36 protein-coding genes (1 of these 36 running past the window's edge) are annotated in these 57,671 nt (G+C 73.6%); 15 read left to right on the forward strand and 21 right to left on the reverse strand.

The features are described from left to right. Positions 1 to 139: 139 nt before the first annotated feature. Complete coding sequence (locus tag AC07BF_RS16035) at positions 140 to 1,243, reverse strand: trypsin-like serine peptidase (protein WP_478333497.1); 1,104 nt, start codon at positions 1,241 to 1,243, stop codon at positions 140 to 142. A gap of 149 nt (positions 1,244 to 1,392) precedes the next feature. Then, positions 1,393 to 2,340, reverse strand: a complete 948-nt coding sequence (locus AC07BF_RS16040; protein ID WP_478333498.1) for an AraC family transcriptional regulator — start codon at positions 2,338 to 2,340, stop codon at positions 1,393 to 1,395. 198 nt (positions 2,341 to 2,538) lie between these two features. Between AC07BF_RS16040 and AC07BF_RS16045 the strand changes: the two genes are divergently transcribed. The 3 genes from AC07BF_RS16045 to AC07BF_RS16055 all read left to right on the forward strand — a co-directional run bounded on the left by AC07BF_RS16045 (position 2,539) and on the right by AC07BF_RS16055 (position 6,766). Beyond that, positions 2,539 to 2,919: a YybH family protein gene (locus tag AC07BF_RS16045; RefSeq protein ID WP_363581864.1), complete on the forward strand. Its 381-nt coding sequence runs from the start codon at positions 2,539 to 2,541 to the stop codon at positions 2,917 to 2,919. A 191-nt stretch (positions 2,920 to 3,110) separates the two neighbouring features. Continuing rightward, on the forward strand, positions 3,111 to 4,982 hold the full coding sequence (locus AC07BF_RS16050) for an ABC transporter ATP-binding protein (protein WP_363628402.1): 1,872 nt from the start codon (positions 3,111 to 3,113) through the stop codon (positions 4,980 to 4,982). Next, positions 4,979 to 6,766, forward strand: a complete 1,788-nt coding sequence (locus AC07BF_RS16055) for an ABC transporter ATP-binding protein (protein WP_363628401.1) — start codon at positions 4,979 to 4,981, stop codon at positions 6,764 to 6,766. Before AC07BF_RS16050 ends, AC07BF_RS16055 begins: the two co-directional genes overlap by 4 nt. Positions 6,767 to 6,803: 37 nt before the next feature. On the opposite strand, the gene AC07BF_RS16060 is transcribed toward AC07BF_RS16055, so the two are convergent. After that, complete coding sequence (locus tag AC07BF_RS16060; protein WP_478333499.1) at positions 6,804 to 7,244, reverse strand: cupin domain-containing protein; 441 nt, start codon at positions 7,242 to 7,244, stop codon at positions 6,804 to 6,806. 92 nt (positions 7,245 to 7,336) lie between these two features. Here AC07BF_RS16060 and AC07BF_RS16065 point away from each other — a divergent pair, with 92 nt between their 5' ends. After that, the gene (locus tag AC07BF_RS16065; protein WP_363624706.1) at positions 7,337 to 7,999 is read left to right on the forward strand and encodes a TetR/AcrR family transcriptional regulator; all 663 of its coding nucleotides are present in this window, start codon (positions 7,337 to 7,339) and stop codon (positions 7,997 to 7,999) included. 28 nt (positions 8,000 to 8,027) lie between these two features. Here AC07BF_RS16065 and AC07BF_RS16070 read toward each other — a convergent pair whose 3' ends face one another. The 8 genes from AC07BF_RS16070 to AC07BF_RS16105 all read right to left on the reverse strand — a co-directional run bounded on the left by AC07BF_RS16070 (position 8,028) and on the right by AC07BF_RS16105 (position 17,331). Then, on the reverse strand, positions 8,028 to 9,215 hold the full coding sequence (locus tag AC07BF_RS16070) for an SPFH domain-containing protein (protein ID WP_363581854.1): 1,188 nt from the start codon (positions 9,213 to 9,215) through the stop codon (positions 8,028 to 8,030). A gap of 37 nt (positions 9,216 to 9,252) precedes the next feature. Continuing rightward, positions 9,253 to 9,489, reverse strand: a complete 237-nt coding sequence (locus AC07BF_RS16075) for a hypothetical protein (protein ID WP_350880803.1) — start codon at positions 9,487 to 9,489, stop codon at positions 9,253 to 9,255. Positions 9,490 to 9,738: 249 nt separating this feature from the next. Next, complete coding sequence (locus AC07BF_RS16080) at positions 9,739 to 10,341, reverse strand: YczE/YyaS/YitT family protein (protein ID WP_478319498.1); 603 nt, start codon at positions 10,339 to 10,341, stop codon at positions 9,739 to 9,741. Between the two features lie 258 nt (positions 10,342 to 10,599). Continuing rightward, positions 10,600 to 11,232: a LysE/ArgO family amino acid transporter gene (locus AC07BF_RS16085; RefSeq protein WP_363628400.1), complete on the reverse strand. Its 633-nt coding sequence runs from the start codon at positions 11,230 to 11,232 to the stop codon at positions 10,600 to 10,602. 180 nt (positions 11,233 to 11,412) lie between these two features. Further along, entirely contained in the window at positions 11,413 to 12,711 is a 1,299-nt protein-coding gene (locus AC07BF_RS16090; protein ID WP_363624702.1) for a coproporphyrinogen-III oxidase family protein, read from the reverse strand. A gap of 65 nt (positions 12,712 to 12,776) precedes the next feature. Beyond that, entirely contained in the window at positions 12,777 to 14,282 is a 1,506-nt protein-coding gene (locus AC07BF_RS16095; protein ID WP_478333500.1) for a radical SAM protein, read from the reverse strand. Between the two features lie 35 nt (positions 14,283 to 14,317). Further along, positions 14,318 to 15,754, reverse strand: coding sequence for an AmmeMemoRadiSam system radical SAM enzyme (gene amrS, locus AC07BF_RS16100; protein ID WP_063346372.1), 1,437 nt, complete (start codon positions 15,752 to 15,754; stop codon positions 14,318 to 14,320). Positions 15,755 to 16,692: 938 nt separating this feature from the next. Then, positions 16,693 to 17,331 (reverse strand): TetR/AcrR family transcriptional regulator C-terminal domain-containing protein, encoded by a 639-nt coding sequence (locus tag AC07BF_RS16105; protein WP_363581844.1) that lies wholly within the window; start codon positions 17,329 to 17,331, stop codon positions 16,693 to 16,695. 55 nt (positions 17,332 to 17,386) lie between these two features. Here AC07BF_RS16105 and AC07BF_RS16110 point away from each other — a divergent pair, with 55 nt between their 5' ends. From AC07BF_RS16110 to AC07BF_RS16135, 6 genes are all read left to right on the forward strand, one after another. After that, entirely contained in the window at positions 17,387 to 18,901 is a 1,515-nt protein-coding gene (locus AC07BF_RS16110; protein WP_478333501.1) for an FAD-dependent monooxygenase, read from the forward strand. A gap of 147 nt (positions 18,902 to 19,048) precedes the next feature. Further along, positions 19,049 to 19,927 (forward strand): N-acetylglucosamine kinase, encoded by an 879-nt coding sequence (locus AC07BF_RS16115; protein ID WP_478333502.1) that lies wholly within the window; start codon positions 19,049 to 19,051, stop codon positions 19,925 to 19,927. Between the two features lie 120 nt (positions 19,928 to 20,047). Continuing rightward, on the forward strand, positions 20,048 to 22,852 hold the full coding sequence (locus AC07BF_RS16120; RefSeq protein ID WP_400987015.1) for a penicillin acylase family protein: 2,805 nt from the start codon (positions 20,048 to 20,050) through the stop codon (positions 22,850 to 22,852). Between the two features lie 201 nt (positions 22,853 to 23,053). Next, a complete protein-coding gene (locus AC07BF_RS16125) occupies positions 23,054 to 23,608 on the forward strand; it encodes a YceI family protein (protein ID WP_350880788.1) in 555 nt (184 codons plus the stop codon). Between the two features lie 80 nt (positions 23,609 to 23,688). After that, a complete protein-coding gene (locus tag AC07BF_RS16130) occupies positions 23,689 to 24,927 on the forward strand; it encodes a threonine synthase (protein WP_478333503.1) in 1,239 nt (412 codons plus the stop codon). Between the two features lie 149 nt (positions 24,928 to 25,076). Continuing rightward, positions 25,077 to 26,462: a hypothetical protein gene (locus tag AC07BF_RS16135; RefSeq protein ID WP_400328663.1), complete on the forward strand. Its 1,386-nt coding sequence runs from the start codon at positions 25,077 to 25,079 to the stop codon at positions 26,460 to 26,462. 65 nt (positions 26,463 to 26,527) lie between these two features. Here AC07BF_RS16135 and AC07BF_RS16140 read toward each other — a convergent pair whose 3' ends face one another. The 6 genes from AC07BF_RS16140 to AC07BF_RS16165 form a co-directional block, all read right to left on the reverse strand. Next, the gene (locus AC07BF_RS16140) at positions 26,528 to 27,583 is read right to left on the reverse strand and encodes an MDR family NADP-dependent oxidoreductase (RefSeq protein WP_363581836.1); all 1,056 of its coding nucleotides are present in this window, start codon (positions 27,581 to 27,583) and stop codon (positions 26,528 to 26,530) included. Further along, complete coding sequence (locus AC07BF_RS16145; protein WP_478318019.1) at positions 27,580 to 29,274, reverse strand: phytoene desaturase family protein; 1,695 nt, start codon at positions 29,272 to 29,274, stop codon at positions 27,580 to 27,582. Before AC07BF_RS16145 ends, AC07BF_RS16140 begins: the two co-directional genes overlap by 4 nt. Next, positions 29,271 to 30,950: a phytoene desaturase family protein gene (locus AC07BF_RS16150; RefSeq protein WP_363581834.1), complete on the reverse strand. Its 1,680-nt coding sequence runs from the start codon at positions 30,948 to 30,950 to the stop codon at positions 29,271 to 29,273. The genes AC07BF_RS16145 and AC07BF_RS16150 overlap by 4 nt, the downstream gene beginning before the upstream one ends. Further along, complete coding sequence (locus AC07BF_RS16155) at positions 30,937 to 40,179, reverse strand: non-ribosomal peptide synthetase/type I polyketide synthase (protein ID WP_478333504.1); 9,243 nt, start codon at positions 40,177 to 40,179, stop codon at positions 30,937 to 30,939. The genes AC07BF_RS16150 and AC07BF_RS16155 overlap by 14 nt, the downstream gene beginning before the upstream one ends. A gap of 69 nt (positions 40,180 to 40,248) precedes the next feature. Continuing rightward, on the reverse strand, positions 40,249 to 41,106 hold the full coding sequence (locus AC07BF_RS16160) for a sterol desaturase family protein (RefSeq protein ID WP_400987006.1): 858 nt from the start codon (positions 41,104 to 41,106) through the stop codon (positions 40,249 to 40,251). Positions 41,107 to 41,458: 352 nt separating this feature from the next. Further along, complete coding sequence (locus AC07BF_RS16165; protein ID WP_478333505.1) at positions 41,459 to 42,907, reverse strand: helix-turn-helix domain-containing protein; 1,449 nt, start codon at positions 42,905 to 42,907, stop codon at positions 41,459 to 41,461. A 302-nt stretch (positions 42,908 to 43,209) separates the two neighbouring features. Here AC07BF_RS16165 and AC07BF_RS16170 point away from each other — a divergent pair, with 302 nt between their 5' ends. Both AC07BF_RS16170 and AC07BF_RS16175 read left to right on the forward strand, forming a co-directional pair. Continuing rightward, positions 43,210 to 46,416: a M28 family peptidase gene (locus tag AC07BF_RS16170; protein ID WP_400803090.1), complete on the forward strand. Its 3,207-nt coding sequence runs from the start codon at positions 43,210 to 43,212 to the stop codon at positions 46,414 to 46,416. A gap of 193 nt (positions 46,417 to 46,609) precedes the next feature. After that, complete coding sequence (locus tag AC07BF_RS16175; protein ID WP_363628383.1) at positions 46,610 to 47,848, forward strand: cytochrome P450; 1,239 nt, start codon at positions 46,610 to 46,612, stop codon at positions 47,846 to 47,848. Here AC07BF_RS16175 and AC07BF_RS16180 read toward each other — a convergent pair. Continuing rightward, a complete protein-coding gene (locus AC07BF_RS16180) occupies positions 47,797 to 48,282 on the reverse strand; it encodes a hypothetical protein (protein ID WP_478333506.1) in 486 nt (161 codons plus the stop codon). The genes AC07BF_RS16175 and AC07BF_RS16180 overlap by 52 nt on opposite strands. Positions 48,283 to 48,368: 86 nt before the next feature. Here AC07BF_RS16180 and AC07BF_RS16185 point away from each other — a divergent pair, with 86 nt between their 5' ends. From AC07BF_RS16185 to AC07BF_RS16195, 3 genes are all read left to right on the forward strand, one after another. Next, on the forward strand, positions 48,369 to 48,671 hold the full coding sequence (locus tag AC07BF_RS16185) for a muconolactone Delta-isomerase family protein (protein ID WP_363581822.1): 303 nt from the start codon (positions 48,369 to 48,371) through the stop codon (positions 48,669 to 48,671). Beyond that, entirely contained in the window at positions 48,668 to 49,027 is a 360-nt protein-coding gene (locus AC07BF_RS16190) for a YybH family protein (protein WP_363628379.1), read from the forward strand. Before AC07BF_RS16185 ends, AC07BF_RS16190 begins: the two co-directional genes overlap by 4 nt. Before the next feature lie 338 nt (positions 49,028 to 49,365). Beyond that, positions 49,366 to 50,481 carry an eCIS core domain-containing protein gene (locus tag AC07BF_RS16195; protein WP_478333507.1) on the forward strand — a complete coding sequence of 372 codons (1,116 nt, stop codon included), beginning with the start codon at positions 49,366 to 49,368 and terminating at the stop codon, positions 50,479 to 50,481. Between the two features lie 59 nt (positions 50,482 to 50,540). Here the strand turns inward: AC07BF_RS16195 and AC07BF_RS16200 are convergent, their stop codons facing one another. The 3 genes from AC07BF_RS16200 to AC07BF_RS16210 form a co-directional block, all read right to left on the reverse strand. Further along, entirely contained in the window at positions 50,541 to 51,236 is a 696-nt protein-coding gene (locus AC07BF_RS16200; RefSeq protein ID WP_363581816.1) for a DUF7158 domain-containing protein, read from the reverse strand. Then, a complete protein-coding gene (locus tag AC07BF_RS16205) occupies positions 51,233 to 55,453 on the reverse strand; it encodes a glycoside hydrolase family 38 N-terminal domain-containing protein (RefSeq protein WP_478333508.1) in 4,221 nt (1,406 codons plus the stop codon). Before AC07BF_RS16205 ends, AC07BF_RS16200 begins: the two co-directional genes overlap by 4 nt. 82 nt (positions 55,454 to 55,535) lie before the next feature. Next, positions 55,536 to 57,671, reverse strand: the 3' portion of a protein-coding gene (locus AC07BF_RS16210) for an endo-beta-N-acetylglucosaminidase (RefSeq protein WP_478333509.1). It continues 309 nt past the right edge of the window; only the last 2,136 of its 2,445 coding nucleotides appear in the window; its start codon lies beyond the right edge, outside the window; it ends in the stop codon at positions 55,536 to 55,538.

The raw sequence follows: 57,671 nt of genomic DNA on the forward strand, positions 1-57,671 counted from the left end.
CACGGTTTTTACCCCAAGCGAAACCCGGCTCACCTTCCTCTCCCCTTTTTTGGGTGGGGCCGAGGACGACCCCCCCCCCAACCTTGCGTTGGGGGGGGGGGGGGGGGGGCCCCCCCCCCCCCCCCCCCACCAGGCGGTGTCAGCCGGCGATCCGGGCGCTTTCGGCCGCCTTGTACAGCGGCTTCGTGATCGCGGAGGTGAACTGCGGGCCGACCAGGTGCCGGGTGCAGGAGGTGTCGCCGAAGTCGCAGACCCGGCCCGAGGAGTCGAAGGACGGGCCCTGGGTGTTGTCGCCCACCACGGTGCCGATCCCCGAGGACGGGTCGAAGTCGGCGATCCGGGGGCCGCCGCTGGAACCGCCGCCCATCACGCAGGGGGCGCCCCACTCACCCGGGGGCACCGGGTGGCCAGGGAAGCCGGGGTGCTCGCGGGTCTGCCCCGCGCAGTAGGCGAGCCGGGCCCCGGTGTACTCGGGCAGGCCCTGGCGCGCCGGATCGCCCGACGCCGCACGCGGGTAGCCGAACTCGTGGACCTTCGCGCTGCCCGGCCGGTCGAAGCCGATGCGCTGCGCGGCGCCGACGGCGTCCTGGACCCGCTTGCCCTCGGCGTTGCCGTTCAGGACCAGGAACGCCTGGTCGTAGGCGGAGTACTTGCCGTCCTGCTGGTCGTTGAGGAGCCAGGTGGCGTGGACGACCCCGGTGCGGGCGACGAACGTGCCGTACGGGGCGGTGCCGTCGTGGTAGCCGGGGACGAACATCGAGTTCGTCAGCCACTCGTTGTTCTCACCGAGCAGGTCGGTGTTGTTGACGCAGTGCGCCGCCGTGACGACGGTGCTGCGGTTGGCGCTGCCGACGACGGTCGCGGTGCAGCTCCCGTCCTCGCCGTGGTCGGTGAAGAAGAGCCGGCCCACCGTCTTGCTCAGGGTGGCGGAGCCGGTCCACGGAGCGCCGTCGGGGCCGCTCTTGGGCGGGTTGCCGGAGGACGGCTGGGTCAGGGCGGCCATCCGCTCCGGGGTCCAGTAGTCCAGGACGGCCTGCTGCTGCGCGGGCGTGACCGCCTCCGGGTGGACGGCCACCTGGCTGGTGGCGGCCCCGTCCTGCGGCGCGGCCCCTGCGGGTGCCGCCAGCGAGAGGCCGGCGGCCACCACGAGGGCGGTCAGGAGGACTCGGCCGCGCGCTCGGCCGCGGGCCCGGTCGTGGTTCCGGTTGTGCTGACTGCTGGTCTGGCCATAGGTAGGTGGCATGCGTCGCACGGTAGGAGCGGGATGTCAGGTTCCTGTCGAGGAGGCGTTTCATCCGTCCATCGGTCACGTCAGGTTCCCGTGTGGAGCGCGTCTCATCCGTGTATCGGTCATGAGGATCGCAGGCCCCGTCACCGCTGGGCGGGGTGGAATCATCGCTGGGCCCGGCGGAAGTCGCCCGGGGTGCGGCCGGTCTCTCGGGCGAAGAACTTGCCGAAGTTGGTGGCCTCGGTGAAACCGAGCGCGCGACCGATCGCGGCCACGGGCAGGTCGGTATGGGCGAGCAGCCGCTGTGCCTGTAGGGCGACGCGGGCGTCGGCGAGTTGCTTGGCGCTGCGGCCGGTGGCGGCCAGGCAGGCGCGGGTCAGGGTGCGCGGGGAGTAGCCGAGCCGCGCGGCGTAGTCCTCGACGGAGCGGGTGGCGGCGAAGGAGCGTTCCAGTTCGCGGCGGAACGCGGGGTAGACCCCGGCACCGGGTGGGGAGAGGGCGGGGCGTCCGGCCGGGTCCGGGAGGCGCGCCATGCGGATGAGCAGCGCGCCGAGGAGCTGGCGCAGCAGCACTCCGGTCAGCTCGGCATCGACATCAGCATCGGCATCGGCATCGGCATCGACGGGCGCTGTCGGGCCGGGGGCCTGCCCGTCCCGCAGCCTCCGGTACTCCGTGTCCAGCTCCGTCACGGCGCGGTCGAAGGCGTCGAGCTCGGCCGGCGGCAGGAGCCGTGCGACGGGGCCGAACCCGTCGAGCATCTGCTGCGTCGCGGGCAGCGGCGGCGGGAAGTCGGCGGTGAACAGCAGCAGGACGGCGTCAAGGTCCGCGGGGTGGCCGTTCGCGTCCGAGGGCAGGCGCTGCACCTGGCCGGGCCGCAGGTGCAGCAGTGTGCCGCGGGTGCACGGGTAGGTGACGAAATCGACCATGGCGGTGCCCTCGCCGCCGCGCACCAGGATGAGCTGGTGGAAGTCCAGGCGGCTCGGCCGGCGGGCGACCGCGCTCTTCAGGCGCGGTTTCAGCGCGTCGAAGGTCAGCACCTCAATGCCGGTCCGCAAGCGGTCGGGGTTGTCGTAGGCGATGTCGACGACGTCGCGCTGTCCACTTTCGACCATGTCGAGTCCCGACTCTACCTCGCCCGAGGGGTGGCTGCGGCGGCATCGTGGAGTCACGGGCGAACGGCGGGCACCGCAGCGAACACCGCAGCGGGCGCCGCACCGGGCGCCACGCCCGGCAGCACAGCGAGCACCGCACCGGGCGCCGCGCCGAAGGGCCGTCACCACCACCCGTTCCCGACCTGAGGACCTCTCACCATGCTCCCTGTCATCACCGACCCCACGCAGCTGCCGACCGTGTTCCAGGACGCGCTGAACGCCGGAGACGTCGACGACGTGCTGGCCCTGTTCGCCGAAGGTGCCGCCATGCGCACGGTGGCCGGCGAGCTCCTCACCGGCGTCGAAGCACTGCGTGCGGAGATCGGCGGAACCGTCGCCGCCCGCGGCAGGCTGACGAACGTCCCGCGGCACAAGGTCATCGGCGCGGACACGGCCCTCCTGGTCACCGACTGGACCCTGGAGATCGACGGCCCCGACGGCGAGCGGATCGCCCCCACCGGCACCACCGCCAACATCGCCCGCCGCGACGCCGACGGCGGCTGGCGCTTCACCGTCCTCAACCCGCGCGGCATCGCCTGAGCCCTGCCGCCCCGCAACCTGGCGGCCCCCGGCGCCGGCTGAGCGCTTCGGGGGGGGGCGGCAGGCCCGCCGCCCCCCGACCTGTGGGTGCGTCAGTTCCGTGGTGGGGCGGTCTGCCAGACTCCGGGAATGAGACATCAGCGAATCCTGGACCAGTTCGCGGCTCGGGGGCCCGTCCGAGGGCAGGCGGGATGACCGGCGCCGGACCGGACCTGCCCGCGGGTGCGCGCCGGGTCCCCTACCGCGATCCCGGGGTGCCGGACCACCGGAGTCCGCTGCGCTTCCTCTGGTGGCTGGTGCGCAGGCAGCGCGGCCGCGTACTGCTCGGCGCGACCTGGGGCAGCCTGTGGATGTGCGCCCTGATGCTGCCGCCCTACCTGATGTCCAGGACGATCGACGAGGGCCTCCGGGCCCGCGACAGCGGCGCGCTGGTCTTCTGGGTGTCGGCCGTCCTCGCGGTCGGCGCGCTCATCGCCGTCCTCGGGATCCTGCGGCACCGCACCATGACCTTCATCCGGGTGGACGCCGCGTACCGCACCGTCCAGGTCATCGCCCGGCACGTCAACCGGCTGGGGACGACGCTGCCGCGCCAGGTGTCGGCCGGCGAGCTGACCCACCTCCAGGCCGGCGACATCGGCCGGATCGCGCAGACACTGACCATCACCGGGCCCGGCGTCGGCGCGGTCATCGCCTACCTCGCCACCGCCGTCCTGCTGGTCCGGATCTCCGTCCTGCTCGCGGCGGTGATCCTCCTCGGGGTGCCGCTGCTGGCCCTCACCGTCGGCCCGTTGCTGGGGAAGCTGCACGGCGCCGAGGGAAGCTACCGCGAGCAGCAGGGGGCGCTGACGGCCCTGGCCGGCGACCTGGTCGCCGGGCTGGGCGTGCTGAACGGCATCGGCGGCAAGCCGATGTTCGCCCGGCGCTACCGGGAGCGCTCGCAGGCCCTCGTGCCGCTCGGCTACCGGGTGGCCTCGTTCACCAGTTGGGTGCAGGCGCTCGGCGCCTGCCTGCCGGTGGTCTTCCTGGCCGTGGTGACCTGGCTCAGCGCCCGGATGGCGGCCGCCGGTTCGATCACGGTCGGTGAACTCGTCTCCGTCTACGGCTACGTGGCGGCCCTGCTGGTGCCCGTCTCCGCCTTCATCGAGGGCGCGGACGACCTGCCGCGCGGGCTGGTCTCCGCCCGCCGGGTCACCGACATCCTGGCGCTGCGGCCGGATTCGACGCGCAGCCGGACACTGACGGACCCGCCGGAAGCGCCGGCGGTGCTGAGCGACCCCGACTCCGGCCTGCTGCTGCGGCCCGGGCGGCTCACCGCGCTGGCCGCCGCCCGGCCCGAGGAGGCCCGGGCCGTCGTCGAGCGACTGGCCGGCTACACCGACTCGGACGCCACCTGGGGCGACACCAGGCTGTCCGACTGGGTACCCGCCGAGCTGCGGCGCCACGTCCTGGTGTCGGACGACGACGCGTACCTGTTCGGCGGCACGCTCCGTTCCGCGGTGTCGATCCGCGGCGACCGCATCGAGGAGGAACTGCGGCGCGCCCTGCACGCCGCCGCGGCCGAGGACATCGTCGACGCCCTGCCGGGCGGCCTGGACGCGCCGCTCGACGACCGCGCCGGCAACGTCTCGGGCGGGCAGCGCCAACGGCTGCGGCTGGCCCGCGCGCTGCTGGCCGATCCCGAGATACTGCTGCTGGTCGAGCCCACCTCGGCGCTGGACGCGCTCACCGAGGCGGCTGTGGCGGCCCGGATCGGCGCCGTACGCGGCGGCCGGACCACCCTGGTCGTCAGCACCTCCCCCCTGGTACTCGGCCGCGCCGACGAGGTGGTCCACCTGGTGGACGGCAAGGTCCGGGCCACCGGCACCCACGGCGAGCTGCTGGCCCGCGACCCCGGCTACGCGGCGCTGGTGTTCCGCGGCAGCACCGGCGCCCGCCCGGCGGGCGCCGCGACCGACGACCGCCCGCGGACCATCCCGGCAGGCGCCGACCGCCCCGCGAGCGTCACGACCGACGACCACCCGCGGAGCGTCGCCGCGGACACCGAGGAAGGACTGGCCCGATGAGCGACCCCGACGGCCCCGACGGCCCCGACGACCGCCACGCCCCCCACCGCCTCCCGGTCGCCGACACCACGACGGTGCGCCGGGCCAGTTGGCGCCTGCTGGCGGACGACGGCCGGGCGATGGGCGCGATCGTCGCCCTCACCTGCCTCGCCGCCCTCGCGGGCGTCGCCGGGCCGTGGCTGCTGGGCCGCATCGTCACCCGGGTCGAGAACGGCGAGCTGACGGTCGGCCAGGTGGACGGCTTCGCCGCGGCGGTCCTGGGGTTCGCCCTCGCCCAGCTGGTGCTCACCCGCTACGCCCGCCACCTCTCCCACCGGTTCGGCGAACGCGCCCTGGCCCGGCTCCGCGAGGAGGTCGTCGAGCGGACGCTCGCGCTGCCCGGGCGGTACGCGGAACGGGTCGGCGCCGGCGACCTGGTGACCCGCTCCTCGCTGGACGTGGGCACCGTGGCCGCCACCCTGCGCAACGCGGCCCCGGACGTCTTCATCGCCGTCGTCCAGGTGCTGGTCATCCTCACCGCGACGTTCCTGCTCGACCCGCTGATCGGGCTCTGCGCCCTGGTGGGCCTGCCGATCGTCTGGGCGGTGAGCCGCTGGTACCTGTCCCGGGCCCGGGAGGCCTACCTCGCCGAGGGGGCCGCGGCGGGCGGGGTCACCGAGGTCCTCGACTCCACCGCCCACGGCGCCCGGACCATCGAGGCGTACGGGGTCGGGGCGCGCCAGGACGGCGTGGTCGACCGGGCCGTCGACACCGCCTACCGGGCCCGGGTGCGCACCCTGTTCCTGCGGACCGTGCTGTTCCCGGTCACCGAGTTCGCGCACGCGCTGCCGACGGCCCTCATCCTGCTGGTGGGCGGCCTCGGCTACCTCCACGGCTCGGTGACGCTGGGCGCGGTGGTGGCGGGCGGCCTCTACATGTGGCAGCTCGTCGACCCGCTGGACCGGGCGCTCAACTGGGTCGAGCAACTGCAGAGCAGCGGTGCGTCGTTCGCCCGCATCAAGGGCGTCGGCCTGGTGTCGCAGGAGCCGCCGGCCACCGGCCCGCGCCCCGCCGACGACCGGATCGAGGCCATCGGCGTGCGGTACTCCTACACCGGCTCGCACGACGTGCTGACGGACGTCGACCTGGTGGTCCGGCCGGGCGAGCGGCTGGCCGTGGTCGGCCCGTCCGGCGCCGGCAAGTCGACCCTCGGCAAGCTGCTCGCCGGCGTCGACGCCCCGGACGCGGGGCGGATCCTGGTCGGCGGCGTGCCGGTCGCGGACCTCGCCGCGGCGGGCGAGCTGGGCAACCGCGTCGTCCTCATCACCCAGCAGCACCACGTCTTCATGGGGACGCTCCGGGAGAACATGACGCTGGCCGCCCCGGACGCCGAGGACGCGGCGGTCCTGGCCGCGCTCGCCCTGGTGGAGGCGGACTGGGTGCGCGACCTCCCGGACGGGCTGGACTCGCTCCTGGGCACCGGCGGGACCGAACTCGGCGCCGCGCAGGCCCAGCAGCTCACCCTAGCCCGGGTCCAGCTGGCCGATCCGCACACCCTGATCCTGGACGAGGCGACCTCCCTGCTCGACCCGACCACGGCCCGGCAGGCGGAGCGGGCGATGGCGGCCGTGCGCTCCGACCGCACGGTCATCTCCATCGCCCACCGGCTCCAGACCGCGCACGACGCGGACCGGGTCGCCGTCATGGAGGCGGGCCGCATCGTCGAGCTGGGCACCCACGACGAGCTGGTCGCCGCCGGCGGGCGGTACGCGGCGCTCTGGCGGTCGTGGAGCGGGGAGTCCTGACCGGCCCGGCGGCGGTGCCACCGGGCCGCGCCCGCGGTCAGGGGGTGTCGGTGCGCTTTTCGAGCCGGGTGCCGTGGCGCAGGGTGAGCGACATCAGGTCGCTGGGGCCGTCGAGTTCGAGGCGGTGCCAGCGGCCCCGGGGGACGACCACGGCGCTGCCGGCGGGCAGCGGCACCATCTCGTCGGCGCCTCCCCCCGCGCCGCGCCCGTCCCCGTCCGCGGGGCGGAGGTGGAGCCGCGCGCCGCCGGTGAGGCAGCACACCGCCTCGTCGGCCTCCGGGTGCATCTCCCAGTGGTCGGCGTGGACGTCGGCGTCGGTCTCCACGTGGAAGGCGCCGAGGTGCCAGGTGCCCGGCAAGGCGCCGAGGTGCCAGGTGCCCGGCGCGCCGCCGGCCATCTGCCGCCCGGCGGCTCGGACTTCGCCGTCGGGGTGGAAGTGCAGGGCCGAGGCGAACAGGTCGACGACGGTGGGCGTCATGGTGGCGTTCCTTCCGGTCAGCAATTTCTATACGCGTAAGAAAACTAACCCCGCACGACCGCCGCTGTCGACCCCTGGGGAATGATGGACCCATGCCGACCGCACCGCGCAGGACCTCGGGCCGACCGCCCCGCATCTCCCGTGAGCAGGTCGTCGAGGCGGCCCGCCGGATCGTGACCGAGGAGGGCGTGGACCGGCTGACCATGCGCCGCCTCGCCTCCGAGGTCGGCAGTACGCCGATGGCGCTCTACCACCACGTGCGCGACAAGGAGGAACTGCTCGTCCTGCTGCTGGACGACTACGCGGCGCGGACACTGCGCCGGCCCGAGCTGCCCGCCGACCCGCGCGACCGCGTCGTCGGGTCCGCCGCCGCGATCCACGAGGCGCTGGCCGGCTGCCCCTGGATCGTCGAGGTGCTGACCGCCGACGACCTGATGTCCGCGTCCGCGCTGTGGTTCGTCGAGCAGATCGTCGACGGCCTCACCGCGTGCGGCCTCACACCGGAACGCGCCGTACAGGGGTACCGCACGATCTGGTACTACACCGCCGGCGAGCTGGTGGTCCGGGCGGCGGCGGCCCGGCGGCGCGCGGACGACGAGCGCGCCACCTACCGGGAGCAGGTGTTCGGCGGCCTCGACCCGGACGAACTCCCCCGCCTCGCACAGGTCGCGGACCGCTGGGCCGCGCTGACCACCGACGACACCTACCTGGACGGCCTGCGGGCCCTGGTGGACGGCCTCGTCGCCGCCCGTTGACGCCCCGGCCCGCAGGCCCCGGCGCGCCTCAGGTCCGTTCCGGGAAGCGGGGCTTGGACTTGCCGTCGCCGAACGGGCCGGTCGAGTGCTGGAGCGAGTGCAGGATGGCGAGGCCCTGGCTGACGATGCCCGCCGCCATCTGGTTGACCCCGTCGCTGCCGTTGAGGACGGTGAGCTCCGCTCCCGACATGCCACGGGCCGCCGCGTCGGCGAGGGCCGGCAGGTTCTCCACGATCCGGTTGGCCGCGATGAGCTCCTGGTTGCCGCCGCGCAGGGAGTCGGCCCGGGCGGTGTTGGCGTCCGCCTGCGCCTGGGCGAGCGCCCGCTCGCTGTAGGCGCTGCCGTCCGCCTCGAACTTCACCCGGTCACGGGCGGCCTCGGCCAGCGTCCGCTGCCGGTAGGCCTCGGCGTCCGCCGGGCGCCGCACCTCGGCCTCCAGTTGCTGGGCGGCCAGCGCGGCCCGGCGTTGGGCGAGCGAGGTCTGCTCCTCGATGACGTCCTGGGAGGCCCGGGCCTCGGCGAGCGGCCCGGCCTGGGCGGCCCGGGCCCTGGACTGCTCGGTCTCGGCGAGGAACCCGGCCCGTTTGATCGCGGTGTTCCGCTCGTACTCGGCCTTCAGCGCGGCCGCCTGCTGCTCCCGCTCGGTGGCCTCCTGGTCCGCCTTGGCCTGGGCGATCCGGGCCTGGCTGGCGACCGCCGCCGCGTGCGGCGCGGCCAGGTTGTCGATGTACCCGGTCGAGTCCTCGATCTCCTGGATCTGCAGCGCGTCGACCACGATGCCGAGCTTCTCCATCTCGCCGTGGCTGCCCGCCATCACCTCCTGGGCGACCCGGCTGCGCTCCCGGATGATCTGCTCGACGGTCAGCCCGCCGATGATCGAGCGCAGGTGGCCGGCGAAGATCCGGCCGACGAGCTCCTCCATCTGGTCCTGTTCCGAGAGGAAGCGGCGGGCCGCGTTGGCGATCGACACGGCGTCGTCGCCGACCTTGAACACGCAGACCGCGCGCACGGTGAGCCGGATCCCCTGCTGGGTCACGCAGTCCTCGGCGATCTCCGCCTCCCGCAGGGCCAGGGAGAGCATGCGGACCTTCTGCTTGACCGGCAGGACGAGGCTGCCGTGCCCGGTGACGATGCGGAACTGGGTGTCCTGCGCCTGGTGCTTGGACCCGGAGATGAGCATCGCCTCGTTGGGTGCGGGAACGTGCCAGAAGAACATGACCGACCACCTGACCAGCTGGGATCCGAAACCGCGGTTAGGGCGGCAGCAGCTCGACGATCACCGAGCGGGCCGAGATCGCGTCCACCACGACCACCCGGACGTCCCGGCCGACCGGCTCCGAGCACCAGGCCGCGAACACCTCCGAACCACCCCGGAGGGCGACCAGGACCTCGCCCGGGCCGCCCGCCGGAATGGGCACCGTCACCTTGCCGACGGCTCCGACCGGGCTCTGCCGGGAGTCGTCGACCGCGGGCATGCTCTCTCGCGCCACCGGCGCCTCCGGTCCCCGCGTCGCACCACGTCGCACCACGTCCGCCGCACCTGCACCGTGGACGGTCACCGGCCACCACCGCCTCCGAAAGGCCCGGGCCGCCGGGCTCGCCACGGGTCGAGGACACCTGCGGCAACCGCCGACGGCGGCGGTGCCTCGACCCCTTCCACGGTACTCCGGCAGCCGGTCCGCCACCGGCCGACGCCGGAGCGGGCCGGACCGCCGCCGGAGCGGACGGACCGGCGCCGGTCAGGGCACGGCCAGGGCGACCGCGAAGCCGTGGTCCGGAATGTCGAGGAAGCGCCGGTTGAACCGGACGAAGGGCTCGATGAGCAGGTCCACGAAGACCAGGAAGGCCACCGTGCCGATGCCCACCGGGCCTCCCAGCAGCCAGCCGCAGAGCAGCAGCACCCCTTCGATCAGCCCCTTCGCGCACCAGAACGGCCAGGTCCAGCGGTGCCGGATGGTGATCGCCAGCAAGTCGATGGCCCGGATGCCGAAGCCGCTCATGATGATCAGCGCCGAGGCGTAGGCGCACAGCAGCGCGCCGAGCAGCATCAGCGGGTAGCTGCTCAGCCCCAACCAGGCGGCAGGCCGCAGCCATTGGAAGAGGTCGATCAGGCTGCCGCACAGGAAGAAGGTCACGAAGGGCGAGACCACCGGGCGCTTGCGGTTCCACGCCGCCCACGCGCCGATGCACACCACCGCGACGGCCGCCTGGCACAGGCCGATGGTGAGCGGCAGGTGCTTGAGCACGCCCAGCGAGAAGACGTCGAGCGGGTCGGTGCCCAGATCGGACTGGATGAAGAAGTGGGCGCCCGTCGAGAAGACCACGCAGCCGGCCAGGTACACCAGCGCCCTGGGAAGTAACTCCCCCAGCCGCCAAGGTTTTCCGTTCGGATCGACGCCAGGGGGACGGTGGGACGCCATCGGTTCCTCCAGGGGGACGGGCGTCCGGCCCGCTGCCGTCCCCGAGGCGCGGAGGCGGGCGGCGGCGCGGACACCGGGCTGTTCGGAAGCCGGGGCCCGCCGCCGAACTCCCGCCAAACGGCTGGGAGTTCGGCGAAGGGCCTCGGTCAGCCGCCGCCCGACGCCGTCACCGCGGCCGGTTCAGGCGAGCGACTGGTAGGCCAGGAAGCCGCCGAAGAGGATGACCCCGATCCCGGCGACCAGGTCGACGCCCTTCAGCAGCCGGGCGCTGAAGCGCCGGCGGAACACCACCACGCCCGTGCTCAGCAGGGTGAACCACAGGAGCGTGCCGCAGCCGACGCCGACCAGCATGGACACCGAGGCGGGCAGCGTCCCGGTGACGTTCGCCGCCGTGGCCGCGGCGAAGGCGGCGGCCCAGTAGCCGATCGTCGCCGGGTTGGAGGCGGTGGCCGCCAGCGCCGTGCGGAACGCCGCCAGCGGGCGGACCAGTTCGGGGTTCCGCTCGTCCTCGGTGGCCGCCTGGACCCGGAAGGCGGAGCGCAGCGAGCGCGCGCCGATGTACACCAGCACGGCGGCCCCGGCCAGCCCCAGGGCCGTGCGCAGCGCGGGGACGTCCAGCAGCCTGCCGACCCCGGCGAGGCCCAGGCCGGCGTAGGCGATGTCCACCAGGGCCGCGCCCAGGCCGATCGCCCAGCCGGTCGGGAAGCCGTCGCGCAGGACGCTGCGCACGCACAGCAGGCCGATGGGGCCGAGGGGCAGGGCGACCAGGAAGCCGAGGCTGAGCCCGGCGAACCACGCGGGGAGGATGTTCACCGCGGTCCCCCGCAGGTCACCGCGATCATTCCGGTCCGGTGGAAGTCCGGGCGGAAGTCCCCACGGGAGTCCCCGCGAAAGCCCCGGTGGAAGTCCCGGCTCAAGGCCCGGCGGAAGGCCTGGTGCGAGCACGTGCGCGACAATTCGCTCTGCCCCTCGTCACAACACCCGCCGATCAGGTCACTCGACGAGCTCCGATATGCCGAACCGTACCTCATCCCCTTCGGCGGGACTGAGATCTTCCGGCGCGTAGAACAGCTCGTACACATTGGTCGACAACAACTGACCGAGCCTGGTCAGCGCATACACGTCCGTGCCCCGTTCCTCCAGCCATCCCTTGTCGACGAGCTGCTCGATCTCCGCCCCGAAGACGGCCTCCATGGTGACGCCGAACCGGTCGTGGAAGTCCGGCCGGTTGACCTCGCACATCTTGAGGCCGCGGATCATGACGCGGCGCATTTCCTGTTCCTTGGTGAGGTACGTGGCGAAATCCAGCGGGATTTGACCACTTCCAACCATCTCGTAGTACTTCTTGAGCGGCTTGACGTTGACGAACAGCCGGTCGTGGATCACGCTCTTCGACGAGACGCCGAATCCGATCATCGGCCAGGTCCGCCAGTAGTACTCCAGGAAGCGCGAGTAGTCGGCGCAGCGGTCGGGGTGGTAGTACCCGGTCGAGCTGCGTCGGGCGAAGCCCGCCGCCTCCAGCGCGTCGATGGCGTACTCGTACATCCGGCGCTCGTCCTGCGCCGAGGGGAGCGCCATCTTCCCGGACGTGATGAGCGAGTGGAACGCCGTCTTGGGCCAGATCTCCAGGCCGTAGGCCGTGATGCAGGCCGGTTCGAGTTCGATGGCCCGGTCGACGCTGCGCTTCCAGTCGTCCACGGACTGGCCGGGCAGCGGGAAGATCAGGTCGATGTTGGTGTGCGTGAAACCGCCGTCGACGACGGTGCGGAAGGCGCGCTCGGCGGTGGCGAGGTCGTGCGAGCGGTTGCAGATCTCCAGCAGCCGGTCGTCGAAGGCCTGGACCCCGACGCTGAGCCGGGTGAATCCGGCCTCCCGCATGCGCGCGATCTTGGCCTCGTCGACCGTCGAGGGGTCGAATTCCAGGCCGATCTCCGCGCCCTCGTTGAATTCGAACGATTCCCGGCAGGCGTCCAGCAGCCGGGCCGTCTGGTCGCCGGTGAGGATGCCCGGCGTACCGCCGCCGAAATACACCGCGTCGACCCGGAACGCGGGGAAGGCCCGATTGGCGGCGAAGGCGCGGATCTCGCGTTCGAGCACGTCGACGTACTGGGCGAAGTGCTGCTCGTTCCGGTTGATGTAGACGGTGTAGTCGCAGAATCCGCACTTGGTGATGCAGAACGGGACGTGCAGGTAGAGCACCGCGTTCTCGGGGCGGAAGTACTCGTCGTACTCGTGGTGCCGGTATTTGAACGGGTACGTGTGGATGTTCCGTCGGATGATCTTCTCGGCCATCTGCTGTCGCTCCTTCGTCGGGGCCGGCCTGGCGTGGTGGTGGACGGGTCCGGGGGCGGAGGCCGTCAGCAGAGGACCTGGAACGGACGGACGTCGGCGGACGCGTCGAGGTCCGGCCGGTCGTTGGGGACCACCGGGCGCCCGCACGAGACGAAGAGGTCGTCGTAGCGCGCCCGCGACCGCTCGCGGTAGTCGGCGGCGGAGCGGGCCAGCATCTTGACGACCTCCTCCGCGAGCATCAACTGGTACTGGCAGGACTCGGTGTTGAGGACGTTCACGTCGCCCGAGGCCACGTGGTTCTCCTGCCGGCAGCCCCCGCCGCACAGGTAGCGGGCCCAGCAGGACCCGCACACCCGGTGCTCGTCGACGGTGCGCCGCCACTCGGGGTGGTCCCGGGTGAGGCCCTCGGCCCCGGTGCCCACGTCGAAGCCCTGGTCGCCGACCAGGCGGTGGCAGGGGCTGACGCTGCCGTCCGGGGAGTGCGTGTAGTACGTCCGGCCGCCCGAGCAGAACGCCAGCGCCGCCGCGCCCTCGGTGACCATCTGCACGGCCCGCTCGTACTCCAGCACGCCCTTGAATCGGTTGTCGGGGGCGAACAGCTGCGGGTAGTGGACCAGGAAGTCCTTGAACTGCTCCACGATGCCGGGCTGGAGGAAGTGGTTGATGTACTGGATGCCCTTCGGTTCGGACAGCTTCCGGTCCCCCAGCGTGAGGGCGATCGGCACCGTCGTGCCCTGCTCCACCGGGTAGACGCCCGGATAGATCTGGAAGTAGTCGAAGAGGTCGAGCCCCCACAGGTCGAGCACGCTCTCGGTGAGGCTGGGCTGCGCCGTCGCGATGGTCATCCGGGCCACCAGGGTGACGTCGTCGCCGCACGCCTCGCGCAGCCGGAACAGGTTGCGGATGATCCGGTCGTAGGAGCCCTTCCCGTTCTTGGACGGGCGGTTGGCGTCCTGGACCTCGCGGCCGCCGTCGATCGAGACCGAGACGATGAACCGGTGGTCGCGGAACAGCTCCTCGACGCCCTGGGGCATCAGGGTGAGGTTGGTCGAGATCCGGTGGACGAACTCGGTGCCCGAGCGCCCGGCGAGGTCGCGGGCGCGTTCGCAGATCTTGCGGATCACCGTGAAGTTCGCCAGCGGCTCCCCGCCGAAGAACTCGAAGCGGACCCGCTGCCCGGGCGCGGCGTAACGGTGGATGAAGTCGAAGATCCAGGCGATCGAGTGCTCGCCCATCGCCTCGGTGATCCGGCCGTAGTCCCCGCCCTCGGCGAAGCAGTACGTGCAGGCGAGGTTGCACACGTTCGTCAGGTTGACGTTGACCGCGAAGTCGGCGCCGTCGGACAGCGCGCTCTCCCGGAGCCGGAGGCGGTTGGCCTCCCGGCCGGTGGCGGCGCCGGCCTGCAACCGCTCCCACGCCCGCCGCTCGTCCAGCCGCAGGTGGTCGACGCCGGAGGCCAGCCGCTCGGCGGTGTCCGCCGGGGCGAGCAGCAGCCGGTGGCTCCCGGTGATGAGGACGGCCGACAGGTCGTCGCTGAACGGCAGGACGCGGTAGTCGGTCCCGTGCCGCATCGGACCCGCCTGCTCCGTCGCGCTCGCGGGCCCGGTCATGACCTGGCGCGGGGCTGGAAGAGCGGCAGCGGCGAGACGTCCTCGTTCAGCGTTCCGGCGGAGGCCTCCACGGTCGGGAAGTGCGCGCGGTCGAAGACCTGGTGGAGGCTGGAGGTGCACTGCGGCGGTACGGCCACCTGGACGCCGACCTCGCCCGCCGTGCTCTTGGCCGCGATGTACCGGAAGCTCTCCTGCGGGGCCAGGTCGATGACCTGCCAGCCTTGGTCCGCGGCCGGGTCGCCGTAGCGGCGGTGGTAGGCCCGAACCGGCGCGGCGGAGGTGTTGCGCACCTGGACGTGCAGGGCGCGGACGTCGCCGTGCCAGTCGAAGCGGGCCAGGTCCAGGCCCTCGGCGGCGGGGAGTTCCGGCACCCGGGCGCGCGGGCGGGCGTCGGGCAGCAGGACGATCGGCGAGCGGGCGCCGCAGCCGATGCAGGCGCCGGCCGCGTCCAGGCCGACCAGGTCGGCGTTCAGGCCGTAGCGGGTGATCTGGAGCTGCCCGCACCGGTGGCACCAGGTGTTGGTCGACTCCGTGTCGTACACGTTCCCCAGGTAGACGTGGTTGAGCCCCATGTCCATGGCGACCTTGCGGGCCCGTTCCAGCCGGTCGACGGGGGTGCGGATGGTGTTGGTCATCTTGTAGTCCGGGTGGAAGCGCACGAAGTGCGTGGGCACGTCGGGGCTGAGCCGCTCGCCGACGAACCTCGCCATGTCCCGGGCGGTCGCCTCGTCGTCGCTGAGGTCGGTGACCATCAGCGTGGAGACCTCGACGTGCTTCCCGGCCCGGAACACCTGCTCGGTGCCCTCCAGGACCGGTTCCAGCCAGCCCTTGGTGATCTTCCGGTAGTACTTCGGGTCCAGGGACTTGATCGACACCGAGAAGATGTCGATCACCGGGATCAGTTCCTCGATCGCCTCGCCGCTGATGAAGAACGCGGACTTGTAGAGGTTGACGATTCCCGCCGCCTTGGCGAGAGCGGCCGTCTCCACCACGAACTCGTGCCACACCACCGGGTCGTTGTAGGTCCAGGAGATCACCTTCACGCCGTGCCGGACGGCGATGTCCACGACCTCCTCGGGCGTGTAGTGGTAGACGTCCTTGTCCTCCACGTGGCGCGCCTGCGACGTCTTCCAGTTGTGGCAGTAGTCGCAGTTGAGCATGCAGCCGACGTTCCCCATCGAGAGGATCCGGGCGCCGGGCGCGTAGTGGAACACCGCCTCGGTCTCGATGGTCTCCTCGGTGGCGTGGACCGAGCGCCCGTAGTTCAGGGTCACCAGGCGGCCGTCCCGGTTGGCCCGGACCATGCAGAATCCGTGCTGGCCGGGGCGGATCCGGCAGTTCCGGGGGCTGAGATGACATCGGACCACGCCGTCGTCCAGGCGTTCCTCCAGCCTGGCGGGGCGCGGTTCCTTGTCCCAGGTGTTCTGCGACATGGCTGTTCCTTCCGTGCGGTGGTACGGACACGGTGGTACGGAGGCGGTGGTGCGGCGGAGGCGGTGGTGCGGCGGAGGCGGTGGTGCGGCGGAGGCGGTGGTGCGGCGGAGGCGGTGGTGCGGCGGAGGCGGTGGTGCGGCGGCGACGGGTCGGGGCCGGACGGGTCGGGGCCGGACGGGTCGGTCCCGGACGGGCAGGGGCGGGCGGCCCGGTGCGGTCGTCCGCGCCGGGCGGGGCCCTCCGGATCAGGCCGTCGCCGGAGGAGGTGCGGTCACGTGCGCGGGGCACGCCGGGACGGGGCGCGCCGGGGCGGCGCGGTCGGGAAACCCGAATTCCCGCACTGTGGTGTGGAATTCGACATCGGCCCGCCCGTACATCCGCCCGTGGTCCGGAACGCCGCTGTCCCGGTGTCTCGCTTTCACCGGGCGGGCCGGTTCCGCGCGGGTTTCCGCGGTCACGAACGTCAAGCGGATCTCACTTTCCCTCATGACGAAGCCACTGCTGAGAAAAACGCCTCGTGAAGAGGCCGAAGCGGAGCGGGAGTTCGGTGAGAAATTCGCCAACTGCGATGAGCTTCGGCGTATGGGCTCCCGCCTGTCAAGAAGTCCGCGTGCCGCCCGATCCGGCCAACACCGGGAAGCGGACAGCGCCCTCCGGTCGCGGCGGGGAGCAGGTTAGGCAAGCCTCACAAACGGTGATCTCGCGCCTGCCCAGCGGGTTCCCGGGCCGGGGAACGGCGGGGGCCGATCCGGCGGGGCGGCACGGCCGGGATCGCCCGGTGCGGGAGGAGGGCCGAAAATCGCCGCCGATCGGTGGAATACCTGCCGCCACAGGGCCGATCGGCCGTCCCACCCGCCGCTCGCCGAGCACCGGTAAAGGCGGTCCCGAGGGGGGGCGTGTGGAGCGGCCGGGGCAACGAGGGGCGGCTGCTGGGAATTCAGGGGGCGGTGGGGCCGGACGGGGAGAGGATCCGGGAGAGGCCGAACTCGAAGCGCTCGGTGAAGGCGGCGTCCTCCAGGTGCGGGGCGACCCGGGCGAGCGCCGGGTAGTCGCCGCCGGCGAGGGCCGGGCCGAGGGTGTGCACGCCGTCCTGGGCGGCCAGGGCCTGCTCCTCCTGGGCCAGGCCGAGGGTCAGGTACTGGATGGTCCAGAACACCCAGGACGCGTGGCGCTCGTCCAGTCCGCCGTCGAGGAGCGCGGCGATCATGGCGTCGGTGAAGCGCAGGGTGCCGGGCTCGGCGGCGTAGGTGCCGGCGACGATGACCGCGCCGTCGCGGTGGGCCAGCAGGCACCGCCGGTAGCGGTGGGCGAGCTCGCGGGCCCGTTCGCGCCAGGGCGCGGGCAGGTCGTCGAGCGGGATCTCACCGACGATCGCGTCCGCCATGAGTTCCAGCAGGCGGCCCTTGGTCTTGGCGTGCCAGAGCACGGTGTTCATCCGGACGCCGAGCCGTTCGGCGACGCCGCGCACGGAGACGGCGGCGGCGCCCTTGTCGTCCAGCAGGTCGAGGGCGGCGCGGACCACCGTGTCGGAGTCGAGTCGGGTCCGGGGGGCGTCCGGGGCTTGCTTCTTGGTCACTGACCTAGTCTACTGGAGCCAAGTCATTGGTCACTGACCAAGAGAGGGATGAGTCATGGAACAGGTCGTCATCGCCGGCGGGGGCCCGGTCGGGCTCTGGCTCGCCGCCGAACTCCGGCTGCAGGGCATCGAGGTCACCGTGCTGGAGAGCCGCACCGAACCCGACCCGCACTCGCGGGCCACCACCGTGCACCCGCGCACCCTGGAACTGCTGGCCTGCCGCGGCCTGGTGGAGCCCTTCCTCGCCGAGGGCGTCCGAATCCCCGGCGGGCACTTCGCCGCACTGCCGCCCCGGTTGGACTTCAGTCGGCTGGACACGCCGTACCCGTTCACGCTCGCACTCCCCCAGGTGCGCACCGAGGCACTGCTGGCCGAACACCTCCGCTCGACCGGCGCCCGGCTGCTCCGCGGACACCGCGTCACCGGGCTGGACCAAGGCGACGACGCGGTCACCGTCCACGTCCACGGCCCGGACGGCCCCCACCGGCTGCGCACCGCCTACCTGGTCGGCTGCGACGGCACCCGCAGCACCGTGCGCGAGGCGGCGGGCATCGGCTTCCCCGGCACCCCGGCCACCGCCTGGGCCTGGATGGCGGACGCCGTGCTCGACGCGCCACCGCGCTGGCGCTCCGTCTCCAACGAGCAGGGCACCGTGATGGTCTTCCCGCTGCCCGGCGGGGTGCACCGGGTGGTCGGCAACGACACGGCGACCGTCCACACCAAGCCCGGCCCGCTGACCTTCGAGCAGCTGCGCGCCAAGGTCCGCGGGATCACCGGGACGGACTTCGGGATGCGCGAGGCCGGCTGGATCTCCACCTTCGGCAACGCCTCCCGCCAGGCCGACCGGTACCGGCACGGGCGGGTCCTGGTGGCGGGCGACGCCGCGCACTCGCACTTCCCGGCCGGCGGGCCCGGACTCAACGTCGGCATGCAGGACGCCGCCAACCTCGGCTGGAAACTCGCCCGCACCATCACCGGCGCCGCCCCCGACGGCCTGCTCGACAGCTACCACGCCGAGCGCCACCCGGTCGGCGTGGAGCTGCTGCGCTCCACCCACGCCCAGTCCGGGCTGATGACCGACCACTCGCGGACGACGCTGGCCCTGCGCGGCCTGCTCGCCGAACTCATCACCGGCGTCGACGAGTTCTCGGACGAACTGGCCGGTCGCGCGGCCGGCCTCACGACCGCCTACCCGGCCGACCCCGCCAGCGGGGCGCACCCGCTGACCGGCTCCCGGGCGCCCGACCTGAGGCCCGCCGGGCCCGCGGACGGCACCGGCCTGTTCACGCTGCTGCGCCCGGGCCGCCACGTCCTGCTCGACCTCACCGGCCGGGCCGGCGCCGAGTTCGCCGCCCTCGCCCACGCCACCAGCCCGGGCGTGACGGTGCACAGCGCGCCGCTCGCCGCGTCGCGGCCCGCCTGGCTCGGCGTCACCGCCGCCCTGGTCCGGCCCGACGGGCACCTGGCCTGGCTCACCGAGGAGCAGCACCTCCCCGCACTGGTCACGGCCGCGCACGCGGCCGTCACGGCGACGACCGCCCACCCTTCCGCCGCGATCCCTCTACGCTGAGGAGCGATCGGCCCACGGGCGCCCCCTCCGGAGCCCCGAGGGCCGGCGGCAGCCGCTCGCGCAGGTCCGCGGCGCCCTGCCGGCCACCGACCTGATGCCGCTCACCACCACCCCGGCCACCCGCCGAGCCCGCACCGGAGCCGCCCGATGACCACCCTCCACCTCGGCGTCGACGCCGGCGGCAGCCACACCCGCGCCGTCCTCCTGGACGCCGCGGGCGCCGTCCGGGGCCGCGGCGAGAGCCCCGGCGCCAACCCCGCCGGAGAGGGCCCGGAGCCGGCGCTCGACCGGCTGGCGGCGGCGGTCACGGCCGCCCTCGACACCCGCGGCCCGGGCCGCATCGCCGCCTGCCTGATCGGCCTCGCCGGGTACCGCTCCCTACCGGACCCGGACGCGTTCGCCGAGCGCTGCCGGGCCGCCCTCGGCCTGCGCCACCCGGTACGACTCGTCCCCGACACCGTCCCGGCCCTGGCCTCCGGCGGCGTCACCGACGGCCACGGCACCGTCCTGATCGCGGGCACGGGCGCGGTCTGCGTCCGGCTCGCCGGTGCCCGCACGCTCGCGCGCACCGGCGGGCTCGGCTGGCTGCTCGGCGACGAGGGCGGCGGCTTCTGGCTCGGCCGCGAGGCCCTGCGCCACGCCCACGCCGACCCGGCCGGCCCGCTCGGCACCGCCGTCCGCGCCCGCTGCGCCGCAGACTCCCCCGACGCCCTGCTCCGCTGGGCCTACGCCGGCCCGCCCCGCCGGCTCGCCACCCTCGCCCCGCTGGTCTCCCGGCTCGCCGCGCAGGGCGACCCGGCCGCCCGCGCCATCGCCGACACCGCCGCCGACCACCTGGCCGCCCTCGCCCGCGCCACCGCCGCCCCCACCGAACCCCTGGTCCTCACCGGCTCGGTGGCCACCGCCCCCGGTCCGATCCGCGAGCGCCTCCACCACCTCCTCGCCGACCTCCACCCCCGCCTCCCCCGCACCGACCCCGCCACCGCCGCCGCCCACCTCGCCACCCGCCTCGCCGCCGGGCGGTAGACGGCCAGACGGATCACCAACCCGGCCGCGCCCCACCGGAAATGGCATGCACGCCACTAGCCAACCGGTCAGTAACGCCCCTACCGTCGAGCTCCCGTGGCTTCGACGGAGGAGCTCCCCTTGCGCCTACGCCCCCACCCCCTGCGCTTCCCGGCCGCCGCCGTCGCGTCGGCCCTGCTCGTCACCGCCGCCCTGACCACCACCCCCACCGCCGCCGCCCCCGCCGCCCCGACCGCCACCGCGGCCGACTACTGCGGCGGCCACTGCCGGGACATCCTGCCGCCCGGCGAGAACGGCAACGCCACGCTCGCCGAGATCCTGCTCAACCGGATGTTCGGCAGCCGCCCCGCCCACACCGACGACCAGCTCGGCCCGTACGCCGCCCTCGCCTCCGGCTACCCGGGCCTGACCGAGGCCAAGCTGCGCGACTTCTTCAACGACGCCTCCTTCGGTGTCCCCGCCGACCAGGTGGCCAGCACCATCAGCCCGCGCGCCGACGTCACCATCGTCCGCGACAAGGCCACCGGCGTCCCGCACATCACCGGCACCACCCGCTACGGCACCGAGTACGGCGCGGGCTACGCCGCCGCCCAGGACCGGCTGTGGGTGATGGACCTGTTCCGGCACGTGGGCCGCGGCCAGCTGTCCGGCTTCGCCGGCGGCGCCGCCGCCAACCGCCAGCTGGAGCAGAGCTTCTGGCAGGCCGCGCCGTACACCGAGGCGGAACTGCAACAGCAGATCGACGCCCTGGCGGCCCGCGGCGGCCGGGCCGCCCAGGCCCTCACCGACGCGAACGCCTACCTCGACGGCATCAACCAGTACGCCAAGGAGTCCTACAACGCCCGCACCTTCCCCGGCGAGTACGACCTGACCGGGCACATCGACCCGATCACCAACGCCGGGTCGATCGAGCCGTTCAAGCTGACCGACCTGGTCGCCCTGGCCTCCGTGGTCGGCGCCCTGTTCGGCTCCGGCGGCGGCGGTGAACTCGCCTCCGCCCAGGTCAAGTCGGCCGCCGAGGCCCGCTACGGCAAGGACGCCGGGGACGCGGTCTGGAAGTCGCTGCGCGAGGCCGACGACCCGGAGGCCGTCCAGACCCTGCACGACGGCCAGCGCTTCCCCTACGCCCCCGTCCCCGACGCCCCGCAGGGCGAGGCACTGCCCGACCCCGGCTCGGTGGTGCCCGAGCGGATGATCTACGACGCCACCGGCACGGGCGCCGGCGCCGCGAGGACGGCCGCCCCGGGCGTGCTGCCCGGCAACCTGCTCACCGCCAAGCACGGCATGTCCAACGCCCTGCTGGTCTCCGGCGCCCACACCGACGACGGCCACCCGGTCGCCGTGTTCGGCCCGCAGACCGGCTACTTCGCCCCGCAGCTGCTGATGCTGGAGGAGATCCAGGGCCCCGGCATCAGCGCGCGCGGCGCGGCCTTCGCCGGCCTGAGCTTCTACGTGCAGCTCGGCCGCGGCCAGGACTACGCCTGGAGCGCCACCTCCGCCGGGCAGGACATCACCGACACCTACGCCGTCCCGCTCTGCACCACCGACGGCTCCCCGGCCACCACCGCCGCCGACTCCTACCTCTGGCACGGCCAGTGCGTCCCCTTCGACCGGCTGGAACGCAAGAACACCTGGAACCCGACCACCGCCGACTCCACCGCCGCCGGCTCCTACACCCTGGTCATGTACCGCAGCAGGTACGGCCTGGTGACCGCCCGCGGCACGGTCGGCGGCGCCCCCGTGGCCTTCACCTCGCTGCGCTCCACCTACCGGCACGAGGCGGACTCCATCATCGGTTTCCAGGAGCTCAACGACCCGGGCGCGGTGCACGACGCGGCGAGCTTCCAGCAGGCGGCGCAGGACATCAACTACACCTTCAACTGGTTCTACGCCGACTCCCGCGACATCGCGTACTACAACTCCGGCAGCAACCCGGTGCGCGCCCCCGGGGTCGACGCCGGCCTGCCGCTGCGCGCCGAACCGGCGTACGAGTGGGCCGACTTCGACCCCGCGACCAACACCGCCCGGTACACCCCGGCGGCCGAGCACCCGCAGTCCGTCAACCAGGACTACTACATCTCCTGGAACAACAAGCAGGCCGACGGCTTCACCTCGGCCGGGTTCGGCAACGGCTCGGTGCACCGCGGCAACCTGCTCGACGACCGGGTCAAGGCGCTGCTGCGCAACGGCGGCAAGGCGAGCCGGGTCTCGCTCACCCAGGCCATGGCGAGTGCCGCCCTGGCCGACCTACGCGCCGAGGACGTCCTGCCGGACCTGATCCGGGTGCTGCGCAGCGCCCCCGTCACCGATCCGGCCGCCGCCACCGCGCTCCAGCAGTTGGAGGCCTGGCTGGCGGACGGCGCCCAGCGGAAGGAGACGTCGCCGGGCAGCCACGGCTACGCGGACGCCGCCGCGATCCGCGTCCTGGACGCCTGGTGGCCGCTGGTCGCGGAGGGCGTCATGCGGCCCGGCCTCGGGGACCAGCTGTTCACGGCCCTGACCGGCGCCCTGCAGATCAACGAGTCGCCCTCCGGCGGCCAGACCGGTCCCGGCAGCGGCGGCCCGGTGAGCGCCAACGAGGCGATCCCGCACAAGGGTTCGGCCTTCCAGTACGGCTGGTGGAGCTACCTGGACAAGGACCTGCGGTCCGTCCTGGGAGACCAGGTGGCCGGCCCGCTGGCCCGCCCGTACTGCGGCGGGGGCGATCTGGCGGCCTGCCGGGGCGTGCTGCTGGACACCCTGAAGCGGGCGGCCGCCCAGACCCCGGCCCAGGTCTACCCGGGCGACGCGGACTGCTCCGCCGGCGACCAGTGGTGCGCCGACACGATCATCCAGCGCCCGCTCGGCGGTGTCACGGACGACAAGACCACCTGGCAGAACCGTCCGACCTACCAGCAGGTGGTGCAGTTCCCGAGCCACCGCTGAGCCCGTGCCCTGAAACGGCCGCGGGTGCCCCCGTCCACCCGGGCGGGGGCACCCGCGTGGAAGACAGCGGCCCGGGCCCGACGGGCGGGGACGGGGCGCAGCACCTAGCGTGGTCCGGGGCCGACCCAGGCGTCAGCGGCCCCCTAGGACCCCCGCGATTCCCCGGAGAGGCCCCACACCCGCCCAGGAGGTAAGCCGACCATGACCGTCTCCCTGTCCGAGCTCACCGGGGACTACGTCCTCGACCCCGCCCACACCCGGATCGGCTTCGTGGCGCGCCACGCCATGGTGACCAAGGTCCGCGGCTCCTTCACCGCCTTCGAGGGCAGCGCCCACCTGGACGGCGCCGACCCGGGCCGTTCCACCGCCCGGGTGACGATCCGGACGGAGAGCATCGACACCGGCGTCGAGCAGCGCGACCAGCACCTGCGCACCAACGACTTCCTGGACGTGCCGAACTTCCCGACCATCGCCTTCGCCACGACGGCGGTCGAGCCGCGCGGGGACGGCGAGTTCCGGGTGACGGGCGACCTCACCGTCAAGGACGTCACCCGCCCGGTCACCATCGACGTCGAGTACACGGGCAACGCCGTCGACCCCTACGGCAACCTGCGGGTGGGCCTGGAGGGTTCGGTGACGATCAGCCGCAAGGACTTCGGGGTGACCTGGAACGCGGCCCTGGAGGGCGGCGGCGTCCTGGTCGGCGACAAGGTCGTCCTGGAGTTCGACGTCTCGGCCGTCCGACAGGCCCAGTAGCGGCCGCAGGAGCCAGGAGCGGCCCACCGGGCCCCGGAATCCGCCGGACCGGGCGGCGCAGGCCCGGTTAGGCTCCTGACATGGCGACAGACGGCTCCCTCGCAACCGGCCAGCGCTCCCTCGGCGATCCCACCCTCGACTACCCGTTGTGGCCCCCGCTCACCGCGGGCTGTCCCCGCACCGGCACCGAGGACGTCTCCTACCCCGTCGAGGTCGACTACGCCTACCGCGAGGCCGATGCGGCCGCCCTGTTCGCCCCGGGCGCGGACGCCGGGGCGCCGCGCGGCGGGCTGGAGCGGTGGGCCCCCCTGCTGCCGCCGCTGCTCGCGCCGGGCCTGGGCGAGGGTGGCACGCCGCTGGTCGAGCTCGAACCCGGGGTGTACGTCAAGGACGAGGCCCGCAACCCGACCTGGAGCCACAAGGACCGGCTGAACCGCTGCACCACCAGCGCCGCCGTGGGCGTCGGCGCGCCCGGGATCGCGGTGGCCTCCTCCGGCAACCACGGCGCGTCCGCCGCCGCCTACGCCGCCCGGGCCGGGCTGCGCTGCGTGGTGATCACCGGGCCCGACCTGCCGCCGGCCGTCGACGCGTTCCTCAACGCCTACGGCGCCGTCGTGCTGCCGGTGCCGTGGGAGGCCCGCTGGCCACTGCTGCGGCAGGTCGTGGACCGGCTGGGCCTGCACCCGGTCAGCAACCTCACCACCACCCACACCGGCCACGCGTACGGCCCCGAGGGCTACAAGACCGTCGCGTACGAGATCTTCCGGGACATCGGCGTGCCCACCGCGGTGTTCGTGCCCACCGGCTACGGGGAGCTGCTCTTCGGCGTCTGGAAGGGCTTCAGCGAACTGCACCGGCTCGGCCTGGCCGACCGGGTGCCGCGCATCGTCGCCTGCGAGTCCGCGTCCGGCGCGCCGCTCGCCCTGGCCGTCCGCCAGGGCCTGCCGGCGGCCCGGGTGACGGTGGGGCCGAGCGAGGCGTACTCGATCGCCTCCCCGGTCGGCGGTTACCGGGGCGTGGTCGCGGTCCGCGAGAGCGGCGGCCGGGTGCTGACCCTGGACGACGGCCAACTCGCGGCCGCCCAGGCCGAACTGGCCCGCTCCGGGCTCTGGACGGAGCTGTCCGCGGCGGCCGGGCTCGCCGGGCTGCGCAGCCTCGGCGGCGTCGAGGGCCTCGGGGAGGCCGAGGGGCCGGTGGTGTGCGTGTCGACGTCCAGCGGTTTCAAGGACCGGGGCGTCGGCGCGCGGTCGACCGCGCCGGTCACCCCGGAGTGGGAGGAGGTCCGCCGCCGGCTGCACGCGGCCGGAATCCGCGGCTAGCGGGGCTCCCCCCGACTCACGCCCGGCGTTGGAGGCCTGCTGTTCGCCGTCCGGTTCTCCGGCGTAGGGTTGGCGTTCGCCGCGGCCGCCCAGGCTGGTCCGGATCCGCACCGCCCCCGCTCCTCTCCGTGCGTCGAAGGGCTGTCACCGTGTCCCGTTCCCCCCGCCGTCTGCTCCCGCTGGCCGTCGCCGTCGCGGCGGTGCCCGTGCTCGCCCTGCCGGTGGTCCCGGCCGCCGCGGCCTCGTACGGCACTCCGACGATCACCTTCTCGGCCGGCTACCTGTCCGGCGCGGTCGGCGCCACCGGCGATCCGACGGTGTCCGTGGCGGTGGCGCAGAGCGGGGCCGCGGCCTCGGCGCTGACCGTCGCCGCCTCGGCGAGCACCCGCAGTGCCGTCGCGCGGACCGGCGACGTGGCGGTGACGGGCACCGGCGGCACCCGCACCCTGGCGGTCGCCGCGCAGGGCGTCGGCTACACCGACCTCACCATCAAGGTGACCGGCCTGGGCGGCAAGACCGCGACCCGCACCCTGCACTACGCGGCCTCCCCCGCCGTCCGGTTCCCGGCCGCCAGCCGCTACCTGACCGGTTCCAGCGACGCCTCCGCCGCGGTGGACGCGGGCGGCGGCTACATCCTGGTCGGCGACGACGAGTCCAACGTGCTGCGGCTGTACGACCGCAACGCCTCCGGCGCGCCGGTCCGCACCTGGGACTTCAGCTCCGCGCTCGGCGTCTCCAAGGAGATCGACATCGAGGCCGCGGCCCGGGTCGGCGACACGATCTACTGGACGGGCTCGCTCGGCAACAACAAGGACGGCAAGGTCAAGCCGGACCGGCACACCGTGTTCACCACGAAGGTCACCGGCTCGGGCGCCGACACCCAGCTCTCGCTGGCCGGTTCGTACCACGGCCTGCGCGACGACCTGATCGCCTGGGACGGCGCCCACGGCGACCGCTACGGCTTCGCGGCGGGCGCGGCGGACGGGCAGGCGCCCAAGCAGATCGACGGATTCAACGTCGAGGGGCTGGAGTTCGCCCCGGGCAGCACCACCACCGCGTACATCGGCTTCCGCGCGCCGCTGACCCCGGCGGTCACCGGCGGCCGCGCGCTGCTCGTCCCGGTCACCAACCTCCCGTCGCTGCTGTCCGGTTCGGCCTCGCACGCGACCTTCGGCGAGCCGGTCGAGCTGGACCTCGGCGGGCTCTCCATCCGCGACCTGCGCCGCAACGACCTCGGCCAGTACCTGATCGTGGCCGGCTCCTGGTCCGCCGAGGACAACTCCGCCCCGTACGCCCTCTACCGCTGGAACGGGCAGCCGGGCTCCCAGCCGGTCAAGCTGGTCGACCTGCCGACCAGCGACGCCGGCGCCTGGGAGGCCGTCCCGGACGTGCCGAACCTGGACGCCCCCGGCGCCCGGGCCCAGCTGATCACCGACGACGGCTCCGCCGACCTGTACGGCGACGGCACCGCCGCCAAGGACCTCGCCCAGCCGGAGTGGAAGAAGTCCCGCTCCACCTGGTTCACCCTGAACTGACCTGCGCCCGGCCGGGGCGGGCACACGAACCGCCCGCCCCGGCCGGGCCCCGCCGACCGCCCGGCTCAGAGTTCGACGAGCACCTTGCCCCGGCTCGCGGAGCGGTCCACGTACAGGCTGCGGTAGGCGGCCGGGATGTTGTCGAAGCCCCGGTGGACGGTCTGCTGGTAGCCGAGGTCCCCCCTGCGGACCAGGGCGCCCAGCTCCTGCCGCAGCGCCGACCAGTTCTCCTCGGTGAACCACTCCAGCGAGAAGATGCCGCGGATGGTGGTGCGCGGGAACATGATCATCGGCAGCAGCCGCGGGCCCGCCCAGTCGCCGCCGACCTGGCTGCCCCACTGCCAGCAGACCGCGACCCGGCTGTCCACGGCGAGCAGGGAGAAGACCGCGTCGGTGAGCGCCCCGCCGAGGCTGTCGAAGTAGCGGTCGATGCCGGCCGGGGCGAGCTTGGCGAGTTCCTCCCGCAGCCGCTCGGGGTCGTCGCCGTCGCGGTAGAGCAGGACCGCGTCGAAGCCCAGCTCACGCAGCCGGGCGGCCTTGGCCGGGGTGGCCGTGGTGCCGATGACCCGGGCCCCCCGGTGCCGGGCCAGCTGTCCGACCACCGAGCCGACCGCCCCGGACGCCCCGCTGACCAGCACGGTGTCCCCCGGCCGGACCTCCAGGAACTTCTCGACCGTGCCCCAGGCGGTCATCCCCGGGCCGCCGAGGACACCGAGGGCGGTGGAGATCGGCAGGGCGTCGTCGTAGTCGCTCCGGTCCAGCCGCCGGTAGGCGGGGAAGACCATCGGGAAGGTGCCGGTCTGCCAGAACGCCGGGGCGCCGTTGCTGATCACGTGGGTGCGCCAGCCGCCGAAGCCCTGCACGAGGTCGCCGACGGCGAAGGCGGCGTCCGGCCCGGCCTCCACCACCTCCATGATGGAGTCCGCGCCCATGTGGTCGCCGATCGGGGTGTCCAGGGCGATCCCCTGGAGGTACGGGTCGACCGAGACGTACCTGGTCCGCAGCAGCATCTCGTCCGCGGCGAGGCGGACGTCCACCTCCTCGACCACCTTCCGGTACATCCGTTCGACGTCCGGCACGCCGTCCACGTGCTCGCGGACGACCCACTTCTCGACCCTCATGAGGTGACTCCAAACCGCCGGTCGGCGGGCCCGACCGGTTCGATGACCAGGGTGGGCGGCGGCGCGCTGTCGTCCACGGCAGCGGTAAACGGCCGGCCGTCGTCGCGGCAGATGAACTGGACGACGTGCCGGCCGGCGGCGGCCGCCCGGATCAGTCCCCCCGTGGTCGCCCACACGCCGGAGAGGTAGAAGTTCGCCAGGCCGGGCAGCCCGGGCCCGTTGCGCTTGATCTCGTCCTCCAGGGTCTCGCCGCTCTCCACGAACGGCTGCCAGCCGAGCACCGTGCCGTCGTAGTTGCCGGTGTAGCGGACCTGGGTGAGCGGGGTGGACACGTCCTTGACGGCGACGGCGTCCCTCAGACCGGGGTGGTGCCCGTCCAGGAACTCCACGATGGCGTCCCGCACCCGGCGCTTCTCGCGCTGGTACTCGCGCCCGCGCCCCACCGGCAGGGTGTGCAGTTCCTCGCCCCGCCGCAACCGTGGCGCCTGCTCCGGGCCGGTGCTCAACTCCCGCCAGGGGGCGATGTCGCAGAAGTAGCTGGCGTAGACGACGGTCGTCGCGGCGGGCGACAGCTCGGGGTAGTGGCGGCTGCGGAACTGGACGTTGATGCTGGGGTGGCGGATGCCGGTGAGCCGGTCGGCGACCTCGTCCTCCAGCAGGTAGGTGGTGCACGGGTCCCCGGCCGGGAAGGGGCGGCGCAGGCCGAGGAAGACGGTGAGGTAGCCGGGGAAGACCATGCCGGGCTCGGTGATGGTCCGGGTGTACAGCCGGCGGTAGGTGTCGTTCAGGTAGCGGCCCTTGAGCAGGTCCAGCATGGTGGTGCGTCCGTCGCAGGCGGCGACCACGATGTCCGCCCGGATCTCCCGGCCGTCGCTCAGCCGCACCCCGACGGCCCGGTCCTGCTCGACCAGGATCTCGGCCACCTTGGTGTTGTAGCTGATCTCACCGCCGAGCCGCCGGTAGCGCTGCTCGATCGAGCGGGCCAGCCCGAGCGAACCGCCCTCCGGCACCCCGGCCGACTGCCCTGCGTGCGAGGCGAGTTGGAAGTAGGTGGGCAGCACCGGGAAGTTGGGGTGCTTCTCGTAGAGCACGAAGTTGAACGCCTCGCGCAGCAGCGGGCTCCGGAAGCGCGCCGAGTAGTCGCTCATCAGCACCGTGATCGAGCGCCGGATGACGTTGAAGTACGGCAGGAACGAGGCGAGCATCCGCCAGCGCTCGGCCCGGCCCATCAGTCCGACCGGCTTGAGGAAGGGGTAACGGACCAGGGCGCGGCGGAACTTGCGCAGCCCCTCGCAGAACTGCCGGATCCGCCGGGCGTCCTCCGGGGCGAGGTCGAGCAGGTGCGCTTCCAGGCGGTCGGGGTCGGAGTAGAAGTAGACGGCGCGCCCGTCCCGGGTGCGCACCACGTTGAAGACGTCGAAGTTGCGCATCACCTTGCCCTGCAACGCGCCGAGTTCGAGCCAGATCTGGTGCATCTCGTTGCCGGGGCCGCTGCCGAGCAGCCAGCTCACGCAGCAGTCGAAGGTGAACTCGCCGCGGTCCCAGGCCGTGCAGCAGCCGCCGGGGAGTTCGTGCATCTCCAGGACGGTGGTGCGGTAGCCGTTCATCTGTGCGTAGCAGCCGGTCGACAGGCCGCCCAGCCCGCCCCCGACGATCACCATGGTCTGCCTGCTGGTACTCATTCCGGTCATTCCGGCACTCCCACGGTGGCCCGGTCGAGTTGCGGCAGTTTGCCCAACTTGCCCGCATGCCAAGGTTCCTGGTTGTCACTGGGCCAGGCCCGGAACGGCCGGCCGAGCTCCCGGCAGAGGTACTGCGCGGCGTACCGGCCGCTGGTGGCGGCGCGGATCAGACCGCCGAGGCCGGCCCACTGCCCGGCCATCGAGAAGCCGCGCAGACCGGGCAGCCGCATCCGGTCCCGGTTGACCAGCCGGTTGGCGGCGTCCTCGGCCTCGGAGAAGGCCTGCCAGGCGAGGATGCTGCCGTAGGTGTTGCCGGTGAACCGCTCGGTGGTCACCGGGGAGGCGACGTCCACGACTTCGATCCGGCGGCCGAGCCCCGGGTACGTCCGCTCCAGGAACTCCCGGACGAACGCGGCGACTTCCTGCTTGCGCGCCCGGTAGGCGCGGCGGTCGCGGACCCGCAGGTCCTTCCAGGAGCGGTAGTCGCTGAAGTAGGTGCAGTGCAGCACCGACTTGCCGGGCGGCGCGAAGCCCTCCGCGTAGTCCGAGCGCAGTTGGACGACCAGGCTGTGCTGGAGCGAGCCGGGCAGCCGGGCGCCCTGCTCGGGCGACAGCAGGTAGGTGGTGCTGTGCGGTTCGCCCTCGGGCAGCGGGCCGTCCACGCCGACGAAGGCCGAGACCACGGCCGGGTACAGGTTGCCGGGCTTGTCCAGCAGCTCGCCGTACAGCCGGTCGGTGGCGGGGCTGGACCAGCGGCCTTCGAGCAGCCGGTCGAGCACCGTCGGCCCGTCGCAGGCGGCCACCACGTGGTCGGCGAAGTGCCGGGAGCCGTCCCGGAGTTGGACGCCAACGGCGCGGTCCCCCTCGACCAGGATCCGCTCCACCCGGCAGCGGTAGCCGACCACCCCGCCGAGCGAGGTGTAGCGCTCCTCCACCGACCGGGCCAGCCCGAGCGAACCGCCCTGCGGGAAGCCAGTGTTGCCGTTGTGCGCGGCGGCCAGGGTGTACAGGTACGGCAGCAGCGGGAAGCCGGCCGGCTCCTGGAGGAACATGTTGGGCAGCGCCCGCCGCAGCAGAGGGTCCTGGAAGCGCTCGGCGAAGCCGCTCATCGGGGTCGTCGCGGTCCGCCAGAAGAGCCGGAACGCGGGCAGCACGGTGCGCAGGGTGCGCAGCCGCTCGGCCGGGCCGCGCAGCGGCGGCGGGGTGAGGTCCCAGGGCAGGTCGATGGCGGCGAAGCGGCGCAGGTCCCGGCAGAAGGCGCGGATCGGCTTGGCGTCGCCGGGGGCGGTGGCCAGCAGGTGCTGTTCCAGCCGGTCCGGGTCCCCGTAGAAGGTGACGGCGCGGCCGTGTTCGTCGACGACGCGGTTGAAGACGTCGAAGCGGGTGATCGACTTGCCGTCGAGGGCGCCGAGTTCGCGCCACACCTGGTTCGCCCCGGTGCCCTCGGCGGTGCCGATCAGCCAGTCGATGCAGTAGTCGAACAGGTAGCCGTGCCGGGACCACGCGGTGCAGCAGCCGCCCGGCAGCACGTGCTTCTCGAAGATCCGGGTCTCCAGCCCGCTCATCTGCGCGTAGCAGCCGGTGGAGAGCCCGCCGATGCCCGCGCCGATCACGATGACCCGGGGCGGGCCGCCGGGGGCCCGCTCCCGGCTCGACCAGTCCGGCCCGCGCTCAGACCCGGCCATCGGCGGTGCCTCCGGCCAGGATGGCGCCCGCCAGTTCGGCGTTGCGGGCGGCGAACTCGGCGTCCAGCATCTCGGCGTGGCTGCCGTGCCCGGCGTGGACGGCCGTTCCGGCGCTGGAGGCGCCGTGCCAGGAGCCGTGCTCGCCGCCCGCGTGCAGCGCCAGCCGGTCCCGTTCGCACACCACGTTGAGCGGGGCCTTCAGGACTCCCAGGTTGGGGGTCCTGCTGCAGAACGCCAGGTAGTCCCGGGCCTGTTCGAGGGTCTCCTGGGCGACGATCCGGGAGCCGGTGTGCCGGTGCAGGTGCTCGTGGAGTTCGCGTTCGAAGACGGCCAGGTGCTCCTCGCCGAGCTCGAAGGGCTCGGGGATCCGGTAGGAGTCCACCACCAGGACGGAACTGACCGTACGGCCTCGGCGTTCGAGCTCCCGGGCCACCTCGAAGGCGAGGTTGCCGCCGAGCGAGTAGCCGAGCAGGACGTACGGCCCCGCCTCCTCCAGGTCCTCGACCAGGTCGGCGTAGCGGGCGGTCTTGTCGTCGCCGGTGAGGTAGTTGAAGGCGGCGAGCCGGTGGTCGGGCAGGTGGGCGGCGAGCTGGCGGTAGACCAGGCCGTGGCCGCCGGCCGGCGGGAAGCAGAACACCGTCCGCCCCTCGGGCGCCCCGGGGTTGAACCAGAGGTACGGCTGGCCGCCGGCGACCTCGCCGGTGATGATCTGCTCCAGCGTGCGGGCCATCCCGTGCAGGGTGGTCACCTTGAACAGCAGGCCGACCGGGATGCTGATGTTGAACTCGGTCTGCAGGTGGTGGATCAGCTCGATCAGCCGGATGGAGCTGCCGCCGAGCTCGAAGAAGTCGTGCTGGAGGCCGACCTCCGCCACGCCGAGCAGGTTGCTCCAGTGCTCGGCGGTGCGGATCTCGTAGAGGGTGACGGGCGGTTCGTGCTGCGCGCCGCCGGTGTCGATCCGGGGCTCGGGCAGGGCTGCCAGGTCGACCTTGCCGTTGGGGGTGAGCGGCAGGGCGGGCAGTTCGGTGAGGTGGGAGGGGATCATCACGGTGGGCAGGTGCTCGGCCAGGTGGCGGCGCAGTTCCCGGCGGTCCAGGGTGGTCCCCTCGGCGGGGACCAGGTAGGCGGCCAGCACGGCTTCGCCGGTGGAATCCTCACGGACCGTCACACAGGCCTGGGCGAGTTCGGGGCGGGCGGTGAGGTGGGCCTCGATCTCGCCGATCTCGATCCGGTGGCCGCGCACCTTGACCTGGTTGTCGATCCGCCCGAGCAGGTGGGCGGTGCCGTGGGCGTCCCAGTGGCCGAGGTCGCCGGTGCGGTAGAGCCGGACGGGCGGGCCGTCGAGCTCCAGGGTGGTGAAGCGCCGGGTGGTCTGCTCCGGGTCGTTCGGGTAGCCGGCGGCGACACCGGCGCCGCCGATCCACAGCTCGCCGGGCACGCCGGGCGGTACCGGCTCGCCGTAGTGGTCGAGGATGTACAGCGCGCTGTTGGGGAAGGGTCGGCCGATCGGCACCATCCGGCCGGGCTCCAGGGCGTCCGCGCCGCCCTCGTAGTAGCTGGTGTCGATGGTGGCCTCGGTCAGGCCGTAGGAGTTGACCAGCCGGGTGTCCGGCCCGCACAGGGCGCGCAGCCGCCGGTGCTCGGCGGCCTTCCAGGAGTCGGAGCCGACGACCAGCAGCCGCAGGAAGTCCAGCCGCAGGCCCTCGCGTTCGCAGTGGGCCAGCAGGCCGCGGGCGACGGCGGGCACGAACTCGCCGCAGTCGACGGCTTCCTCGCGCATGGTGCGGTACAGCCGGGCGGTGTCGAACAGCAGGTCGCGGTCGACCAGGACGAGGGTGCCGCCGGTGCTCAGCGCCCGGGCGAGGTCGCCGGAGAACACGTCGAAGGCGGTCCCGGCCATCTGGAGGTGCACCCGGGCCTCGGTGTCGAGGCGGTACTCGGCGCGCCAGCCCGCGGTGACGGCGGCGAGGTTGCGGTGGTCGACCCGCACGGCCTTCGGGCGGCCGGTGGAGCCGGAGGTGTGGATGACGTAGGCGGGGCGGTCCGGGTCGGCGGCGGGCAGCGGGCCGCTCTCGGCGGCGGGCCGGTCGAGCTCGTCCAGGGTGACGGGGCGGACGGGCGGTTCGGTGCCGAACGGGTTCCGCTCCGCAACCACGACGAGGGCCGCTCCGGCGTCGGTCACCTGGTAGGCGAGCCGGTCGGCCGGGTGTCCGGGGTCGAGCGGCAGGTAGGCGGCGCCGGCCCGCCAGATCGCCAGCAGGACGACGATCAGCTCGGGTGACTTGTCCAGGCAGACCGCGACCACCGAGCCTTCGCCGACGCCCAGTTCGCGCAGCCGCAGGGCCGTCCGCTGGGCCCGCCGGTCGAGTTCGCCGTAGGTGAGGCGGCGGGCGCCGTCCGGGCGGGGGGCCGTGACGGCGACGGCCTCGGGGTGTTCGGCGGCGGCCTTGGCGACGAGTTCGGGCACCGGGGTGTCGTGGTCCGCCCGCCGGTCGGCGCCGCTGAAGCCGGTGAGGATGCGGCGGCGTTCGGCCTCGTCGAGCATCCGCAGCCGGCCGACCGGGCGGTCGGCGCCGGCGCTGGTCATGGCGTCCAGCAGGTTGCGGTAGTGCGCGGCCAGCCGCTCGACGGTGGCGGCGTCGAAGAGGTCGGAGTTGTACTTGAACACGCAGTGGAAGCAGCCGTCCGCGCGGTCCTCGTAGGCGGACAGCGTCAGGTCGAACTGCCCTTCCTCCTCGGGGAGTTCGATGTACTCCAGGCGGTAGCCGAAGCGTTCCACGGCGACCTTGTGGGTGAGCAGGATGAACATCGCCTGGAACACCGCCGAGCGGCTGGGGTCGTGCTGGAGCCCCAACTGCTCGACCAGCAGCGGGAACGGGTACTCCTGGTTGTCCAGGCCGCCGAGCACGCTCTCCCGCACCCGGGCCAGCAGCTCGGACACGGTCGGCTCCCCGGCCAGGCTGACGTGCAGCGGCAGCGGGTTGACGAAGTAGCCGTAGACGGAGGCGAACTCCTCCTGGGTGCGGCCGGTGACGGGGCTGCCGACCACGATGTCCTGCTGGCCCGACCAGCGGTGCAGCAGCAGGTAGTAGGCGCTGAGCAGCACCATGAACGGGGTGGCGTGGTGCGCGCGGGCCAGCTCGTGGACGCGGGCGGTCAGGTCGGCGTCGAGCCGGAAGAACGCCGAGGCGCCGTTGTGGGTCTGCACGGCCGGCCGGGGCCGGTCGGTGGGCAGGGCCAGGACGGGCATCTCGGCCGGCAGGTGGCCGCGCCAGTAGTCGAGCATCCGCCGGGCGTCGGGGCCGGCCAGGAAGCGGTTCTGGTGGTTGAGGAAGTCGAGGTAGCGGGCGGCCACGGCGGGGAGTTCGGGGGTGCGGCCGTGGCGCAGCGCCTCGTAGACCTCGAACAGCTCCTCGATGAAGGTGAAGGTGGAGATCGCGTCCGAGACGATGTGGTGGACGGCCTTCATCAGGACCCAGCGGTCCGGTCCGCGCCGGAACAGTCGCAGCCTGACCAGCGGGTCGTTCGCGAGGTCGTACGGCCGCCGGTACTCGGCGACGATCAACGCGTGGATCTCCTCCCAGGGGCGGCCCTCGACGTCGAACAGTCCGGTGTCGGCCACCGCCTCCGGGCGGATCCGCTGGACCGGTCGGCCCTCCTCGGCGGTGAAGGCGGCCCGCAGCCCGGGGTGCCGGGCGACCAGCGCGCGGAAGGCGGCGAAGACCAGCTCGGGGTCGAGCTCGGCGCGCACCTCCACCGCGCCGCCGATGTTGTAGGCGAAGCCGTCCGGGTGCAGCTGGCGCAGGAACCACAGCGCCTGCTGGTTGTGGGTGAGCGGGTAGCGGGCCTCGTCGGTGTGCAGCTCGACCTCGGCCTGCTCGGGGCCGCCCTCGGCGTCGAGCCGCTCGGCCAGGCCGGCGACGAGCAGGTCGACCAGGTCGCCGACGGTGCCGTTGCTGAGCAGCGCCACCACCGGCAGGGCGACGCCCAGTTCGCCGTGCACCCGGGCGCGCAGCTCCATCGCGAGCAGCGAGTCCAGGCCGTGCGCGCCGAGCCTGGTGTCCGGGGCGATCCGCTCGGCGCCGATCCGCAGCACGGCCGCGGCGGCGGCGGTGAACCGCTCGGTGACCAGCCGGTGCCGGGTCGGCGGATCCGCCGTGCGGTAGGCGTCCAGGAAGCCGCCGGTCTCGGCCGGGGCCTGCTCGGCGGCGTCGGCGGCCAGGTCGGCGACCAGCGGCGGCGGCGCGGGGTACCAGGCGAGGAAGGTCGGCCAGTCGACCACGGTGGCGACCAGCAGCTGGGCGCGGTCCTGGCCGAGGACGCGTTCCAGCACGGCCGTGCCGGCGTCCGGCGGGAGCGAGCTCATGCCGCGGGCGTCGCGGTAGTGGGCGACCAGGCCCAGTTCCTCGATCATGCCGGTGGCCCAGGGGCCCCAGTCGAGGCTGAGCGCGGGCAGGCCGGCGGCCCGGCGGTGGTGGGCGAGGGCGTCCAGGAAGGCGTTGCCGGCCGCGTAGTTGGTCTGCCCGGCGGTGGTGAGCAGCGAGGCGACGGAGGCGAACAGCACGAAGTGGTCGAGCGGTTCGTCGCGCAGCAGCCGGTGCAGCAGGTGGCCGCCGACCACCTTGGGGGCGTATCCGGCGTCGAAGGCGGCCCGGTCCATCTGCGGCACCAGCACGTCCTTGACCTGCCCGGCGAGGTGGAACACCCCGCGGATGGGCGGGCGTTGGCGTTGCCGGTAGTCGGCGAGCCAGGCGGCGAGGGCGGTCTCGTCGGTGACGTCGACGGGGGCGAGCAGCGGTTCGGCGCCGAGCGCCTGGAGTTCGCGCAGGAAGGCGATCCGCTCCCCGGCCGGGCTGGCGGGGTCGGTCCGGTACCACTGGTCGCGCTCGGGCAGCGCGGTGCGGCCGACCAGGATCAGCCGCCGGGCGCCGCGCCGGACCAGGGTGCGGCAGAGCAGCCGGCCGAGCGCGCCGAACGCGCCGGTGACCAGGTAGCTGCCGTCGGGGCGCAGGACCGGCGGCAGCGGGCGGGTGAGGCCCTCGGCCCGGCGGAGCCGGCTGGTGCGGCGGTGGCCGGCCCGCAGGGCGATCTCCTGCTCGTCCCGGGAGGCGAGTTCGGCGAGCAGCGCCTCGGCCTGGTCGAGCGGCTCGGCGGCGGGGTCGAGGTCGATCAGGGTGCCGCGCTGGGCGACGAGTTCCTGCTGCCAGAGCACCCGTCCGATGCCCCAGGCGGGTGCGCCGAGCGGTTCGACCCGGTCGTCGGGGGCGGCGGCCTGGGTGCCCCGGGTGACGATGTGCAGCCGGGCGTCCGGGAGGGCGGCGGGCAGGGCCTGGGCGAGGGCGATCAGCGCGTAGCCGCCGAGGGTGGCGAGCTGGTCGAGCCGGTCGGCCGTGGTGGTGTCGAGGGCGGGCTGGTCGAGGTTCCACAGCTGGACGACGGTGCGGTAGCCGGGGCCGAGGTCGGTGAGGAGCTGGGTGAGGTCCTCGGCGGAGTCCGGGCGGACGGTCGAGCGCCCGTCGCCGGGCCGGTAGTCGGTGCCGGGCCGGACCAGGTGGCAGCGGGCGCCGCGTTCGGCGGCCAGCGCGGCGAGGCGTTCGGCGAGGCCGCCGGCGTCGGCGAACAGCAGCAGGTCGCCGAGGTCCTGGTCGGCGGGCGCGGCCGGGGCGTCCGTCCAGGCGAGTTCGGTGAGCCAGCTGTCGATGGTGGCGAGGCCGACCGAGGCGGGGGCCTGCGCGACGTCGGCGACCCGGAATCCGGTGATCCGGCCGACCGGGGTGCCGTCCTCGGTGTACAGGGCGAGGTCGCCGACGAGTTCGCCGCCGCCCTCGCGGGTGACGGTGGCGTGCGCCCACAGCGGCCGGTCGCCGGCCTGGTCGAGCCGGACCTCCTCGATGGACACCGGCAGCCGGACGCCGCCGTCCTCGGGTGTGAGCAACCGGGTGGCCAGCAGGGTCTGGAAGCAGGCGTCGAGCAGCACCGGGTGCAGCTGGTGGTCGGCCGCCTCGGGGCCGAGCCGGTCGGTCGGGCTGATCCGGGCCAGTGCCTCGCCAGGGCTCGTCCACACCTCCTGGACGGCCTGGAAGGCGGGCCCGTAGTCGTAGCCGCGGGCGGCCAGGAGCCGGTAGCAGTCGGGGCCGTCGAAGCGCTGTCCGCGGGAGCGGATCGCCTCGGCGTCCAGCGCCGGCCCGTGGGCGCGGCGCTGGCCGGTGCGGACCCGGCCGCCGGCGTGCACCACCGGTTCGCCGCCGACCGGGGTGGAGGCGATGGTGAAGCGGGCGTCCTCCGGGGCGTAGCCGAGTTGGACGGGGGTGGGCTCGGTGTCGGAGAGGAACAGGGCCCGGTTCAGCTCGATCTCGGCGAGCACCACCTCGGTGCCGCCGGTGAGGGCGCGGACGGCCTGGGCGGCCATCTCCAGGTACCCGGCCGCCGGGAAGACCATCTGGCCCTCGATCCGGTGGTCGGCCAGGTAGGGCAGCCGCTCGGGGTCGAGTGCGGTGGTCCAGGCGGGTTGGGCACTCGCGGTGCGGCGGCCGAGCAACGGGTGGTCGACCTCGCCGAGCCGGACCTGCCGGACGGCGCTCGGCTCGACCCAGTACCGGTCGCGCCGCCACGGGTAGCCGGGCAGCGGCACCGGGCGGCCGGCCGGGTGCAGTGCGCGCCAGTCCGGTTCGACGCCCAGGGTGTGCAGTTCGGCGAGCGACCGGGTGAAGCAGGCGGGCTCGTCGGCGTGCCGGCGGATGGACGGCAGGGCGTGCGCGCCGTCGACGCACTCGCGGATCGCGTGGCCGAGCACCGGGTGCGGGCCGATCTCCAGGAACAGGCCGTGCCCGTCCTGGGCCATCCGTTCGACGGCGGCGCGGAAACGCACCGGGTTGCGGACGTTGTGCCACCAGTACCCGGCGTCGAGTTCGGGGCCGCGGGCGAGGCCCTCGCGGGCGGTGAGGTAGAGCGGCAGCCGGGCCTCGTTGGGCTTGAGCGCGGCGAGCGCTGCGGTCAGCTCGTCCCGGATCGGGTCCATCCGCACGCTGTGGTAGGGGACTTCGACCTCCAGGAAGCGGGTGAACACCTCCTGTCCGCGCAGTTCCTCGGCGAGTTCGCGCAGCGCGTCGGTGTCGCCGGCCAGGGTGACGGTGGAGGGGCTGTTGACGGCCGCCAGCGAGACCCGGGCTCGGTACGGGCGGATCCGGCGCTCCGCCTCGGCCTCCGGGAGGCCGACGGCGAGCATGGTGCCGGTGCCGGCCAGCCGCTGCTGGAGGCGGCTGCGGGCCAGCACCACCCGGACGGCGTCGGCCAGGTCGTACACTCCGGCCTCGTAGAACGCGGCGACTTCGCCGGTGCTGTGCCCGACCACCGCGTCGGGGCGCAGGCCGTGGCTGCGCCAGAGCGCGGACAGGCCCAGCTGGACGGCGAAGTTGGCGGGCTGGGCGAGCCAGGTCTCGGCCATCCGGGAGTCGGCCTCGTCGCGGTGCAGTTCGTCGAGCAGGGACCAGCCGGCCTGCTCGCGGATCTCCCGGTCGCAGGCCTGGACGGCCGCCCGGTAGACCGGTTCGTTCTCGTACAGGCCCCGGCCCATGCCCCACCACTGCGGGCCCATGCCGGTGAACACCCAGGCGAGACGACGCTGTTGGCGCTCCCGGGCGCGGCCCTGGAGCACCCGGGGGTGAGCCTCGCCGCGCTCGTGGGCGGCCAGCGCCTCGTCCAGGTCGTCCCGGGTGGAGTAGGCCACCGCGAGCCGCTCGGGCAGGTGCTGGCGCCGGTGCGCCAGGGTGTGGCCGAGGTCGTCGAGCGGCACCCCGGCGGCGAGCTCCCGACGGATTCCGGCGGCGAGTTCGGGCAGCCCGGCGGCGTCCTTGGCGCTCAGCGGCAGCACGGTGCAGGCCGGCTGCGGGGCCTGGGCGGCGGGCCCGGTGCTCGGCGGCTCCTCCAGCAGGACGTGCGCGTTGGTGCCGCCGAAGCCGAAGGAGTTGACGCCGGCCCGGGCCGGTCCGTCGTGCTCGGGCCAGTCGATCGGGGCGGTCGGGAAGTCGAAGGGCAGCGCGGCCAGGTCGATGCCGGGGTTGGGCCGTTCCAGGTTGAGGTGCGGCGGGATCCGCCGGTGCTTGAGGGCCAGGGCGGTCTTGATCAGCCCGGCGACGCCGGCGGCGGCCTCGGTGTGCCCGATGTTGGTCTTGACCGAGCCGACGTAGCAGCGGTTGCCCGGGCGGCGGCCGATGCCCAGCACCCGGCCGAGCGCGGCCGCCTCGATCGGGTCGCCGACCGGGGTGGAGGTTCCGTGCGCCTCGACGTACTGGAGGCTGCCGGGCAGCACCCCGGCCTCGGCGCAGACCCGTTCGATCAGGGTGACCTGGGCGTCCGCGCTGGGGACGGTGATGCCGTTGGTGCGCCCGTCCTGGTTGACGCCGCTGCCGAGGATGACGGCGTGCACCGGGTCGCCGTCGCGCAGCGCGTCCGACAGCCGCTTGAGGACGACCACGCCGACCCCCTCGGCCCGGACGTAGCCGTCGGCGGAGGCGTCGAAGGCGCGTGAGCGGCCGTCGGCGGACAGGAAGCCGCCCTTGGTCTCGGCGATCGTGTACTGCGGCGCCATGTGCAGCAACGCGCCGCCCGCCAGGGCGAGTTCGGTCTCGCCGCGGAGCAGGCTCTGGCAGGCGAGGTGCACCGCGACCAGGGAGGAGCTGCAGGCGGTGTCGATCGAGACGCTGGGGCCGCGGAAGTCGAAGCAGTGCGAGATCCGGTTGGACACCATCGTCATCATGGTGCCGGTGGCGGTGTGCGCGGCGAGCGTGCGGAAGTCCAGGTCGGCGAACTGGAGGATCTTGTAGTCGAGGGTGAAGGCCCCCATGTAGACGCCGACGTCGCGGCCGGCCAGCTCGCCGGGGCGCAGGCCGCCGTCCTCCAGGGCCTCCCAGCTGACCTCCAGGAGCTTGCGCTGCTGCGGGTCCATGTGCTCGGCCTCGCGCGGGCTGATGCCGAAGAAGTCCGGGTCGAAGGTGTCGAAGCCGTCGATGTAGCCGCCCCGGCCGCCGACCAGGCGGCCCGGTTTGGACCGGTCCCGACTGCCGAGCGTGCCGGTGTCGTAGCGGTCGGCGGGTGTCGCGGTGAGGCAGTCCCGACCCTCGACGAGGTTGCGCCAGTAGGTCCGGTGGTCGTTGGCGTGTCCCGGCAGGCGGCAGCCGATGCCGGTGATCGCGATCCGGTCGCAGGGCACGGCGAAGGGCGAGGTGTTCATGATCCAATCCGAGGGTGATGGCGTGGCGGCGCGGACACGGGCGGAGGAAGAGCGGCCTCGCGGGCAGGGTCAGACGGACGGCTCGGTGGTCTTCACCTGGCGCCAGGGGTGCAGCAGGGTGGCACCCACTTCGCCGGTGGCCGGGAAGGCGGCCGGATCGGCGAGGCCGACGGCGGTGGGCACCCGGCCGGGGCGCCAGGTGAAGCTGCCGAACACGTGGTCCCACAGCGAGAGGTCGGAGGCGTAGTGCCCGGCCTCAGCGAGGTCGGTGCTGTGGTGCAGTCGGTGGAGCTCGGGGCCGGCCAGCAGGTGGCCGAGGAACCCGAGGCGGACGTCGATGTTCGCGTGAACGAAATACCCCTGCGCAAGAATGAATATTCCGACCACGAACACGGATTCCGCCGAGAAGCCGATCAGCGACAGCAGGAGTTGCACCACGGACTGCGCGACGAACACGTCGAGAATATGGTTCACACCGTTGTTCGCGACATTCACCTTGTCCGGCACATGGTGGACGCCGTGCAGGCGCCAGAGCCACCGGTTGTGGTGGGACCAGCGGTGGACGAGGTAGTCGCCGAGCGATCCGATCAGCAGCGCGAGCGGGATCTCCAGGGCGAACGGGAGCACCGGATGGGCCGCCCCGAGCACCTGCACCAGCGCCGTCACCAGCCCCTGGGCGAGCGCACCGCCGACCATGCTCAGCACGAAGTACACGGTGTACCAGCGCAGTTCACGCCCACTCGGGTGCCAGTCGGTCCGGTACGGGATCACCCGCTCCAGTACGGCCAGGTACCCGAGGACGCCGACCAGCACGAGGGGGGAGACCCGGTCGGGCTCCCAGTGGAAGTGCAGTGTGGCGACGGCCGTGCACAGCACCCCCAGGAGCAGAAGCGGATGAGCGAGCCGGCGTGCAATGGCGGACAGCACGCGCCCCCTTGGTTATTCGCGAACTAATGACTGGAAACGTCAGAGACTCTAGCGGGAGAGGTCAGCTACGGCAGTCATTCGACGTGTTAACGCCATAAATAACCCGATCGGAGGAAGATCCGCGCACGAAGTTGACGTCAGACCGGCGCGAAAGGGGCGCGTTTGTTCGCAGGCGCTGGAGAAACCGGAGCGCAGCGGGGTCGAGCCCACGCCGGGCGAGGTCGCACGCCCCCTGACACAGGGGGCGGTCCGGACCCGGATCCGGCCCCCGGTCCGGCGAGGGCGGCGCGGGTGGCACCGGGCAAGCGCGAGCCGGGCGCGAGGGCGCGGGCCGTGCGGGTGGCGCCGCCCGTCAGGACCCCGCCAGCTCCGCCAGCCGCCACGCCGCCTCCGGCCGGTACGCCGCGAGGCGGTCGCGCAGGCCGCGCAGCTCGTACCCGACCAGGGCCGGCAGGGCCGCCGCCGGGGCGGTCTCCAGGGCGGGCCCGAGCAGTTGGACGGCCGTCTGCGGGTCGTGCGCGCAGGCGTGGCAGTCCGCCACCCGGACGGTGAAGAGGAGACGGCTGGAGGGGAGCTGGGCCGGGCCGAGCAGGCCGAGCGCGGTCTCGGCCGCGGTCAGCGCCCGGCGGGCCAGCCGGGGGTCGCCGACGACCGCGGCGAGGTCGCGCAGCGCGGCGGCCGCGCCGGACTCCACCCGCAGCCGCATCGAGGCGATGGAGAGCCAGGGCGCGTCGTCCTCGTCCCGGGCGCCGATGTGGTCCAGGTGCAGCCGGGCGCGGCCGAGGTGGCGAATGGTGGCCCGGACGTCGCCGGTGAGGGCGTGCGCACGGGCCTGGCCGATCTGGCCCATCGCGCCGGCCCAGTGCCGGCCGGGGGCGGCGCGGCCGGTCTCCCGGGCGTAGCCGAGGGCGGCGGCCGGGTCGCCGTCCATCCGGGCGAGGGTGCTCATGTCGCTCAGCGCGGCGACCTGGGTGGCCTGGTCCCCGGCGAGCTCCGCCCAGGCGAGCGCGCGGTCGAAGCAGGCCATCGCGGTGGCGTTGCGGCCGTCCTGCATCCGCAGCGCGCCCGCGGCGTGCGCGTGCTCGGCGGCCAGTCGGGCGAGCGGGCGGCGCTGCGCGGCGGGGGCGGCGGCGAGCCGGGCGAGCACGGCCTGCAAGGTGCGTTCGACGGCGGCGGCCAGGCCGGGCAGGCCGCCGGCCTCGCCGGAGCGCAGGTGGGCGGCGAGCAGCCCGGTGAGGGCGTGTGCGGTGGCGGCGTCCAGGGGCGGCGCGCCGGCCGGGTTCGCGGCGCAGAACTCGGCGTGCAGCGCGGCGAGTTCGACCGGGTCGGGGACGTCGCAGCCGTCGGCGCCGTGCAGCGGGCAGAGCAGGCCGTAGTCGGGCAGCCGGGGCGGCGGCTGGGCGGGGGCGCTCCAGCGGGTCGGGCCGCCGGGCCCGTGCGCGGCCGCGGTGGGCAGCGGGGGCCGCAGCAGGGCGGGCGCGAGGGGCGCCAGGGAGGGCAGTTCGGCGGTCTCGGCCCGCTGGCAGGCGGCCCGCAACTCACCGCCCGCGCCGAGGAGTTCGTCGATCCTGTCAGCGATCCGAGGGGTGACCCGGCGGGCGCCGTGCTCGATCTTGCTCACCGCGGTGTGGTCGTAGCCGATTCCGGCGCCGAGTTGGGCCTGGGTGAGGCCGGCCCGGCGCCGCCAGTGGCGCAGCCGGGCGCCGAAGTCACGCCAGGCGCCCAGCTCCTGGGCGGGCGGGGCGACGGGTGGGGACGGAGGTGCGGACGCCGGTGCCACGGCCACGCGGTTCCGGTGCACGGCTGCCTCCTCCGGTCGCTTCCCCCGGGCCCCTCGCCAACCTTCCGACCATCAGGACGGTACTCGATGACACCCGGTCCGTACATGAGGTGGTCTCAACCACTCGGGCAAAAGCCCAGCTTGACGGAATTTGCCAACCCTATGCATCGCGTGCACCAGCCATTGACCAGAGCATGACGCCGTGTGAGGGTTCCGGCACCCGAGCGCGGACGGCCCGCACGGCCGTCCCCCAGACACGGCCCTGCGGTGGGCCACCAGCCCTGCCGTCCGCGGTCGAGGACCCCCACATGCGAGGAGCCTCGATGCAACGCAGAGTTTCCACAGGACGGTTGCTGACCACGGCGACCACCCTGACCGTGCTGGCCGGCATGATCGCCGCCACGGCCGGGCCGGCCACCGCCGCGCCCACCCCCTCTCCCGCACCACCCAGCGCCCTCGCGGCAGCCGTCAACGCCGCCGACGCGGCCGCGGCCGCCGGCCTGGACGCACTGGCCAAGGGCCCCGGCGAGACCTACGAGCGCCGGGCCGTCACCCCCTGGCTCGGCGGCCTCTACTCCGTCGCGTACGACCGCAGCTACCGCGGCCTGCCGGTGGTCGGTGGCGACGCCGTGGTGCTCGCCGACGGCCAGGGCAAGGTCCGCGGCCTCCAGTCGGCCGCCACCGGGCCGGTCGGCGGCTCGATAACCCCGCAGGTCAGCGCGGCGAACGCGGAGAAGACCGCGCGCACCAAGCTGGCCGCGGTGGACTCGGTGGCCGAGCGCCGCCTGGTCGTCCGGGTCAAGGACGGTGCGAGCCGGCTCGCCTGGGAGACCGTCCTCAAGGGCCGTACCGAGAGCGCGCCGAGCACGCTGCACGTCTTCGTGGACGCCGCCAGCGGCGAGGTGATCGACAGCTACGACGATGTCCGCGCCGGCACCATCAACAGCAAGTGGAACGGCCCCGGCCCGCTGACCATCAGCACCACCAACTCCGGCGGCTCGTACTCGCTGCGCGACCCGAACCGGCCCGGCCTGACCTGTTCCGACTACAGCAGCGGCCAGGTGTTCAGCAAGTCCTCCGACTCCTGGGGCACCGGCAACCCCTCCAGCAAGGAGACCGGTTGCGCCGACGCCATGTGGGCGGCCCAGAAGGAATGGGACATGCTCCGCGACTGGCTCGGTCGCAACGGCCACAACGGCAACGGCGGCAGCTGGCCGGTCAAGGTCGGCCTCAACGACGTCAACGCCTACTGGGACGGCAGCTCCGTCTCCATCGGCCACAACCAGAACAACGAGTGGATCGCCGCCCAGGACGTCGTCGGCCACGAGTTCGGCCACGGCATCGACCAGTACACCCCCGGCGGCGCCAACAACGAGAACGGCCTGGGCGAGGGCACCGGCGACATCTTCGGCGCGCTCACCAAGGAGTACGCCAACCAGCCCGCGCCCTACGACTACCCCGACTACCAGGTCGGCCGGCAGGTCAACCTGGTCGGCCAGGGGCCGATCCGCAACCTCTACCAGCCCTCACTGGTCAACAACGACCCGAACTGCTACTCCTCCTCCATCCCCAGCACCGAGGTGCACGCGGCGGCCGGCCCGCTGAACCACTGGTTCTACCTCCTGTCGATGGGCTCCAACCCGGGCGGCGGCAAGCCGTCCAGCCCCACCTGCAACAACTCCTCGGTCACCGGCATCGGCGTCAAGCAGGCCGGCCAGGTCTTCTACGGCGGCATGCTGCTCAAGACCAGCGGCATGACCTACAAGCGGTACCGCACCACCACCCTGACCGCCGCCAAGAACCTCGACCCGACCTGCAACTACTTCAACCGGACCAAGGCCGCCTGGGACGCGATCAGCGTGCCCGCGCAGAGCGGCGACCCGACCTGCACCCCGTCCGGCAACAACGACTTCTCGCTCGCGCTCGGCCCGGCCTCCGGCTCGGTCCAGCCCGGCGCCTCGACCACGGCTACGGTCTCCACCGCCGTCACCTCGGGCACCGCGCAGACCGTCAACCTGACCGCCTCGGGCGCCCCGACCGGGGTCACCGCGACGCTCAGCCCCTCCTCCGTGCAGACGGGTTCGTCCGCGACGCTGACCCTGTCGGCCTCCTCGGGCGCCCCGGCCGGGACGTACGTGATCACCGTCACCGGCACCGCCGGCGCGGCCACCCACACCGCCCAGTACACCCTGACCGTCGGCGGCGGGGGCACCCCCGGCGGGCCCGCGCCCGACATCGACGTCGCCAAGGTCCAGGCCCACCTGACCCAGCTGAACACCATCGCCAGCCAGAACGGCGGCAACCGCCGGGCCGGCAGCGCCGGGCACAGCCAGTCCGTGGCGTACATCAAGGGCAAGCTGCAGGCCGCCGGCTACACCGTGACCGAGCAGACCTGCACCTCCTGCACCTACCAGTCCAACAACCTGATCGCCGACTGGCCCGGCGGCCCCGCCGACCAGGTCACCATGTTCGGCGCCCACCTGGACAGCGTCTCGGCCGGCCCCGGCATCAACGACAACGGCTCCGGCTCGGCCACCCTGCTGGAGAACGCCCTCGTCCTCGCCCAGCAGAACCCCACCCTGACCCGGCACGTCCGGTTCGCCTGGTGGACCGGTGAGGAGCAGGGCCTCCAGGGCTCGCAGTCCTACGTCGGCCAGCTCAGCTCCACCCAGCGCTCCGCGATCAAGTCCTACTACAACTTCGACATGGTCGGATCGCCCAACGCCGGCTACTTCATCAACAACATCACCTCCGCCGCCGCCGCGCCGATGAAGGCCTACTGGGACTCCCTCAACCTCCAGCCGGAGGAGAACGTCGAGGGCCAGGGCCGCTCGGACGACTACTCCTTCCAGCAGGCCGGCATCCCCACCTCCGGCTACGCGGCCGGCGCCGACGCCGTCAAGACCTCCGGCCAGGCGACCAAGTGGGGCGGCAGCGCGGGCCGTTCGTACGACTCCTGCTACCACCAGTCCTGCGACACCACCAGCAACATCGACCCGACCGCGCTGAACCGCAGCGCCGACGGCGTGGCCTACACCATCTGGAAGACCTCCGTCGGCGGCACCACCCCCGCCAACGACTTCTCCCTCGCGGTGAACCCGGCCACCGCCACCGTCAACCCCGGCGACTCGGCCACCGCGACGGTCTCCACCGCCACCACCTCCGGCTCCGCCCAGACGGTCAACCTGACCGCCTCCGGCGCCCCGGCGGGCGTCACGGTCTCCTTCAGCCCGTCCTCGGTGCAGTCCGGCGCCTCGGCCTCGCTGACCATCGCGACCGCCGCGAACACGGCGGCCGGCACCTACAGCATCACGCTCACCGGCACCGGCTCCGCCACCCACAGCACCAGCTTCTCGCTGGTCGTGGGCAACGGCCCGACCAACCCCGGCGGCACCTGGACGCCCGGCACCACCTACCAGGCGGGCGACGTCGTGACCTACAACGGGGTCAGCTACCGCTGCCTCCAGGGTCACACCGCCCAGGTCGGCTGGGAGCCGCCGATCGTCCCCGCCCTGTGGCAGGCCGTGTGACCCGCAGGTCACCTGCCTGACACCCCGTAAGCCGCTGCGCCGCGGTCCGTCGAGGGGGACGGATCGCGGCGCAGCCGTGTGCCGGGCACACCCCCGGGTCACCCGGCGTAACCGGGCCGCCACTCGGCTGACGTACAGTCGGCTGCGGGGCGGGCCGCCCGCCCACGACGGCCGACCCCCGAGGAGACTCCTGGTGACCACCGACACCCGCCCCGTACCGGAGCTGGCCGCCGAGGCCGTCGAGCAGTGGCGCAGCGAGGAGGCCGACCTCGTCGACCTGCTCGCCCGGGCGCAGCGGGGCATCGGCGGCATCGCCGCCTTCCGGCTCGGCCCCACGCCCACCGTGCTGGTCACCGACCCGGCCGCCGTGCAGCACGTGCTCGGCCGCCACCCCGACCGCTACGTCAAGCGCTCGCACCGCGCGCGGATGCTGGTCGGCGACGGCGTGCTCTCCGCCACCGGGGACGCCTGGAAGCGCCAACGGCGGCTGCTGCAATCCCAGTTCACCGGCACCGGGATGCGCCGCTACGAGCAGCGGATCGCCGCCGCCGCCCGCCGGACGGCCGACCGCTGGGAGGGGTACGCGCGCAGCGGCGAGACCTTCGACCTCGGCGAGGAGATGCGCGGATTCGCCCTCGACACCGTCTGGCGGGCCCTCACCGGGCTGCCGCTGGACGACCGCACCGACCATGAACTCCGTTCTGTGGAACGGGTGGTGGCGGCCATGCCGACCCTGCCCACGGACGCCGGGGACGCCCGGGACGCCGTCGCCGCCGACCTCGCCCGGATCGACGCCGTCGCGCTGGCCGCCATCGACGCGGCGCGCTCGGCGACCGACGCCGAGGAGCCCGGCGTGCTGCGGGTCCTGCTCGACGCCTCGGCCCAACACCCCGAGTACACCGACCGGTTGATCCGCGACGAACTCGTCACCCTGCTCGTCGCCGGGCACGAGACCACCGCCACCACCCTGACCTGGCTCTTCCTCCTCCTCGACCGCCACCCCGAGGCGCGCGGCGCGGACCCGCAGGCCCTGGTCAGCGAGGCCCTGCGGCTCTACCCCCCGGCCTGGCTGCTCCCCCGGCACGCCGTCGAGGACGACGTGATCGACGGCCACCGCATCGCCGCCGGCACCGACGTCCTGGTCTGCCCCTACCTCACCCACCGCGACCCGGCCCTGTGGCCCGACCCCGAACGCTTCGACCCCGCCCGTTTCACCGCCACCGGCGCCCGCCCCGCCCAGCTCGGCGCGTACCTCCCCTTCGGCCTCGGCGCCCGCGCCTGCCTCGGCACCCAGTTCGCCGTCCGCGAGACCACCGCGCTGCTCGAACTCCTGCTGCCCGCCCACACCGTGCGGTTCCGATCCGTCCCGACCGGCTCCGCCTACAGCATCACCGTCCGCCCCGACGGGCCGACGCCGGCGGTGCTGGGCTGACCGATCCCGGTCGCGGTCCCGGTCGCCGGCGGGAGGAAGTCGTCGGCCAGTTCCTCGCCGGCGAGGGCGGCGTCGACGCGGGCGTGGATGTGCGCGTGGGTGACCGGGCAGTCCAGCGGGCGGTCGCGGTGGCAGTCGAGCATGTGGGTCAGGACGGCCGCGGCGCGCTCCAGACGGCGGGCGCGGGCCGTCATCTCGTCCCGCTGCGCCGCCAGCAGCGCCTTCCGCTCCGCCGCCTGCTCGCTCGCCATCACGGCGGCTTCCTCGCCCCCGTCCTCGCCGCCGCCCGCACCGACCAGCGGCCGCACCTCCTGGCCGTGGTGGCCGTCTGCGTCCTCGGCCTGCTCGGCGTCATGCTCGCCCCGGCCGCCGGTGCTCCGCTCCGGGCTGGCATCCTCGACATCGGCATCGGCATCGGCATGGGCGCCGGCCACGACGCCCGGCCGTGACCGGCGTGGCTCCGCACCGGCGACCGCGCCGCCCCTCGATACTCCGGTAAGCCCCGAACGAGAGGACACCGATGGAATTCCTGGTCGACATGGTGACCACCGTCCCGGACGGAACCACCGAGGACGCGGTCGCCGACATCCGGGCCCGCGAGGCCCAGCGGTCGCGCGAACTCGCCGCCCAGGGTGCCCTGTTGCGGCTCTGGCGCCCGCCGCTCGCCCCCGGCGAATGGCGCACCTGGGGCCTCTTCAGCGCCCCCGACGAGACGCGGCTGGAACAGGCGCTCGCCTCCATGCCCCTGCGGGTATGGCGCCAGGACACCGTCACCCCGCTCGCCCCGCACCCCAACGACCCCGGCACGGGAGGCGCCCGATGAGCGACGAAGCCGTGCTGCGCGGCGTCCTCAACCGCTGGAAGGCCGCCGTCGACGCCCACGAACCCGAGCAGGCAGCCGACTGCTTCACCGAGGACGCGATCTTCCAGGGCCTCCACCCGTACACTGTCGGGCGGGCCGGCATCGGTGCCTACTACGCCTCCCAGCCCCCCGGCATGACGGCCGACTACCGCATCCTGGAGTCCCGGCGGCTCACCCCGACTCTCCTCCTCGGCTACCACAGCGTCGACTTCGCCTTCTCCGACCGCCCCACCCTCACCGTCAACCTCGGCGTCCTGCTGCGGCGCTCCGACGACGGCTGGTCCATCGCCCACTACCAGGTCTCGCTGCTGCCCTGAACTGCGCCGACACATCCCATCGCCGCGATCCGTCGCACACCACGTCGTGAACCCGGCCCGCCGAGCACCCAGCTCGGCGGGCTGACGGGGGAGGTGGCCCCGGGGGACATCGGACGTTGCCCTGGCGTACCTTCCGCCGGAGGTGCGGGGTCGAACAGACTGGGAGGGACTGTCGACGATCCCTCGAAGGGGCCTTACCTGTGCGTGCCCATGACTCCGGTAGTGCGTTTGCCACCGACCGACGACCGGGCCGTACCAGTCGGCCCACGGCTCCCGCCCGGCTGCCCTCCGGTGCCCGGGCCGTGACGCCGGCGGCGCTCACCGCCATGCAACGGGCCGTGGGCAATGCCGCGGTGAGCCGGATGCTGGAGCAGCACGACGAAGCCGCGGCCGACGTGCAGCGCTCTGCCGTCCACGAGGTGCTGAGGAGCCCCGGCACGCCCATGGCCGACGGGATCCGGGCCGAGATGGAGACCCGGCTCGGCGCGGACTTCTCCGATGTCCGGCTGCACACGGGTGCGACCGCCCGGGAGTCGGCGGCGGGGATCGGCGCCCGCGCGTACACCTCGGGCAGCCACATCGTCCTCGGTGATGGAGGGGGCGACAAGCACACGCTCGCGCACGAGTTGACCCACGTCATCCAGCAGCGCAGCGGCCCCGTCGCGGGCACCGACAACGGGAGCGGGCTGCGGGTCAGCGACCCCTCGGACCGCTACGAGCGCGAGGCCGAGGCGAACGCCTCCCGGGTGCTGTCCCGGCCGCTCGCCCGGGAGTCCGAAGCGGAGCACGCGGCCCACGCGCACGGCACGCAGGCCGGCGAGCCCTCGGTGCAGCGGCGCCCCACGGCGAAGCCCGCCGAGGAGGAGGGCGACCACACCCACGTCGACGCCGACTATCCGGGCATGCGGCTCATCCTGGACCAGAAGCTGACCGACGAGCACTACGAGAAGATCTACCAGCTCGCGGGCTCCGAGGAACGCGTGATCTTCGACGAGGACGGCAGCTACGGGTACATCAAGGTCGACGACGGCCTGGAGACCTACTACAAGCTCGTCAACATGGAGGTCGGCCCCGAGCAGGCGCAGGCGGACCTGAGCGGCCACGTCAACCGGCAGCGGGACTCCAGCTACCACGTCCGGGCCGGTGCCGGGACTTTCGAGGGCGCACAGATCGACCAGTTGCAGGACTTCGCCGCGCAGGGCGTGCGTCCCGGCCAACTGGTCGAGGTGAGCGTCGCGTTGCTGCGGCAGGCCAGCGGTCGTGCGCAGACGGTGGCGGGCGGGCTCGACGAGAAGCGGCTCAGTGCCGCCGTCACCGGCATGAAGAACAGCGCCGCGCTCGAACCGATCAAGATCCGGGTCGACGGGGGCGGCATCAGCATCCAGGACGGGAACCACCGCCTGGGCGCGGCCGTTCAGCTGGGCGCCGCGTACGCGCCCTGCAAGATCGTCTGACCGCCCGTTCCGCTGCCGACCTCGCTGGTGATCCCGGCGAGGTCGGCAGCGGTGGCGTCTCAGTGGCGGTGGTGGTTGTCGGGTTGGGCCGGGTCGCCGGGGTGCTCCAATCCCTCGACGAGGGTGAGGCGTCGGGCGCGCTCGTGGTCGAGCCAGCGGACGAAGGCGGCGCGGCGGGCGGCCTCGGTGAGGTCGGCGGTGGGGTCGTGCTCCTCTGTGACGGTGTGCACGGAGCGGAGCGCGGCCCTCCAGGGGCCGGCGGTGACCCAGGTGCCGGGCGGAGCCTCGCGGAGGGCTTCGGCGAGGGCGGTCGGGAGGGTGTCGGGGTCGGCGTCGAGTTCGCCGTCGGGCAGGGCGAGGTGCCAGACGGCCGACGGCGGGCGGGTGGTCAGGGTGCGGTAGTGGGCGACGTCGGCGGCGGAGGGTTCGACGTCGGCGGTGACCGCCGCGTAGACGGCTCGGACGGCTGGGCTGCCCTCGTAGGCGGCGGCGGTGATGGAGCCGAGTTCGACGGCGGCCTGCTGGTCCAGGCGGGCCGGGCCGGTGGACCGTACGGGCAGGTCGCGCTCGGTGGCGACCGCCTCGCACAACGCCTCGGTCAGCAGCACCTGGGCGACCCAGCGGCTGAGCTGGCGGTCCTCCGAACTGCCGGGCTGGGGCAGGGCGGTGGAGCGCGGGCCGGTGCGGAGGGCGGCGAGGCGGTGGTCGAGGGCGGCGCGCGGGAGGGGCTTTCCGTCGAGCAGACCGAGGGTCATGCCTCCACCTCCAGGGCGACGGTCGGGGAGTACTGGCAGCGGCCGAACCACATGACCTTGGCCAGCGCCCAGTACGCGCCGGGGTCGGTGGATTCGGGGGCGGCGATCTCGAAGGCCACGGTCGAGGACGATCCGGCCGGGACGGTGAAGCCGCGGACCGGGTCGGCGATGGCGTCCCAGGTGCCCCAGGGGGAGACGAGTTGGAGTTCGCCGCGGATCTCGCCGCGGGTGCGGTTGGTGAGGGTGAGGCCGAGGGTGGTGCGGCCGCCCGGGGTGACGCGCAGGGTCTCCTCGGAGACGGCGACGTCCAGGCCGGTGTCGCGGCCGGTGGTGGCCTTGGTGCCCTGGGCGATCGTCCAGTCCTCGGGGGCGTCGCCGGGGACGGGCAGCAGGTTGGGGAGGTCGCCGACGGCGATGGTCACGACGTCCTCGATCTCCTGGCCGTCGTGCACGATCCGGACGGCGGCGAAGTGCAGGCCGGGCAGGACTTCGGCGGGCGGGGTGAGGGTGACCGGGAAGCGCAGGTGGCCGCCGGGCTCCAGCCGGTAGGGGCGGCTGCCGAGGCTGGTCTGCCAGCCCTCGGGCGGCAGGACGACGGCCGTGCCCTCGACCGCCGCGTCGCGCAGTTGTGAGGACAGGGCGACGGAGAGTTCGACCGCCTCGCCGTCCGTCCGCAGCAGGCCGGGCGAGGCGCCGACGGAGACCGGCAGGTAGCCGAGCGGCGCCGGGCCCCGGTTGTGCAGCCAGTAGCGGGCGTGGACGGGTTGCGCGGGTTCGGCGACCGGGCCGAGGACCGGGCCGCCGGGCTCGGCGGCGACGCCCGGGGCGGCGAGCAGGGTGGCGATCTGCGAGCCGGCGAGGTCGACGCGTTCGACGTCCTCGCCGAGGGGGCGTTCCAGCAGGTCGGCGGGCCGCAGGTGGCTCAGCCCGAGTGCGCCGCCGAGTTCCGCCGTGCGCCCGAGTCCGGTCGACTCGACCAGCCGGACAGCGAGTTCGCGCCCGACGGCCGCCGCCGAGCCGTGCGCGATGGGGTTGCCGGCGGGCTTGAGCGCGCCGAGCAGGACTTCGCGCTGCGGTTCGATCCGCAGCCAGGAGAGGGTGGCCGGCAGCGGGCCGTCCTGCGGCGGCGCGATCCGGGCGTGGAGCGGGTGGTTGAACTCCTGGCCCTGGGCGGGCAGGGTCTGGCTCCGCCAGTCGCCCGGGCCGCCGACCAGTGCGTAACTGAACTCGTGCGTCCAGTGCTGGAGTTGGAAGGAGGCGCCGTCGGGCAGGGTGCGCCGGGGCGGGTCGATCCAGACGCCGGAGGGCCAGCCGGTGCAGGAGCGCATCAGGGAGAGGTGCAGGGCTCCGGTGGTGTCGACCGCGAAGCCGGGCAGGCCGAAGCTGAGCAACGCGACGGTGTGGTCGGCGAGTTGGTCCACAACGTCGGACGGGCAGACGGCGCCGATCCGGGCGTCGGCGAGGTCCGCGACGAGCGCGGCGGCGTCCGTGACGACCAGTGCGGGCAGCGCCCGCAGGTCCCGCAGGTCGGCGCCGGGCTGCCAGACCTCGGCGAGCGGGGTGAGTGCGGGCACCCACACCGCGCCGTGCGTCTTGAGGACGCTCGCGTACTCCTCGCCGGCCCGCTCGATCAACTCCCGTGCGGCGTCGTTCTCTTCCGGCCCGCCGAGGACGATCCGGAAGTCGGGCAGGTTGGAGTCGACGTCCAGCCAGCCGTACCGGGCCCAGTCGGCGCCGGAGGTGGTGGCGGTGACGCCGACCCGGGCGAGAGCGACCACCAGCGGGCGGGCGTCGGCGGCGTCGTCCAGGCTCGGCACGACCACCTCGGCGACGCCCAACGCCCGCTCCCCCAGCGGCGATCCGGCCGGATCGGACAGCACGGCGCGCGCGGTGGCGCCGAGGCCGAACCAGGTGTTGGCCGGGTTGTCCAAGGTCCACGGCGCCTCGGCGGAGTCGACGTCGGGCAGGGCGAAGCCGCGCCCGACGACGGCGCCGGCGACCTCGCTGACCGGCAGCGCGCCGGGCAGGTCGACGGGGAAGCGCAGCCGCAGCAGCCGGTCGGCGCCGGAGTAGTCGACGACCCGGGTGCGGCAGTCGACCCGGTCGAGGCCGCGCCACAGGGTGACGGTCTGCTCGTAGCGGATCCCGTCGACGGTGCCGCCGATCACCAGCCGCTCGCCGAGCGGGCCGGTCTCGCGGCGCACGTCGGCCGGGGCCGTGCCGGAGCCGCGCACCGGTCCGCTGGGCACCAGGTGCCAGGGGCCCTCGCCGAAGTCGGGATGCTGCGGGTACTCCTCGTAGACCCGCAGTTCGTTGCCGATCCGGCCGCCCTGGATCAACTCCCGGTCGTGCAGGAGGTCGTGGACGGAGGACAGGCCGCCGCCACGGACGGGGTCGGCGCTCACCCGGTAGCGGTCGTTGGTGATCACCACCCCCTCGGCCGCCGTCCAGGGCTCCGCCGCCGGGCCCTCCACCAGCCGCCAGGTGCGCCAGCCGAGCGCGGGGACGTCGGCGGCGAGGAAGCGCAGGGCCCCCCGGTCGACGGTGCTCGGCACGGGCTCGCCCCGGTCGTCGAGCACCCGTACCGCCCCGGTCTGCGGGGGAAGTTGGACGACGACCAGGTCGGTCCGGTCGAAGGAGAGCGTGTTGGTGACGACCACGGCCGAACCGGCGGCCACCGCCGACCCGCCAGCCCCCTCCGGACCGACGCCGGCGGTGGAGATCCGCGCGGTCAGCGCGTCCAGCGCCTGGTCCCGGACGGCGGCCGCGAGGTCGTGCGCCTCTCGCCAGCCGCCGAGCAGGTCGAGGTAGACCTGGTCGGACTCGGAGCCGGTGATGGCGTCGTGGTGGGCGCCGTAGGCGAGTTGGCGCCAGACCTTGTCGAGGGCGGCGGTGGGGTACTGCCCCAGGCCGTGGACGGCGGCGAGGGTGGCGAGCTTCTCGGCGTCGGCGGCCGCGACCTCGCCGGCCCGCTGGGCCTGCTTGGTGTCGATGTACGAGACGTCCTTGCCGGTGTAGACCGGGTTCATGTCGCGGGTCTGCGGGCTGGGCCGGCGGCCGGTGGCGGCGAGTTCGGCCCGGACGGCGTCGAGGAAGTCGCGCGGGGTGGCGCAGACGAAGCGCGGCCAGAGGTACTTGGCGGCCCAGGAGCGGTGGATCTCGGTGACCCACTTGTTGGGCGGGGTGTAGTCGGTGCCGACGGGCAGCAGCAGGTTCCTGGTCGCGCCGACGGGCTTGAGCTTGCGGTACAGCTCGTAGACGGCCTGTTCGGCGGTGGCGAGGTCCGGGGAGGAGTCCATCCACCAGCCGGCCGAGTAGTGGTGCGGCATGTAGTGGGTGAGCACGCCCTCGCCGGAGGGGGCGATCCACTCGAACTCGCTCGGGAACTGCATCACCCGGGCGTCGTCCTTGGCCTCGCGGAAGTTCTTCTGGATCGGGCCCCACTGGTGGAAGGGGCCGCGGGCCCAGGCGCTGCCGGTGAGGCCGGCCGCGGCGAGGTGGCCGGGGAACTGCGGGTCGTGCCCGAACACGTCGAGCTGCCAGGCGGTTTGCGGGTCGCCGCCGAGGATGTCGCGCTGGTAGCCGATGCCGTAGACGAGGTTGCGGATGGTGGTCTCGGCGCCGGTCAGGTTGGTGTTGGGCTCGTTGTAGGTGCCGCCGACGAGTTCGACCTGGCCGCGCTCGAGCAGCGTGCGCAGGGTCTCGCGGCGCTCGGGGTGCTGGTCGAAGTACGGCTTGAGGTAGTCGACTTCGGCGAGGACGAACTTGTACACCGGGTCCCGCAGCGCGAGGTCCATGTGCGCGTCGACGAGCGCGAAGCCGTTGCGCTCCCAGAGCGGCCGGGTGGTGGCGTCGGCGGAGAGCAGTTCCCAGGGGGAGGTGTAGGCGGCCTGGGTGTTCCACCAGACCGGGTCGTAGTGGAAGTGGGAGACCAGGAACATCGTCCAGCCGGGTTCGGCGACCTCCACCAGGGCGTCCACGGAGGCGCCCTCCGCCTCGACGGTGACGGGGAGTTCGGTGCCCGGCTCGGGGGCGCCGGTGAGCTCCAACGGGACTTCGACCAGCCCCGTGCCGGTCGCCTCGCCGCGCACGCCCGGGCCGCTGACGGTGATCCGGGCGGCCGGGCCGTCGAGGGTGACCCGCAGCAGTTGGCGCGGGGCCTCCTCGGGACCGGTGAAGAGGTCGGTGTTCTCGACGGCGGTGATGGTGACCGGCACGGGGAGGGTCCTTTCGGTGCAGGTGCGGGGGCCGGGCGCGGGGTTGGGTGCCGCGCCCGGCGGGAGTTGCTGACGTGCCCGGTTACTGGCCCCAGGCCTCGAACTCGTAGATGCGGGCGGCCGGGTCGGTGTTCTGGGTGGGCTTGGTGACGACCAGCCGGACGTAGCGGGCGGTGGTGGTCACCGGGTGGGTGGTGGTGCCCGCGGTGTTGCCGGTGACGTCGGCGACCGTCGTCCAGGGGTCGGTGGTGTTCGAGCGGACCTGGATCGAGAAGTCGCGGGTGTTGAAGGCCGCGCTCTCACCGCCGGCGCCCGCGTGCTTGACCACGAACTTCGACAGCTGCTTGGCCGAGCCGAGGTCCACCTCGAGCCACTTGGAGCTGTTCAGGCTGCACCACTTGTCGCCGGTGCCGCCGTTGACGCTGCCGTTGACGGCCTTGGCCGGGCCTTCGCCGGCGTTGCACTGGCCGGAGGCGGTGGCCGGGCGGTTCAGCGCCAGGTTGCCGCCGGTCGCGGGCGGCGTGCCCGTCCAGCCGACGGTGGTGGAGGCGGCGGTGGAGCGGCCGTAGGTGGTGGAGACGGCCTCGACGTCGAGGGTGGTGGCGTCCTCGGTCCCGGCCCGGTCGAGCCGCCCGACGTAGTACGCGTCGTTGGGGGTCGCGCCGAGGAAGGTCCGGCTGCCGTCGGCGTTGCGCCGGTACACCTCGTAGTGGTGGACGTCGCCGCCGGGCGCGGCCGTCCAGGAGAGCCGCAGCGACTGGCTGGAGCCCGCCGTCACGTCGCTCGCGCCGAGGACGGTGAGGCCGCTGGGCGCCGCCGGGGCGCCCACGTCGCCGTCGTGGACGGAGATCTGGCCGATCCGCACGTCGTAGGCGGGGTCGGAGCCGTCGGCCCGGAGGGCGAGCTGGGCGATGGTACGGCCCGCGTACGGGGCGAGGTCGAGGGTGTGCCGCTCCCAGCCGGTACCGGAGTTGGCGCCGACGTCGATCGTGGTGAAGCTGTTCGGCGCGTCGGTGAAGGAGACCGCGGCCTTGAGCTTGGTGGGCCCGGCGGCCGGGGTCCTGACCACCAGGTCCAGCTTGGTGTTCGCGGCGACGGGCAGTTTGGTCTCGTACAGCCGCACGGTGTTGGCGGCGTCCAGGGTGCCGGTGAGGCGCAGCGAGGAGCCGCCCTGGTAGGCGTCGGTGAAGTCGACGGACGGGGTGAGCTTGCTGCCGCTGGAGTCGACCATCCACCGGTAGGTCGGCGGGACGTCCTGGAGGGACAGGTTGTTCCAGCCGCCGGTGGCGACCCGGGTGCCGGCGGAGTTGTAGAAGTCCCCCTGCCCGGTGTTGAAGTTGGTGACGAAGGGCTTGGCGGTGATCGGCGAGGACTCGGCGACGTAGCCGGCCAGGCCGGGCCAGTTGTCGGAGGGGTTGGCCTTGGACGGGTCGTTGTCGGCGCCGACCCAGTAGCGGGCGTCCTTGGCGTAGAAGTCGGCCCGGTCGGTGGCGGACTTCCAGGTCCATTCGGGCCGGTAGAGGCCGAGCGAGGTGGTGTGCGGCCGGCCGGTCGGGAAGAGGGACTTCCAGTCGACGCCGGTGTTGTAGCCGTTGGCCTCGGTGTCGATGCCGGAGTAGAGGTCGTACTCGCTGCGGCCGAGTTGCCGGGCCAGCGCGCGGGAGGAGTTCAGGCCGCCGGAGCTCCAGTTGAAGTTCAGGAACATCGAGTCCGAGGTGCGCTTCGAACCGTCCTGGAGGAACGGGGAGTTGGCGGAGGTGAGGGCGTTCTGCCAGTTGACCGAGCCGGAGGTGGTCATGGCGTCGTACCACATGAACTCGGTGCCGCTCTTGGCCTTGCTGTACTGCATGAGGTTGCGCACTTCGGTGGCGAGGGCCGAATCGCCGCCGCCGGTCTCCTGGTTGATGAACCAGCCGTCGAAGCCGTAGTACTGGGCGGCCTGGGCGAGTTTGTCGGCGACGGGGTAGCTGTTGCCGGACTTCTGGACGAAGTCGCGGAGCCACTGGAGCTGGCCGCCGTAGGCGGCGGGCGGGAAGAAGACGGTGCCGTAGACCTTGACGCCGTTGCGGTGGGCGGCGTCGATGACGGTCGGGTTGGGGGCGAGGATCAGGCCCTCGCCGGCCGAGCCGCCCCAGAAGACCAGCTTGTCGACGTACTGCCAGTAGCCGAAGGCGTAGTAGTTGGGGTCGGCGGAGCCCTGGGAGGGGTTGTTGGAGGT

The organism is Kitasatospora sp. NPDC043950 (assembly GCF_056435345.1).

Excerpts from the sequence above, each read along its gene's own strand:
- AC07BF_RS16115 (WP_478333502.1), top strand. The coding sequence starts at position 19,049 with ATGACCACCCTCCACCTCGGCGTCGACGCCGGCGGCAGCCACACCCGC.
- AC07BF_RS16125 (WP_350880788.1), top strand. The coding sequence starts at position 23,054 with ATGACCGTCTCCCTGTCCGAGCTCACCGGGGACTACGTCCTCGACCCC.
- AC07BF_RS16130 (WP_478333503.1), top strand. The coding sequence starts at position 23,689 with ATGGCGACAGACGGCTCCCTCGCAACCGGCCAGCGCTCCCTCGGCGAT.
- AC07BF_RS16050 (WP_363628402.1), top strand. The coding sequence starts at position 3,111 with ATGACCGGCGCCGGACCGGACCTGCCCGCGGGTGCGCGCCGGGTCCCC.
- AC07BF_RS16035 (WP_478333497.1), bottom strand. The coding sequence starts at position 1,243 with ATGCCACCTACCTATGGCCAGACCAGCAGTCAGCACAACCGGAACCAC.
- AC07BF_RS16065 (WP_363624706.1), top strand. The coding sequence starts at position 7,337 with ATGCCGACCGCACCGCGCAGGACCTCGGGCCGACCGCCCCGCATCTCC.
- AC07BF_RS16145 (WP_478318019.1), bottom strand. The coding sequence starts at position 29,274 with ATGACCGGAATGAGTACCAGCAGGCAGACCATGGTGATCGTCGGGGGC.
- AC07BF_RS16040 (WP_478333498.1), bottom strand. The coding sequence starts at position 2,340 with ATGGTCGAAAGTGGACAGCGCGACGTCGTCGACATCGCCTACGACAAC.
- AC07BF_RS16060 (WP_478333499.1), bottom strand. The coding sequence starts at position 7,244 with ATGACGCCCACCGTCGTCGACCTGTTCGCCTCGGCCCTGCACTTCCAC.
- AC07BF_RS16070 (WP_363581854.1), bottom strand. The coding sequence starts at position 9,215 with ATGTTCTTCTGGCACGTTCCCGCACCCAACGAGGCGATGCTCATCTCC.
- AC07BF_RS16140 (WP_363581836.1), bottom strand. The coding sequence starts at position 27,583 with ATGAGGGTCGAGAAGTGGGTCGTCCGCGAGCACGTGGACGGCGTGCCG.
- AC07BF_RS16150 (WP_363581834.1), bottom strand. The coding sequence starts at position 30,950 with ATGGCCGGGTCTGAGCGCGGGCCGGACTGGTCGAGCCGGGAGCGGGCC.
- AC07BF_RS16090 (WP_363624702.1), bottom strand. The coding sequence starts at position 12,711 with ATGGCCGAGAAGATCATCCGACGGAACATCCACACGTACCCGTTCAAA.
- AC07BF_RS16155 (WP_478333504.1), bottom strand. The coding sequence starts at position 40,179 with ATGAACACCTCGCCCTTCGCCGTGCCCTGCGACCGGATCGCGATCACC.
- amrS (WP_063346372.1), bottom strand. The coding sequence starts at position 15,754 with ATGTCGCAGAACACCTGGGACAAGGAACCGCGCCCCGCCAGGCTGGAG.
- AC07BF_RS16055 (WP_363628401.1), top strand. The coding sequence starts at position 4,979 with ATGAGCGACCCCGACGGCCCCGACGGCCCCGACGACCGCCACGCCCCC.
- AC07BF_RS16185 (WP_363581822.1), top strand. The coding sequence starts at position 48,369 with ATGGAATTCCTGGTCGACATGGTGACCACCGTCCCGGACGGAACCACC.
- AC07BF_RS16170 (WP_400803090.1), top strand. The coding sequence starts at position 43,210 with ATGCAACGCAGAGTTTCCACAGGACGGTTGCTGACCACGGCGACCACC.
- AC07BF_RS16110 (WP_478333501.1), top strand. The coding sequence starts at position 17,387 with ATGGAACAGGTCGTCATCGCCGGCGGGGGCCCGGTCGGGCTCTGGCTC.
- AC07BF_RS16045 (WP_363581864.1), top strand. The coding sequence starts at position 2,539 with ATGCTCCCTGTCATCACCGACCCCACGCAGCTGCCGACCGTGTTCCAG.
- AC07BF_RS16190 (WP_363628379.1), top strand. The coding sequence starts at position 48,668 with ATGAGCGACGAAGCCGTGCTGCGCGGCGTCCTCAACCGCTGGAAGGCC.
- AC07BF_RS16095 (WP_478333500.1), bottom strand. The coding sequence starts at position 14,282 with ATGCGGCACGGGACCGACTACCGCGTCCTGCCGTTCAGCGACGACCTG.
- AC07BF_RS16200 (WP_363581816.1), bottom strand. The coding sequence starts at position 51,236 with ATGACCCTCGGTCTGCTCGACGGAAAGCCCCTCCCGCGCGCCGCCCTC.